The organism is Paraburkholderia sp. BGA-UO-ETr-F21 (genome assembly GCF_059567925.1).
The window spans coordinates 1-57,671 of the sequence record NZ_JCAQOY010000005.1 but is presented as its reverse complement, the minus strand read 5'-3'; the positions used below and the strand labels follow the sequence as shown (position 1 = coordinate 57,671).

The window sequence follows — 57,671 nt, the reverse complement described above, 5'->3', positions numbered from 1 at the left end:
GTCGGTCGTGCTTCGCTCCCCAAGAAAATTTCCAGCATTGCGCGCCACGCGCACCGTCAGCCGGCGCCTCACCAATGAGCGCGCCGGGTTGACCCACCGAGTCGTCCAAACATGAACGCACCTCAAGTTTTCGATCCGCACGGGGCCGCCGCTGCGGTGGCCGCCGATCCCGAAGCGCGTCTGCGCGAAATTCCCTATAACTACACGTCGTTCTCCGACCGTGAAATCGTTATCCGCCTGCTAGGTGACGCCGCCTGGGCCGCGCTTGCCGAACTGCGCGCGGAACGCCGCACCGGCCGTTCGGCGCGGATGCTGTACGAAGTGCTCGGTGACATCTGGGTGGTGCGCCGCAATCCGTATCTGCAGGACGACCTGCTCGACAACCCGAAGCGCCGCGCGATGCTGATCGAAGCATTGCATCACCGTCTGAGCGAGATCGAGAAGCGCCGCCGCGCCGATCTGACCGAACACGGCGATGAAGCGGGCGTGGACCGCGCCGCGCGCGTCGAAACGCTGGTTCAGGCCGCGCGCCGCGCCGTCGACGAATTCGCTAGCGAATTCCAGAAGACCTACGATCTGCGCAAGCGCGCGACCAAGGTGCTGGGCAAGGTCACGGAAAAGGACAACATCAAGTTCGACGGACTGTCCCGCGTCTCGCACGTGACCGACGCGACCGACTGGCGCGTCGAATATCCGTTCGTGGTGCTCACGCCGGATACCGAAGCCGAGATCGCCGGCATGATCAAGGCGTGTTTCGAGCTCGGCCTGACCGTGATTCCGCGCGGAGGCGGCACTGGCTATACCGGCGGCGCGGTGCCGCTCACGCCGTTCTCCGCCGTCATCAATACCGAAAAGCTCGAACAGCTGGGCGCGGTCGAAATGACCGAATTGCCGGGCGTCGATCGTAAAGTCGCGACGATTTTCTCCGGCGCGGGCGTGGTCACGCGCCGCGTGACCGAGGCGGCCGAGCAGGCCGGCTTCGTGTTCGCCGTCGATCCGACCTCGCTGGATGCATCCTGCGTGGGCGGCAACGTCGCGATGAACGCGGGCGGCAAGAAGGCGGTGTTGTGGGGTACGGCGCTCGACAATCTCGCCTGGTGGCGCATGGTCGACCCGGAAGGGAACTGGCTCGAAGTCACGCGCCTCGACCACAACATGGGCAAGATTCACGACATCGAAGTCGCGCGTTTCGAGCTCAAATGGTTCGACGGCAATTACGCGCCGGGCGAAAAGCTGCTGCGCACGGAAGCGCTCGACATCAAGGGCCGCGTGTTCCGTAAGGAAGGTCTCGGCAAGGACGTCACGGACAAATTCCTCGCCGGTCTGCCGGGCGTGCAGAAAGAAGGCTGCGACGGGCTGATCACGTCCGCGCGCTGGGTGCTGCACAAGATGCCCGCGCATACGCGCACCGTCTGCCTCGAATTCTTCGGTCAGGCGCGCGATGCGATTCCGAGCATCGTCGAAATCAAGGATTATCTGTTCGAGACGTCGAAGCAGGGCGGCGCGATTCTCGCGGGCCTCGAGCATCTGGACGAGCGCTATCTGCGTGCGGTCGGCTATGCGACCAAGAGCAAGCGCAACGCGTTTCCGAAGATGGTGCTGATCGGCGACATCGTCGGCGACGATGCGGATGCGGTCGCGCAAGCCACCTCGGAAGTCGTGCGCATGGCCAACGGCAAGAGCGGCGAAGGCTTCGTCGCGGTCAATGCCGAGGCGCGCAAGCGTTTCTGGCTCGACCGCAGCCGCACGGCGGCAATCGCCAAGCACACCAACGCGTTCAAGATCAACGAGGACGTGGTGATTCCGCTCGATCGCATGGGCGAGTACACGGACGGCATCGAACGCATCAACATCGAGCTGTCGATCAAGAACAAGCTGCAACTGGTCGACGCGCTCGAAGCGTTCTTCCAGGCCGGCAAGCTGCCGCTCGGCAAGAGCGACGACGCCAACGAAATCCCGAGCGCCGAACTGCTCGAAGACCGCGTGCAGCAGGCTCTCGATCTGCTCAAGCGCGTGCGCAGGCGTTGGGAATTCCTGCGCGACAAGCTCGATCTGTCGCTTCGTGAAGCGCAGCACTATCTGGTCGGTCTCGGTTACGAAGCGCTGGCGGAGAAGTTCGCCGACCGCGCGGACGCGCAGCCCGATGCCACCGTGTTCCATGTCACGCAGGACCGCACGATCCGCGTGTCGTGGAAGCAGGAAATTCGCGCCGAGTTGCGGCAGATCTTCAACGGCGGCGAGTTCAAGCCGATCCTCGAGGAAGCTCAGGCGATCCACAAGCAGGTGCTGCGCGGCCGCGTGTTCGTCGCGCTGCACATGCACGCGGGCGACGGCAACGTTCACACGAACCTGCCGGTCAACTCCGACAACTACGAGATGCTGCAGGACGCCCACACGGCAGTCGCGCGCATCATGAAGCTGGCGCGTTCGCTCGACGGCGTGATTTCCGGCGAGCACGGCATCGGCATCACCAAGCTCGAATTCCTGACCGAAGACGAGATCAGCGAGTTCCGCCAGTACAAGCAGCGCGTCGATCCGCATGGCCGTTTCAACGCGGGCAAGCTGCTCGAAGGCGCCGACCTGCGCAACGCCTACACGCCGTCGTTCGGCCTGATGGGCTATGAATCGCTGATCATGCAGCAGTCTGACATCGGCGCGATTTCCGAGTCGATCAAGGACTGTTTGCGTTGCGGCAAGTGCAAGCCGGTGTGCGCGACCCACGTGCCGCGCGCCAATCTGCTGTACAGCCCGCGCAACAAGATTCTCGCCACCTCGCTGCTGGTGGAGGCGTTCCTGTACGAGGAGCAGACCCGCCGCGGCGTGTCGATCAAGCACTGGGACGAATTCAACGACGTCGCGGATCACTGCACCGTCTGTCACAAATGCGTGACGCCGTGCCCGGTGAAGATCGACTTCGGCGACGTCACCATGAACATGCGCAACCTGCTGCGCAAGATGGGCAAGAAGAAGTTCAATCCGGGCAACGCGGCCGGCATGTTCTTCCTCAACGCGACCAACCCGCAGACCATCAACCTCGCGCGCACCGCGATGATGGGCGTCGGCTACAAGGCGCAGCGCCTCGGCAACGAAGTGCTGAAGAAGTTTACGAAGAAGCAGACGGCGCACCCGCCGGCAACCGTCGGCAAGCCGCCGGTCACGCAGCAGGTGATCCACTTCATGAACAAGAAGATGCCGGGCAACCTGCCGAAGAAGACCGCGCGCGCGTTGCTCGATATCGAGGACAACAAGATCGTCCCGATCATCCGCAATCCGAAGACGACCACCGCCGACACGGAAGCGGTGTTCTACTTCCCGGGCTGCGGCTCCGAGCGTCTGTTCTCGCAAGTGGGTCTCGCCACCCAGGCCATGTTGTGGGAAGCGGGCGTTCAAACCGTGTTGCCGCCGGGTTATCTGTGCTGCGGCTATCCGCAACGCGGGTCGGGCCAGTTCGACAAGGCCGAGCAGATCGTCACGGACAACCGCGTGCTGTTCCACCGCGTCGCCAACACGCTCAACTACCTCGACATCAAGACGGTGGTGGTGTCGTGCGGCACGTGCTACGACCAGCTCGCCGGCTACGAATTCGAGAAGATCTTCCCGGGCTGCCGGATTATCGACATCCACGAGTTTCTGCTGGAGAAAGGCATGAAGCTCGACGGCGTGAACGGCGTTCGCTACATGTATCACGACCCGTGCCACACGCCGATCAAGACGATGGACCCGGTCAAGCTCGTCAATCAGCTGATGGGCTCGGAGAAAGACGGCTACAAGATCGAGAAGAACGATCGCTGCTGCGGCGAGTCCGGCACGCTGGCGGTCACGCGTCCTGACATTTCGACGCAGGTCCGCTTCCGCAAGGAAGAGGAGATTCGCAAGGGCGCGGCGAAGCTGCGCGGCATTCCTTTGGTGGCCGAAGCCGGCGCGAACGGGATCAATCCGGCCAATGCGTCGGCCGGTTCGGCGGGCGCGCCGGACGGCTCCGTGCTGAAGGCCGGCGACGGTCCGCAGCCGAAGGGCGCCACCGACGTGAAGATTCTCACGAGCTGCCCATCCTGCCTGCAAGGCCTGTCGCGGTACAACGAAGACGCGGGCATCGAGGCGGATTACATCGTCGTCGAGATGGCACGTCACGTGCTCGGTGAAGACTGGATGGTCGACTACGTGCAACGGGCGAACAATGGCGGAATCGAGCGCGTGCTGGTTTAATGGCACGACTGACGATTTTTGCCTGAGGACGACGATGGATTGCGTTTTTTGCCGTGAAGATGGCGGCGATGTGCTGTGGCACGACGACACCTTGCGTGTCGTCCTCGCCGACGAACACGATTACCCAGGCTTTTGCCGGGTGATCTGGAACGAGCACGTGGCCGAGTTTTCCGACCTCGACGGAAACGACCGTGATCGCGTGATGAAGGCCGTGTATGCGGTCGAGCGCGCGATCCGGCGCATCCTTCAGCCTGCGAAGGTCAATCTGGCGAGCCTCGGCAACCAGGTGCCGCACGTGCACTGGCATGTGATCCCGCGTTTTTCGAACGACGCGCATTTTCCACTGCCCATCTGGGCGCCGCGCCAGCGCACGGTGTCCGAAGCCATGCTGTCGTCGCGTCGCGCGCAAGCTACCTTGCTGCGTGAAGCGGTGCGGCAGGAAATCGAACAGGCTCTTGGTTGAGCGCCCCCGAACCTGTTGCGTCGCGCGAGGCCCCTGAAGGGCAAGAAAACTCGCGGCGGCGTTCTCTATGAGGTCCACATGAGCGGATTGACTCCCGATACTCCGGTGCCGACCGGCGTCGTCGTGCATTCCAAATCGCGCGTACTCGAATTGCAGTACGCAAACGGCGAATCGTATCGCCTGCCGTTCGAACTGTTGCGCGTGTATTCGCCGTCGGCGGAAGTGATGGGCCACGGGCCCGGCCAGGAAACGCTGCAGACCGGCAAGCGCGAAGTGACCATCACGATGATCGAAGGCGTCGGCAACTACGCGCTGCAGCCGACTTTCTCCGACGGCCACGCCACCGGTATCTATTCCTGGGACCTGCTGTACGACATGGCGGTGCGCCAGGATGAACTCTGGGGCGCGTATCTCGCCAAACTTCAGGCGGCGGGCGTCGATCGCGATACGCCCATGGTCCAGGCCGGCGCTGCGCACGGGCACTGTCACTGATACGATTCGCCCCATCGCCGCGCTGATGCGGCGCAACATTTCAGAATACGCGAAAGGACAAGCGCGATGAGCAAAACCCACTTCGGCTTTCAATCGGTCGACGAACAGGACAAGGCGCAGAAGGTGGCGGGCGTGTTCCACTCGGTTGCCGCCAACTACGACTTGATGAACGACCTGATGTCGGGCGGGTTGCACCGGGCGTGGAAGATGTTCACGATCGCCCAGGCCAACGTGCGGCCGGGCTACAAGGTGCTCGATATCGCGGGCGGCACGGGCGACCTGTCGAAGGCGTTCGCGAAGCAGGCCGGCGAAACCGGCGAAGTCTGGCATACCGACATCAATGAATCGATGCTGCGCGTGGGCCGCGACCGCCTGCTGGACAAGGGCGTGATCACCCCTGCGCTGCTGTGCGACGCCGAGAAAATTCCCTTTCCGGACAACTACTTCGACGTCGTGACGGTGGCTTTCGGTCTGCGCAACATGACGCACAAGGACGTCGCGCTGGCGGAAATGCGGCGCGTGCTGAAGCCGGCCGGGCGTTTGCTGGTGCTGGAATTTTCGAAAGTGTGGGATCCGCTCAAGAAGGTCTACGACGTCTATTCTTTCAAGGTGTTGCCGTGGTTGGGCCAACGCTTTGCGAAAGATGCGGAGAGCTATCAATACCTCGCGGAATCGATCCGGATGCATCCGGACCAAGAAACTTTGAAAACAATGATGGAACAAGCGGGCCTGGACGGCGTCAAATATTACAATTTGTCAGCTGGCGTGGTAGCTTTACATGTGGGGACCAAATACTAGGGTTCCTAACCCATCGATTTTTAAAGGAAAGTACGAAAATGTCCGATTCAGGTGCGTTATCTCCCCGTAAGGTTAAGCGGTCGCTGGTGAGAAGAATCGGACTGATCGCGATGGTCGGCCTGATCATGGCCGGCTCCCTCGCTTCGCTCGATGCGGAAGCTCGCCGCATGGGCGGTGGCCGCAGTATCGGCCGTCAGTCGAATAGCGTGACGCAGCAATCCGCTCCGTCGCAACCTTCCCAAAGCAATCAGGCCACGCAGCAGCGCGCGCAGCCCGCACCGGCGCCCGCGCCAACGCCGGCCGCGCAGCCTAACCGTTCGCGCTGGCTGGGACCGATCGCCGGTCTGGCGGCCGGTCTGGGCATCGCCGCTTTGCTGTCGCACTTCGGTCTGGGCGGCGCGTTTGCCGGCGCCATGGCCAATATCATTGTGATTGCGATCATTGCGATGATCGGTATCTGGCTGATTCGCCGTTTCATGGGCCGCAAGCGCGACGCGGTGCAACCGGCGTACGCGGGCAGCTCGCCGTCGTTCAATTCGAGCGGCACGGGCTACTCACCGCAGGAGCCGCGTTATAACGCCCCGCCTACCGGCTCGTATCTCGAACCGCAAGGCAATCCGCTGAACATGCCGACCATTAATGCCGCGCCGGTCGTGCCGGCCGGCTTCGATTCGGAAGCGTTTCTGCGTAACGCCAAGGTCTACTTCGTGCGCCTGCAAGCGGCTTGGGACGTCGGCAACACGGAAGACATCCGCGAATTCACCACGCCGGAAATGTTCGCCGAGGTGAAGGTCGATCTGTCTTCGCGCGGTGCCGAGACGAATCAGACCGATGTGGTGCAACTCAACGCCGAACTGTTGGGCGTGGAAGAGCGTGCGAACGAATACTTCGCCAGCGTGCGCTTCTCGGGCCTGATCCGCGAAGCGCCGGGCGCGGCGGCGGAGCCGTTCGTCGAAGTCTGGAACCTGTCCAAGGCGAACCGCCCCGGCGAAGGCTGGCTGCTGGCCGGCATCCAGCAGGTGGCGCAGCACTGAGACAACCGCGCGCCGGGGCCGCGGCAGGACCACACCTCCTGACCGGGCTCCTCGCGTTGGCCGTTCGGCATAGCGAGCCGCGAAGCGAACGGACGTTACAATAGGAACCCGCGCGGGCACCTCGCTCGCGCGGGTTTTTTCTTGCCACTTTCAATGACCCTCGCCGCCAAGCCATTCGCTGCTGCTGTCAATCATCTGCTCGCCCGCGAATCGTGGGCTCGTGAGCGCCTCGCCCCCTACGCGGGCAAGACCGCGAAGCTGTCCTGTCCGCCGGTCGTGCTGATGCTGCTGGTGCAACCGGACGGCTATCTGAGCGCCGTCGCCGCTACCGAGGCGCAACAGTTCGACGTGACCATCTCGGTGCCTTCCGACGCGCTGCCCGCCTTCGTGCAAGGCGGCCAGGCGGCGGTGATGAAGCACGTCAAGATCGAAGGCGACGCCGAATTCGCCACCGTGATCGCGAAGCTCGCCGAACATCTGCGCTGGGAGCCGGAAGAGGATCTGGCGAAATTCATCGGCGACGGCCCGGCGTGGCGGGTGGCGTCAGTTGTGCGCACCGTCGGCGAACATGTGCAGCGCACCGGGCGCAACCTGCTCGATACCGCCGCCGAATATCTGCTCGACGAGAATCCGCAACTGGTGCGCCGCGCCGCGCTCGAGGACTTCAACATCGAACTGGCCCGCGCGCGCGACGCACTCGCGCGCGTGGAAAAACGCATCGAGCGTCTTGAACAGAAGGTCGAAGCCCGCGGCGCTCTTGCGCCGAGCGGCGCCGCCACGTCGCGCGGCACGCGCTAGTCACCGGGCACAACTATGCGTTTTCTGCGTTTCCTCAAGATTTTCTTCACGGTCATCCGCTTCGGTCTCGATGAGATGATGCTCAGCCGCGTCAACGACCGGCGCGTGCGTCTGTTGCTGCGTATCACGACTATTGGCCGCAAGTTCGACGCGCCGCCGGGCGTGCGTCTGCGGCTCGCGCTGGAAAGCCTCGGGCCGATCTTCGTCAAGTTCGGGCAGGTGCTGTCCACTCGGCGCGATCTATTGCCGGTGGATATCGCCAACGAACTGGCCAAGCTGCAGGATCAAGTGCCGCCGTTCGATTCGGCGGTGGCGATCGGGCTGGTCGAAAAGTCGCTCGGCGCACCCGTCGACGTGCTGTTCGACGACTTCGAGCGGGTGCCGGTGGCGAGCGCCTCGATCGCGCAGGTGCACTTCGCCACGGTGAAGGCCGGGCAACACGCGGGCAAGGCTGTCGCCGTGAAGGTGCTGCGCCCGAACATGCTGCCGGTGATCGATTCCGACCTCGCGTTGCTGCGCGACATCGCCGTGTGGGCCGAGCGCCTGTGGGCCGACGGCAAGCGTCTGAAGCCGCGCGAGGTGGTCGCCGAATTCGACAAATACCTGCACGACGAGCTCGACCTGATGCGCGAGGCGGCCAACGGCAGCCAGTTGCGGCGCAACTTCGCCGGGCTCGATCTGCTGCTGGTGCCAGAGATGTACTGGGAATTCTGCACGCCCACGGTGCTGGTCATGGAACGCATGGTCGGCGTGCCGATCAGCCAGGTGGAGACGCTGCGCGCGGCCGGCGTGGATATTCCGAAACTGGCGCGCGAAGGCGTCGAGATTTTCTTCACCCAGGTGTTCCGCGACGGTTTTTTTCATGCCGACATGCACCCGGGCAACATTCAGGTGAGTCTCGATCCGAAGCACTTCGGCCGCTATATCGCGCTCGACTTCGGCATCATCGGCGCGCTGTCGGATTTCGATAAGAACTACCTCGCGCAGAACTTCCTCGCGTTCTTCAAGCGTGACTATCATCGCGTCGCCACGCTGCATCTGGAGTCGGGCTGGGTGCCGCCCACTACGCGCGTCGAGGAACTCGAGAGCGCGATCCGCGCGGTCTGCGAACCGTACTTCGACCGCGCTTTGAAAGATATCTCGCTGGGCCAGGTCCTGATGCGGCTGTTCTCGACCTCGCGCCGCTTCAATGTCGAAATCCAGCCGCAACTCGTGCTGCTGCAAAAAACCATGCTGAACGTGGAAGGGCTCGGCCGTTCGCTCGATCCTGAACTGGATCTGTGGAAGACCGCCAAGCCCTACCTCGAACGCTGGATGAACGAACAGATCGGGCTGCGCGGCTGGTACGAGCGCCTGAAGATCGAGGCGCCGCAGTGGAGCAAGACGCTGCCGCAGTTGCCGCGCCTGATTCATCACGTGCTGGCCGAGCGCCACGACCACGCGCGCGGTGCAAACGACGAAATGATTCGCCAGATTCTGCTCGAGCAGAAACGCACCAACCGTTTGTTGCAAGGTTTGCTGCTGTTTGGCGTGGCGGTCGGCGTCGGCGCGGCGCTGGCGCGGGTGTTTCTTGCGTTCGCCTACGGCGGTTGATTGCATTCTCAACGAGGTATTTGATGAGCGACCCGACCCAGCCTTCCGCGCCCGACTTCGAAACGCGCGATCCCAACTCGCCCGCTTTCTGGGACGAACGATTCGAGCGTCGTTTCATGCCGTGGGATCAGGCGGGTGTGCCGTCCGCGTTTCAGGCGTTCGCCGCTCGCCATAGCGGCGCCGCGGTGCTGATTCCAGGTTGCGGCAGCGCGTACGAAGCGCTTTGGCTGGCGGGGCAGGGCAACCCGGTGCGAGCCATCGACTTTTCGCCGGCCGCCGTCGCGGCGGCGCACGAGCAGCTGGGCGCGCAGCACGCGCAACTGGTGGAGCAGGCGGACTTCTTCGCGTATGAGCCGCCGTTCACGCCCACGTGGATTTACGAGCGCGCATTCCTCTGCGCGCTGCCGCCGGCGCGCCGCACGGATTACGCGCGACGCATGGCCGATCTGTTGCCCGGCGGCGCGTTGCTCGCCGGCTTCTTTTTCCTCGGCGCGACGCCAAAAGGGCCGCCGTTCGGCATCGAGCGCGCGGAACTCGACGCGCTGCTCTCACCGTACTTCGACTTGATCGAAGACGAAGCCGTGCACGATTCGATCGCCGTCTTCGCGGGACGTGAGCGCTGGCTAACCTGGCGCCGCCGCGCTTGAGGGCGTAGCTGCGACGCTGCCGGCGGCGCGGGCCGCACTTGATTCAACCGCGGCTGCCCCCACTTGACTGGGCGGCGCCTACGTCGGGCGCTCGACCCCAAAATCCGGGGGAGGGGCATCGTTTGCGGCTATAATTCAAGGCTTTGCAAGCGTTTACAAGATTTCAGTAGGGAAAAGGATCATGCCGATCTACGCTTATCGTTGCGAATCATGCGGCTTCGGGAAGGATGTGCTTCAGAAGATGAGCGACCCCCAGTTGACGCAATGTCCCGAGTGCGGGAAAGACACTTTTCGCAAGCAGGTCACTGCTGCCGGCTTTCAGTTGAAGGGCTCCGGCTGGTACGTGACTGATTTTCGCGGCGGCAATGGCGGCACGAGCGCGCCTGCCAAGCCCGACGCCAATGGCGCCTCGAATGGCGCCACCGGCGAAAATGCGGGCGCCAATAATGGCGCCGCAGCGCAAACCGACACGGCTTCGGCCGGTTCATCGAGCGCGGCCGCAACGCCGTCCGCGCCTGCTGCCGCACCGGCCGCTTCGGCGAGTTCGAGCGGTTCCGGCAGCGCCTAGTGGGACTGCCGCCCTGCGGGGCGGCGCACACGCCGCGCGTTGGGTTTCGGCCCGCGCGGCTTTCTGGCGGTACACATGACGACGAAAAAAACGACGCTCAAATCGGTGTTCCTGACTGGCCTGCTGGTGCTGGTGCCTCTGGCCATCACACTGTGGGTGCTCGGCCTGATCATCGGCACGATGGACCAGACCCTGCTGCTGCTGCCGCGCGCGTGGCAGCCGGAGCGCCTGTTCGGCTTCCGCCTGCCCGGCCTCGGGGCGGTGCTCACGCTGGCGTTCATCTTTGTCGTTGGGCTGTTGACGCAGAACTTCATTGGGCAGAAGCTCGTGAAGTGGTGGGAAGTCGTGGTCGCCCACATTCCGGTGGTCGGCCCGATCTACACCAGCGTCAAGCAGGTGTCCGACACCCTGTTGTCGAGCAGCGGCAACGCGTTTCGCAAGGCGCTGCTGATCGAGTACCCGCGCCGCGGCTCCTATACGATCGCGTTTCTGACCGGTATTCCGGGCGGCGACGTGCTCAACCACCTGAAAGAAGATCACGTCAGCGTGTATGTGCCGACTACGCCGAACCCCACGTCCGGCTTCTTCCTGATGGTGCCCAAGAGTGAAGTGATCGAGCTCGACATGACGGTCGACGCTGCGCTCAAGTACATCGTCTCGATGGGCGTCGTGGCGCCGTCCGCGCCTCCGGCGCCGGTGCGCCGCACGACAGTCGAGCCTCCGCTGTAACGCGGCACGTAGCGTTTTAATGCCACGCGCCGTTCAACCAATGCAAAACGAAAGACAAACATCATGTCGATGAGATCTGAATACTGCGGTCTGGTGACCGAAGAACTGCTGGGCCAATCCGTCTCGCTGTGCGGCTGGGTGAGCCGCCGCCGCGACCATGGCGGCGTCATCTTCATCGACCTGCGCGATCGCGAAGGCCTCGTTCAGGTCGTGTGCGACCCCGACCGCGCAGAGATGTTCAAGGCGGCCGAAGGCGTGCGCAACGAGTTCTGCCTGCAGATCAAGGGTGTGGTTCGCGCTCGTCCGGAAGGCACCACGAACGCTGCGCTGAAGAGCGGCAAGATCGAAGTGCTGTGCCACGAGCTGATCGTGCTGAACCCGTCGATCACGCCACCGTTCCAGCTCGACGACGACAACCTGTCGGAAACCACGCGTCTTACCCACCGCGTGCTGGACCTGCGCCGTCCGCAGATGCAGCACAACCTGCGTCTGCGTTACCGCGTCGCGATCGAGGCGCGCAAGTATCTCGACTCGCTGGGCTTCATCGACATCGAAACGCCGATGCTCACCAAGAGCACGCCGGAAGGCGCGCGCGACTACCTCGTGCCGTCGCGTACGAACCCGGGCCAGTTCTTCGCGCTGCCGCAATCGCCGCAGCTGTTCAAGCAGTTGCTGATGGTGGCGAACTTCGATCGCTACTACCAGATCGTCAAGTGCTTCCGCGACGAAGACCTGCGCGCCGACCGTCAGCCGGAATTCACGCAGATCGACTGCGAAACCTCGTTCCTGTCGGAACAGGAAATTCGCGATCTGTTCGAAGACATGATCCGTCATGTGTTCAAGGAAACGATCGGCGTCGCGCTGGACGAAAAATTCCCGGTCATGCTGTATTCGGAAGCTATGCGCCGCTTCGGTTCGGACAAGCCGGACCTGCGCGTGAAGCTCGAATTCACGGACCTCACGGATGCTGTCCGCGACGTCGACTTCAAGGTGTTCAGCGTGCCGGCCAACACGAAAGACGGCCGCGTCGCGGCCATTCGCGTGCCGAAGGGCGGCGAACTCTCGCGTGGCGATATCGACAGCTACACGGAATTCGTGCGCATCTACGGTGCGAAGGGTCTCGCGTGGATCAAGGTCAACGAAGTCGCGAAGGGCCGTGACGGTCTGCAAAGCCCGATCGTCAAGAACCTGCACGACGAAGCGGTCAAGGCGATCATCGAGCGCACCGGCGCGCAAGACGGCGACATCATTTTCTTCGCGGCGGATCGCGCGAAGGTGGTGAACGACAGCCTCGGCGCACTGCGTCTGAAGATCGGTCATTCGGAATTCGGCAAGGCGAACGGCCTGGTCGAGACCGGCTGGAAGCCGCTGTGGGTGGTCGACTTCCCGATGTTCGAATACGACGAGGAAGACAACCGTTACGTGGCCGCGCATCACCCGTTCACGAGCCCGAAAGACGAGCACCTCGAGTATCTGGAAACGGATCCGGCGCGCTGCCTCGCCAAGGCCTACGACATGGTGCTGAACGGCTGGGAAATCGGCGGCGGTTCGGTGCGTATTCACCGTGAAGAAGTGCAGAGCAAGGTGTTCCGTGCGCTGAAGATCAACGCGGAAGAAGCGCAAGCCAAGTTCGGCTTCCTGCTCGACGCGCTGCAATACGGCGCGCCGCCGCACGGCGGTATCGCGTTCGGTCTGGACCGCATCGTCACGATGATGGCCGGCGCCGATTCGATCCGCGACGTGATCGCGTTCCCGAAGACGCAACGCGCGCAGTGTCTGCTCACGCAGGCGCCGAGCGAAGTGGACGAGCGCCAGCTGCGCGAGTTGCACATCCGTCTGCGTCAGCCGGAACCGAAGGCGTAATGGACTGAAGGCAGTCAGTGCTGTCTGAAAACGACAGCAGAAGCAACCGGAAAAGGCGCTCATGCGCCTTTTTCGTTTTTTGCGTTACAGTCGATGCAACTGTGTTCGACCGCTGGTCGAACCACTCTCCGACCTGTACCGCGCAAGCGTTGCTCCCAGTTTTTACGCCATGCCGAAACCGCCGAAGATTCCGCAATCCGTACTCGTCATCATTCATACACCCGCGCTCGACGTACTGTTGATCGAGCGCGCCGATCACGCCGGTTTCTGGCAGTCGGTCACGGGCTCCAAAGATCAACTCGATGAACCGCTCATCGAGACGGCGGCGCGCGAAGTCGCCGAAGAGACCGGCATTGTGGTGGGCAGCGAGCGCGTGCCGCAGAGCGCGCTGTTTGACTGGCAGTATTCGATCGAATACGAGATTTACCCGGAGTTCCGGCATCGCTACGCCGAAGGCGTGATCCACAACACCGAACACTGGTTCAGCCTGCAGGTGCCCGAGCAACTCGAAGTCACGCTGGCGCCACGCGAGCACACCGCATTTCTGTGGCTACCCTATGACGAGGCGGCATCGCGCTGTTTTTCCTCGTCGAATGCAGACGCGATCCTGCAGTTGCCTAAGCGGCTCGGTGCGCGTGCTGTCGCTGGGCATCCCACGGAGCGTGGCCGATGAGCGTCGGCGGCGCGCGCCGTTTCGCCCGACTGCGGCAAGCGCTGCTCGGCCGCCGCTATTGGCAGCGCTACCGGTTCACCAGCGGCAACGACGTCAAGCTGCTGCGCTCCGGCGAAGAGTTCTTCAGCGCACTGATCGCACGGGTCGACGCCGCAGAGAGCGACGTGGTGCTCGAAACGTATATCTTCTGCTACGACAACGCCGGGCAGGCTGTCAGCGCGGCGCTAAAGCGTGCCGCCGAGCGCGGCGTCAAAGTGCGCGTGATCACCGACGGCATCGGCACCGCGCGCTTGCCGATGTTCAACGAGTGGCCCGACGCCGGCATCGACCATCGCATTTACAACCCGCACCTGTTCGGCCGCTTCGGCTTCTCGCGTACGCATCGCAAACTCGCGGTGATCGACGATCAGTTCGCCTACTGCGGCGGGATCAACATCGTCGACGACTACGAGAACAACGGCGAGAAGCTGCCGTATCGGCGCTGGGATTTCGCTGTCGAATTGCACGGGCCGGTGGTCGGCGATATCCGCCAGGCGTTCGAGGTGCAATGGCGCAGGATTCGCCTCGGGCATCGGCCGCTCGAGTCCATGGCGCCGGATCTCGGGCCGAGCACCACGGCTTCGCTCGGCAGTCTGCGCCGGCGCCGCCGCCGTCGTAACGAGGAGTTGTGGGCGGGCGGTCAGCCTTGCGTGGCGTTCGTCGCGCGCGACAACCTGATCAATCGGCGCGCCATCGAGAAGGCCTATCTGGCGGCGATCGGGCAGGCGCGCAATGAAGTGCTGCTCGCCAATCCGTACTTCATGCCGGGGCGCAAGCTGCGGCGGGCGCTCGTGTACGCGGCGCGCCGCGGCGTGGAGGTGAAGCTCATTATCGGGCGCAAGGAATTCAAGGCGCTCGATTATGCGGTGCCGTTTCTCTATCGCTCGTTGCTCAAGGCCGGCGTGCAGATCGCGGAGTATGAGAAAACGCTGCTGCACGGCAAGGTCGCGGTGGTGGATTCGAACTGGGGGACGGTCGGCTCGTCGAACCTCGATGCGCTGAGCCTGATGCTCAACAACGAAGCCAATGTCGTGCTGGTGAACGACCCGTCGATCGATGCGCTGCGCGAGGCGATCCTCGTCGCCTTCAAGGACGCGCGTCGCATCGACGAGGCGCGCTACGACGCGCGCCCGGCCGGTGAGCGTGTGCTCAACTGGCTCGCCTACACGACTTACCGCGCGGTGATGAAGCTGCTTACCGTCGGCGGATATGACTGACAGCGTGGTAACGCGCTGAGCCACGCTCGGCAGGCTCAAGTGCAATGCTTGAGCCGTCTTGCCATGCGTCGATGCACGGCATGCCACGTTTCGGAACGGTCCTAGAGACGGGCCGCCTCTCTGGCAAACATAATCTGCGCTCCTTATCGATCGGGCGACCCGGCGAATTGCACCCGCCACTCAACTCCCCCGCTCGTCACGCCTCGCTGCCGTTTCGACTGCGCGCTCACGGCAACCGGATCGGCGGCGTCATGCTTACGCATCCGGATACGCATTCGCCAAACATGTCCACTTTCCCTTCATCGCAGGCAGTCGACCTTTCGCGTCTCCATGACGAGGCCGTGCACGCCTATCAAACAGGCCGCCATGACGTGGTGCAGACACTGGTCGAGCGGATCCTCGCCGAGGATGCCGAGCATGTCGGCGCCATTCACTTGCGAGGCCTGCTTGCGCTGGCGTCCGGCGAGGCGCACGACGCGCTGCGCTGGCTCGAGCGCGCGATCCGGATTCGGCCGGAGCCGATTCTGTTCAACACGCTCTACGCGATTCGGCTGAACCTGGGAGATTTCGCCGGCGCGGTGCAGAGCATTCGCCAGGGACTCGCGATCCAGCCTGACTTTGCCGCGTTTCACTACAACCTCGCGTTGACGCTGCAACATCTCGGTCATATCGAGGACGCCGCGGTGGGCTATCGGCGCACGCTCGAACTCGATCCGGACAACTCGGCGGCGCATAACAATTTTGGTCGCGTTTGCGCGGACCTCGTCGCAATGGACGAAGCCGAGCGTCACTACCGGCGCGCGATCGAACTGGCGCCCGCCAACCTCGTCGCGCGTAATAACCTTGCTATGGCTTTGCTTGCGACCGGCCGCTACGACGAAGCGTGGCCGTATTTCGAGGATCGCTGGGTCAGTTTCAAGCTGCCCGATGGCCGCCCCGCGCCCGCGCCGGTGGAAGTGCCGCTGCCGCGCTGGCCGGGCGAGGGCGTGTTTCACGTTCAAGGCGCGCAAGCGGCGGGCGCATCGGCGCAATGCCTTCTCGTGCTTCACGAGCAAGGCTTGGGCGACAGCTTGCAGTTCGTGCGCTATCTGCCGCTGGCGCTTGCGCACTTTGCCCGGGTCGGCTATGTGTGCCCGCCGGCCTTACGGCGTCTCTATGAACGGTCATTGTGTTCACGCTGGCCGGGCCTCGTGTTGCTCGACGCTGTGCCCGCCGATCTGGCGCAGTGGGACCGCTATATTCCGTTGATGTCGCTGCCAATGGCGTTCGCCACGCAAGTGGCGACAATCCCGGCCGCGCTGCCATACCTCCATGCCGACGCCCGGCTCGCCGCCGCCTGGCGCGCGCGGCTCGAAGCGCTGCCGGCCCCGCAGCTGCCGCGCGTTGGCGTCGTGTGGGCGGGCGGTCATTCCGGCATTGCCGTGGACCGTTTGCGCAGCCTCGCTGCCGTGCAAATCGCACCTTTGCTGGCGATGCCTCACGTGCGCTGGATCAGTCTGCAAAAGACCGACGATCCCGCCAAGCTTCCCGACGCCGCCGCCCGGGCGCACCTGATCGACTGGACCGATGAAATCGCCGACTTCGCGGACACCGCGGCGCTGATCGACAACCTCGATCTGGTGATTTCGGTCGATACCTCGGTCGCCCATCTCGCCGCGGCAATGGGCAAGCCGGTCTGGCTGCTCAACCGTTTCGCGGGTTGCTGGCGCTGGCTGTATGGCCGGGACGACAGCCCGTGGTATCCCGGATTGCGTCTTTTCACGCAGACAAGGCGCGCCGATTGGCATGACGTGCTGGCGCGGGTTGCCGCTGCTCTTACCCAGACTTTCCCACGGCAAGACAACGGGTCCTGATGCGGTGCGTTCCCTTCCCGCATGTTCCTGGCGAGCGACCCTGAGCCGGCCGCCGAAGTAGCGGCAACACCTTGTCGGGCCGGCGTCTAACGAGACGATCGCCGGTCGTTGCGCGCTGCGATTCACGCTGTCGCGGTGGCCTTCCTATACTCGTGATATGCCGAATCCTTCTGGATTCGCGCCGACTTGCTGCATGATATTGGCCGGCTGGACTAATCAGGGAAGCGAGCCTTTCGGCAGGCAAAGACTGCCTCAAGGCAAACGCCTCTAAAAAATCTCATTCCTCTGATTGACGGATGCCGCAGAATTGAAACCAGGTTAGAAACCGGTTTCTAATAAAGTCCTTGTTTCGCGGACGGCAGCACTCAATAATAGTACGGCCGTTCGATTTTCTTTCGGTCACATTAGAACGGTAAAAAAGCTATGCGAAAAGGCGAACAGACGCGAGCCGCAATTCTCGAAGCAGCACTTGATCTGGCCAGCCGCGACGGACTCGAAGGTCTGACGATCGGCTTGCTGGCTGAGCGCATGCAGATGAGCAAAAGCGGTGTGTTCGCGCATTTCGGGTCGCGCGAGGATCTGCAGGTTGAAGTCGTGCGCGAATATCACCGTCGTTTCGAAGACGAGGTGTTCTTCCCGAGTTTGCGCGAGCCTCGTGGATTGCCGCGCTTGCGCGCGATGATTTCCCGCTGGATCGAGAAACGCATTCAGGAAGTCACTACCGGCTGTATTTATATCAGCGGCGCCGTCGAATACGACGACCGCGCGGATAACCCGGTGCGTGAACAACTGGTGTCGAGCGTGACGATCTGGCGTGCGGCGCTCACTCGCGCGATTTCGCAGGCAATGGAAGAAGGGCATCTGCGCGCCGACACCGATCCGCAACTGATGCTGTTCGAACTGTACAGCTTCACGCTCGGTCTGCATCACGACGCGCGCTTCCTGCACTTGCCGGATGCGGTGCGTCTCACGTGGGCCGCGCTGGAAAAATTGATTGTTTCGTATCAGAGCGAAAGCCGTTAGCGGCGTCGCCGCCAACTAAGGCGGATTCAGCGGCGCAGAAAGTTCCGATCCACGGACTCAGCTAACGGCCTGGCTTCTTGTCAAACTTGGGAGAGAGTCATGGGACAGTACGCCGCGCCGCTGCGCGACATGCAATTCGTGTTGCACGAACTGCTTAACGTCGAAGCCGAAATCAAGCAGATGCCGAAGCACGCGGATCTCGATGCCGACACGATCAACGCGGTGCTCGAAGAGGCCGGCAAATTCTGCTCCGAAGTATTGTTCCCGCTCAACCACAGCGGCGACCAGGAAGGCTGCACATACGCCGGCGACGGCGTCGTGACCACGCCGAAGGGCTTCAAGGAAGCCTATGCGCAGTACGTCGAAGCCGGCTGGCCCGCACTGGGCTGCGATCCGGAATACGGCGGCCAGGGTCTGCCCGCGTTCGTCAATAACGCGCTGTATGAAATGCTGAACTCGGCGAATCAGGCGTGGACCATGTACCCGGGCCTCTCGCACGGCGCGTACGAGTGTCTGCATGCGCACGGCACGCCGGAATTGCAGCAACGCTATCTGCCGAAGCTCGTCGCCGGTGTGTGGACCGGCACGATGTGTCTGACCGAACCGCATTGCGGCACGGACCTCGGCATTCTGCGCACCAAGGCCGAACCGAACAGCGACGGCTCGTACGCGATCAGCGGCACGAAGATTTTCATCTCCAGCGGCGAACACGACCTCGCGGAGAACATCGTTCACCTGGTGCTGGCGCGTCTGCCAGATGCGCCCAAGGGCACCAAGGGCATTTCGCTCTTCATCGTGCCGAAGTTCGTGCCCAACGAGGCGGGCGAACCGGGCGAGCGCAACGGCGTGAAGTGCGGCTCCATCGAGCATAAGATGGGCATTCACGGCAACGCCACCTGCGTGATCAATCTGGACAACGCCAAGGGTTGGCTGGTCGGCGAGCCGAACAAGGGCTTGAACGCCATGTTCGTGATGATGAACGCCGCGCGCCTGGGCGTCGGCATGCAGAGCCTGGGTCTGACCGAAGTCGGCTATCAGAACTCGTTGGTATATGCGAAAGAGCGTCTGCAGATGCGTTCGTTGACCGGCCCGAAGGCGCCCGAAAAGGCGGCTGATCCGATCATCGTGCATCCGGATGTGCGCCGCATGCTGCTCACGCAAAAGGCCTACGCCGAAGGCGCCCGCGCTTTTTCGTACTGGTCCGCGCTGCATATCGACAAGGAACTGTCGCACGCTGACGAATCGGTGCGCAAGGAAGCCGCCGACCTCGTCGCGCTGCTCACGCCGATCCTGAAAGCGTTCCTTTCGGACAACGCGTTCGAGAGCACCAACCACGCCATGCAGATCTACGGCGGCCACGGCTTCATCGCCGAGTGGGGCATGGAGCAGTACGTGCGCGACGCGCGCATCAACATGATCTACGAAGGCACCAACGCGATTCAGGCGCTCGACCTGCTCGGCCGCAAGATCCTCGGCGACATGGGCGCGAAGATGAAGAAGTTCGGCAAGCTCGTGGCCGAATTCGTCGAAGCCGAAGGCGTGAAGCCGGAGATGCAGGAGTTCATCAACCCGCTCGCCGACATCGGCGAAAAGGTGCAAAAGCTGACGATGGAAATCGGCATGAAGGCCATGCAGAACCCGGACGAAGTCGGCGCCGCCGCCGTGCCGTATCTGCGCACGGTCGGCCACCTGGTGTTCTCGTACTTCTGGGCGCGCATGGCACGTATCGCGCTGGACAAGGAAGCATCGGGCGATCCGTTCTACAAGGCGAAGCTCGCCACGGCACGCTTCTACTTTGCGAAGCTGCTGCCGGAAACGGCCATGACGATCCGTCAGGCGCGTGCCGGCTCGAAATCGATGATGGAAGTCGACGAAGCGCTGTTCTAAGCCGCTGTTTTCAGGCGTCAGGCAATCCCATCAAGTCAGGCGCCGCGCGTGTCGAACTCGCGGTGTCTCTCCTCAAACACACAACGCGAAGCGTCCATTGAAGCTTCGCGATCTCGCATAACTCTCCGGAGGAACGACGTGAGCAATCTGATCATTCGCAAGGTAGCCGTGCTCGGCGCCGGCGTGATGGGCGCGCAGATCGCCGCGCACCTGATCAACGCCAAGGTGCCGGTGCTGCTGTTCGATCTGCCCGCAAAAGAAGGCCCGAAGAATGCGATCGCGCTGAAGGCGATCGAGAATCTGAAGAAGCTGTCGCCGGCGCCGTTCGGCGTGAAGGACGACGCGCAATACATCCAGCCCGCGAACTACGACGACGACATCGAGAAGCTCGCCGAATGCGACCTCGTGATCGAAGCGATTGCCGAGCGCATGGACTGGAAGCACGACCTGTACAAGAAGGTCGCACCGCATCTCGCGCCGAACGCGATTTTCGCGACCAACACGTCGGGTCTGTCGATCACCGAACTGTCGAATGGTTTCTCGGACGAGCTGAAGTCGCGCTTTTGCGGCGTGCACTTCTTCAATCCGCCGCGCTACATGCACCTGGTCGAACTGATCCCGACCGCGACCACGCGTCCGGAAATCCTCGACCAACTCGAGTCGTTCCTGACCAGCGTGGTCGGTAAGGGCGTTGTGCGTGCGAAAGACACGCCAAACTTCATCGCCAATCGCGTGGGGATTTTCTCGATTCTCGCCGTCGTCACCGAAGCCGCGAAATTCGGTCTGCGTTTCGACGAAGTGGACGATCTGACGGGCGCACGTCTGGGCCGCGCGAAGTCGGCCACCTTCCGCACCGCCGACGTGGTCGGTCTGGACACGATGGCGCACGTCATCAAGACGATGCAGGACACGCTGAAGGACGATCCGTTCTATCCGGTCTACGAAACGCCGGCCGTGCTGGCCGAACTCGTGAAGAAGGGCGCGCTGGGTCAGAAGACCGGCGGCGGCTTCTACAAGAAGGAAGGCAAGGCGATCAAGGTGCTCGACGCGAAGACGGGCGAGTACGTGGACGGCGGCGCGAAGGCGGACGAACTGGTCGGCCGCATCCTCAAGCGCCCGCCGGCGGAGCGTCTGAAGCTGCTGCGCGAATCGCAGCATCCGCAGGCGCAGTTCCTGTGGGCGATTTTCCGCGACGTGTATCACTACATCGGCGTGCATCTGGAGTCGATCGCCGACAACGCGCGCGACGTCGATCTGGCGATCCGCTGGGGCTTCGGCTGGAACGAAGGCCCGTTCGAAGGTTGGCAGACGGCCGGCTGGAAGCAGGTCGCCGAGTGGGTGCAGGAAGACATCGCGGCGGGCAAGGCGCTCTCGAACGTGCCGCTGCCGTCGTGGGTGCTGGAAGGTCCGGTGGCCGAGAAGGGCGGCGTGCATACGAACGAAGGTTCGTGGTCGCCGGCTTCCAGGACGTTCGTACCGCGCTCGTCGCTGTCGGTGTACGACAAGCAGGTGTTCCGTGCGCCGCTCGTCGGCGAAACCGCGGCTGATCCGAAGACCTACGGCAAGACGCTGTTCGAAACCGACGCCGTGCGCGCATGGGTCGACGATCGCGCCGGCGAGAACGACGTGCTGATCGTGTCGTTCAAGAGCAAGATGAACACGATCGGACCGTCGGTGATCGACGGTCTGACGCAGGCGATCGAACTGGCCGAAAAGGAGTACAAGGGCCTGGTGGTGTGGCAGCCGACGTCGCTGAAACTCGGCACGCCGGGCGGTCCGTTCTCCGCGGGCGCCAACCTCGAAGAAGCGATGCCCGCCTTCATGATGGGCGGCGCGAAGGGCATCGAGCCGTTCGTGAAGAAATTCCAGCAAGGCATGCTGCGCGTGAAATACGCCAGCGTGCCGGTCATTTCGGCCGTGTCGGGCATCGCGCTCGGCGGCGGTTGCGAACTGGCGCTGCATAGCGCGAAACGGGTCGCGCACATCGAAAGCTATATCGGTCTGGTGGAAGTCGGCGTGGGTCTTGTGCCGGCGGGCGGCGGCCTGAAGGAAGCGGCGCTGCGCGCGGCGGAAGCGGCGACGCAAGTCGGTGCGACCAACGACCTGCTGAAGTTCGTGCAGAAGTCGTTCGAAAACGCGGCGATGGCGAAGGTCTCGGCCTCCGCGCTCGACGCTCGCGCAATGGGCTACCTGAAGCCGTCCGACACGATCGTGTTCAACGTATTTGAACTGCTCGACGTCGCGAAGAAGGAAGCGCGCGCGTTGTCGGCGGCGGGTTACCGTCCGCCGCTGCGGGTCACGCAAGTGCCGGTGGCCGGCCGCTCGGCGATCGCGACCATCAAGGCGTCGCTCGTCAACATGCGCGATGGCCGTTTCATCAGCGAGCACGATTTCCTGATCGCAAGCCGTATCGCGGAAGCGGTGTGCGGCGGTGACGTGGAAGCGGGCAGTCTGGTCGATGAAGAGTGGCTGCTGCAACTCGAGCGTCGCGCGTTCGTCGATCTGCTCGGCACGCAAAAGACGCAGGAACGGATCATGGGCATGCTGCAAACCGGCAAGCCGGTGCGCAACTGAGCGACCAACGCGATAAGACTGCATGGGACCGGAGTAAGCGCTAAAGCGCTAACTCCGGTCGACCGCGATAAGGCTGCATGGGACAGCAGTAAGCGCTAAAGCGCTAACTGCTGCCGACAAAGGAGATTCAGATGGCAAAGCAACTGCAAGACGCATACATCGTCGCCGCGAGCCGCACGCCGATCGGCAAGGCGCCGCGCGGGATGTTGAAGAACACGCGCCCCGACGAACTGTTGGTGCACGCGATCAAGTCGGCCGTGGCGCAAGTGCCCGGCCTCGACACGAAGGTGATCGAAGACGCGATTATCGGCTGCGCGATTCCGGAAGCGGAACAAGGCCTGAACGTGGCGCGCATGGGCGCGCTGCTGGCCGGCCTGCCGAATACCGTCGGCGGCGTGACGGTGAACCGCTTCTGCGCGTCGGGCCTGACGGCGCTGGCGATGGCGGCGGACCGCATCCGCGTCGGCGAGTCGGACGCGATGATCGCGGGCGGCTGCGAATCGATGAGCATGGTGCCGATGATGGGCAACAAGCCGTCCATGTCGCCGCATATCTTCGATCGCAATGAAGACATCGGCATCGCATACGGCATGGGTCTGACGGCCGAGAAGGTCGCCGAGCGCTGGAAGATCAGCCGCGAAGCGCAAGACGCGTTCTCGGTCGAATCGCACCGCCGCGCGATCGCCGCGCAGCAAGCCGGCGAGTTCAACGACGAAATCGCCGCGTACACGATCACCGAGCGCTTCCCCGATCTCGCCACCGGCGAAGTCCGCGTGAAGACCCGCGAAGTCTCGCTCGACGAAGGTCCGCGCGCGGAAACCTCGCTTGAGGGTCTGGCCAAGCTGCGCGCGGTGTTCGCGAACAAGGGGTCGGTGACGGCGGGCAACAGCTCGCAGACCTCGGACGGTGCGGGCGCGCTGATCGTGGTGTCGGAAAAAATGTTGAAGGAATTCAACCTGACGCCGCTCGCGCGTTTCGTCAGCTTCGCCGTGCGCGGCGTGCCGCCGGAAATCATGGGCATCGGCCCGAAGGAAGCGATTCCCGCCGCGCTGAAAGCCGCCGGCCTGAAGATCGACGACCTGGACTGGATCGAGCTGAACGAAGCGTTCGCCGCGCAATCGCTGGCGGTAATTCAGGACCTCGGTCTCGATCCGGCGAAGATCAACCCGCTCGGCGGCGCGATCGCACTCGGCCACCCGCTGGGCGCGACGGGCGCGATTCGTGCGTCGACCGTGGTGCATGGTCTGCGCCGCCGTAACTACAAGTACGGCATGGTGACGATGTGCGTCGGCACGGGCATGGGCGCAGCGGGCATCATCGAGCGCCTGTGAGCGTGACTGGCCCGGTGTTCAGCCCGGCGTTCGCTTCGGTCCACACGGCGAGCTTCGGGGCGACCCCCGGAGCGGCCCATTAGGCACCGCGCAACGGTTCGCAGGCCATCCGGCTTGCGAACCGTTTTTACATTCTGAGCAGGAGTACGAGGAGATGACGATGGATATTCTGGTCGAGCGTGCCGACGGCGTGCTGACGATTGCCTTCAACCGGCCCGACAAGAAGAACGCGATCACGGCAGCGATGTATCAGACAATGGCCGATGCGCTAGTCGAAGCGCAAGGCGACGCGGCGGTGCGCGCCATCCTGATTCGCGGCAGCGCGGGCATTTTCAGCGCCGGCAACGATCTCGAAGATTTCATGAAGACGCCGCCGATGGGCGAAAACGCGCCGGTGTTCCAGTTCCTGCGCGCGATCAGTTCGGCGGAGAAGCCGGTGGTGGCGTCGGTGGCGGGCCCGGCGGTTGGGATCGGCACGACCTTGCTGTTGCATTGCGATCTGGTCTACGCCGCCGACACGGCGAGCTTCTCGCTGCCGTTCGCGCAACTCGGCCTGTGCCCGGAAGCGGCGTCGAGTCTGCTGTTGCAGCGTGTGGGCGGCTATCAGGCGGCGGCGGAAAAGCTGCTGCTCGGCGAAGCGTTCGACGCCGCCGAGGCACAACGCATGGGCTTCGTGAATCGCGTGCTGCCCGTCGCCGAAGTCGACGGTTTCGCCGCTTCGCAAGCCGCGAAGCTGGCCGCGCTGCCGGCCTCGTCATTGCGCGTGACGAAGAGCCTGATGAAGCGCGCGAGCCACCAGGAACTGCAAACGCAGATGTCGGAAGAAGCCGTGCATTTCGGCAAGATGCTTCTCGCGCCCGAAGCCCGCGAGGCGTTCAAGGCGTTCTTCGAGAAGCGCAAGCCGGACTTCCGGCAGTTCGACTGAGCGGTGCGCCGGAGCGCTTGAAGCACTGTGAGCGCGAGCGTTCTGGCGTAGAACGGACTGCCCAGCTTGGGCGGACTACGCCTTTTTGCACGGCTGGAGGTTCGCCCGCTCGTAACTCAGGCGCGTCGCCGTTCAAAGCTGCGCCGGCTGCAACGTATCGTAGTCGACGTAGCTCTTCTCGCGGCAGAAGCTCACCAGCCGCACGCCCGCCTTGCGGGCAATCGCAATCGCCAGCGACGACGGCGCCGAGATCGTCGCGACCATTGGCACGCCAACGCGCGCCGCCTTGCGCACCAGCTCATAGCTCGCGCGGCTCGAAAGAAACACGAAACCCTCTCTGGTATCCACGCGATCGAGCACGAGCTGGCCGATCAGCTTGTCGAGCGCGTTGTGGCGGCCCACGTCCTCGAACGCATAGCGGATCGCGCCTGCCGCGTCGCACCATGCGGCGGCGTGCAGGCCACCGGTCAGCCGCGTCAATGCCTGATGCTCGGGCAGTTCGCGGGCGGCGCGCGCAATCGCATCCGGTGCGAGCCGTTGCAGGAAACCGGTGTCCGGCACGCGCTCCGGTTCCAGATCCAGCAGATCGATGCTTTCGATACCGCACACGCCGCAGCCGGTTCGCCCGGCGAGCGCACGGCGCTTTTCCTTCAACGCGACGAACGCCTGCTGCACGACCTGCAATTGCACTTCGGCGTGCGGCAATTCGCCGTCGTCGTGCAGTTCGACCTCGATGTCCTGAATGTCGCTGCCGCGTTCCACGATCCCTTCGGAAATCGCGAATCCGACCGCGAACGCCTCCAGATCGCGCGGCGTGCACATCATCACCGCATGCGAAATGCCGTTGAAGACCAGCGCGACCGGCCATTCCTGACCGACGTGGTCGGTCACGGTCTCGACTTCGGCGCCGCGATGCCGGCGCACCTGGCGCTCCACCGCGCCCGGTTGCCCGCTTGTTTCCAGTTCGTCCAAGCTTGTCACTCCTTTGCCATGCCGCGCGCGCCTGAGCGGCAGGTGGGCTCGCGGGTTGCCGCCAGGCCGTGCCGCCGTCGCGCGAATAAGGTTCTAAAATACCTCAAGCTGGGCTTGAGCGTTGCCCGCCATCCACGAGGGACACTGTCATGGGACTCAACGAAGCGCCGCTTCTGTTCAACTTCGAGGTCGAGTCTTCGGAGAATTTCACTTACATCCCGATGTCGGTGCGCTTCAACCTCGACCGGTTCGGGCTGCGCATCTCGCTTCAACAATGGCAACTGTTGCCGCTGGAAGACCGCAAGCTGCTGGCGCGTTTCCCGGTCGAGGAAGATGCGGAGATCGAGCCGAACTTCGATCACGCCCTGTTCGAAATGCTGCGCACCCATGCGAACGTCGAGCCGGAGTGGTTCACGCCCGAGGAAGCGCCGGCCTGGCGCCGCACGGATAGCGTGCCGGAGGGCATCGCGCATCAGGCGCAACTGGCCGGCATCGTCGCGCCGGGTGTGGCCCGTTGGGCCGAACTCGATCCGTTCAAGCGCTACGTGCTCGCCAAGCTGTCGCGCAAGCCGGAGGCCAACCACGACTTCGTCCCGGCCATGAAGGAGTTCGGTGCGGCCGGCTAGGTGCGGCCGGCTAGGTGCGGCCGGCCCGGTTGCGATCGGTCAGCCGCACCGGCCACGAGTTGCCGGCCACGTTTTTTTCATTCGCCACCCTCAACCTGTTCCGAACGCTGCCGTTATCCATGGGTTGGCGCGTAAAGAAAATCCGTATCGATGCGGCCCGATGCATCGAAATCGACCGCGCGCTCCCCGCCCGCAGAACGATTGACGTTCGGAACCCATGACTCCTTTTCTATCGAAGCGGCTGCTGATCAACATCGCGGTCGTCGCCGCGGCGGTTGGCGCGAACGCGTTCGTCGCCTACACGCAGATTTGCGGCCAACGCGACGCGGACGCGCGCATGCTGCGTTCGACGAGCGTACGCCAGAACCTCGACGCCTACCAGTCGGCGCTCGACGGCGGTCTCGCCGCGCTCGGCCGCTTCGAGGCGTCGGGCGAGTCCGCGCCGGCAGGTTCCGCTGCCGCGATGGTCACGACGCTTGCGCGTCTGGAGCGCGACTTGCGCAGTGAATTTGCCGGCGAACCCGCCATGCTCGCCGCGCTCGCCAGGCTGAGCGCGGACAGTCATGCGTTGCAACACGATATCGACGACGCGCTGCTCAGGAGCGCCGGCGCCGGGCCGAACGCCTCGCGCGCGTGGGCGGCGTCGACCTATACCCATCTCGGGCTCGGACTGGATCGTGTGGAAGCCGCGCTGGCCTCGCTGCGCGGCGAGGAGAATCGCGCCTTGCGGGCGTCGCTCGCGGCGTCGGCAAGCGAAACCCAGCGGGCCATGTTCCTGCTGATCGTGACGATGCTGGCCGGCAGCGTGCTGCTGATCTACACGTTCGGCGTTCGCGAAAACAGCGCGCGCGAGAAGCTGCGCAGCGTGCGCGCGCTCGGCCGCCACGACGAACGCTTTCGCGGCCTGTTCGACGAACATCCGGTGCCGATGTACATCGTGGATCGCGAGACGCTGCGCTTTCTCGCCGTCAACGCGGCCGCGATCCAGCAATACGGCTATTCCGAAAGCGAGTTTCTCGGCATGACGATTCGCGCGATCCGGCCGCAAGCGGAAATCTCGCGTCTCGAATCGCATCTGCAGCGCAGCGACGCCAGCCAGCATGGCCGTACCATGGCGGGCATCTGGCATCACCGGCGCAAGGACGGCTCGACGATCAGCGCCGACATTTCGTATCACGCGCTGAACTTCATGGGCCGCGGTGCGTTCTTCGTACTGGCCGACGACGTCACCGACCAGATCAACGCCGAAGCCGAAGCACACCGTTCGAACCAGATGCTCGAAGCGGTGATCGACAATATTCCGCAGCGCATTTTCTGGAAGGACATGGAGTCGCGCTACCTCGGCTGCAACATGGCGTTCGCGCGCGATGCGGGACTCGCGTATCCCGAGCAGGTGGTGGGCAAGAGCGACGCCGACATGCCGTGGCGCGACTTCTCCAGCCTGCTGGGCGACCATGACCAGGAAGTCGTGAGCACCGGCGTGCCGAAGATGAACTTCGAGGTCGATCTGGTGATCGACGGCGTGCACCGCACCACGGTCACGAGCAAGCTGCCGTTCACCGACGGCGACGGCCGCGTGATCGGCGTGCTCGGTTCGTACACGGACATCACCGAGCGCAAGCGCGCCGATCTGGCCTTGCGTCTGCAAAGTCGCGCGCTCGATGCCAGCGTCAACGCGATTCTGATCACGGCGCCGTCGCCCACGGGCAATCTGATCGAGTACGTGAACCCCGCGTTCATGCGCATTACCGGCTACGACGCCGCCGAGGCGATTGGTCACGATTGCCGCCTGCTGCAGCGCGACGACCGCGACCAGGAAGGCGTCGCGCTGATCCGTCAGGCACTCGCGGCGAACCGTGAGGTCAGCGCGGTGGTGCGCAACTATCGCAAGGACGGCGCGCTGTTCTGGAATCAGCTCTTCATCGCGCCGGTGCCGAATCAGGACGGGGTGATCACGCATCACATCGGCGTGATCAACGACGTGACGGACCTGATGCGCTATCAGGAGCAGCTCGAATATCAGGCCAACTACGACAGCCTGACGCGCCTGCCGAACCGCAATCTGCTGCGCGACCGTCTGCAGCATGCGTTGGTCGTCGCGCAACGGCATCACAAGGGCGTCGCGGTCGTGTTCATCGATCTGGACGGCTTCAAGAACGTCAACGACAGCCTCGGCCACAGTGTCGGCGACCGTTTGTTGAGCGTGGTTGCCGAGCGCCTCGCCCGTTGCACGCGCACGAGCGATACGGTGGCGCGGCACGGCGGCGACGAGTTCGTGATCGTGATGACCGATACCGTCGACGAACAGTCGCTGATCGCGTGGATGGAGCGCGTGCGCGTGTCGATCTCCGAGCCGGTCTGGCTCGACGGCACCGAACTGTATGTCGGCTGCAGCATGGGCGCGAGCCTCTTCCCGCAAGACGGCGAAGATGCCGAAACGCTGATGAAGAAGGCCGATCTCGCCATGTATCGCGCCAAGGACATGGGCCGCAACACGTTCCAGTTCTATCAGCCGGAAATGAACGCGAGCGCGGGCACGCGCCTGAATCTCGAACGGCGTTTGCGCCGCGCGTTGCGCGACAACCAGTTCCTGCTGCACTACCAGCCGCAGGTGGATATCGAGAGCGGACAGATCGTCGGCACCGAGGCGCTGGTACGCTGGTGCGATCCGGAAGTCGGCCTGGTGCCGCCGTCGTCGTTCATTCCGGTGGCGGAAGAAAGCGGGCTGATCGGGCCGCTCTCGGAGTGGGTGTTGCGTGAAGCGTGCCGGCAGAACAAGGCGTGGCAGGACGAAGGCCTGCCGCCGGCGCGTGTCTCGGTGAATTTGTCGGCGCGGGTGTTCCAGCAGCGCGATATCGCCAAGCTCGTCATGCAGGTGCTGGCCGAGACCGGCCTCGCGCCGCAATATCTCGAACTCGAGCTGACCGAAAGCACCATCATGCGCAACGCCGAAGAAGCCGTGTCGATGCTCAACGAACTGCACGCGCTCGGCATCGGCCTTGCCATCGACGACTTCGGCACCGGCTATTCGAGTCTCAGCTATCTGAAGCGTTTCCCGGTGGATCGCCTGAAGATCGACCGCTCATTCGTCTCCGACATTGGCGTGTCGGGCGACGACGAAACGATTACCTCGGCGATCATCGCGCTCGCCCACTCGCTGAAATTGCAGGTAATTGCCGAGGGCGTGGAGACGTCCGCGCAGCTCGACTTCCTGAAAGAGCGCGCATGCGACGAGATGCAGGGCTTTTACTTCGCGAAGCCGTTGTCGACCGACGCGATGTCGGAACTGCTGCAGGGTGGCGTGGGGCGCGAACTGGCGATGGTTTGAGCGTTCGCGCCCGGCGCGCTCATTGTGCCGGCGTGCTCAGGAAAGCCGGCAGGTCTTCCGCCATGTCGGAAAACGACTGCAGGAAGGGATGGGCAGTCTTGCTCACCATGCCGGGCAACATCATCTGCGTGAATTGCCAGGCCACCGCCACGGTGACGTCAGCCGCGTCGAACTGGTTGGCTTCGATCGGCAGTGCCGTTGCCGCGAGGTCGCGTTCGAGTTCCGCGTAAGCGGCGGATAACTGCGTGCTTACGCGGTCGATCCATGGCTCATGCTGCTTTTCCACCGGACGCAGATTGCGTTCGTAGACGATCTGCACGGTTTTCTCGCACGCGGCAAGCGCGAGTCCAGTGAGATGGGCGGTGCGCAATGCGGCCTCGGGCTGGGTCGGGAAAAGTCGCTGGTCCGGCCCGGCGAGCGTGGCGAGGTACTGGAGAATCACCGTCGAGTCCATCACGGTCTGGCCGTTGTCGGCGATCAGCGTGGGCGCCTTGACGACGGGGTTGATTCTCGCGAACTGGTCGTAGGTGCGGAACACCGAGATCGCCTCGTGCTCGAACTCCAGCTTCAGCAATTTGAGGCAGATAGCGACCCGGCGTACGTAGGGCGAATCCAGCATTCCGATCAGTTTCATCTCATTCCCGTTAGAACATCTATCATGAGGCGCCCGGCTCCGCGGCTCCCACGGTTCCCCTGTCTGTAAGGGATAAGGGCGCTTTGAGCCAATAGATTAAGCATCTACGGGCAGCAAAAAAAGCGACAATTAACGACGATTTACGTCAGAATTTCTTACATGAAGCCAATCCCGCCTTTGACCGCGTTGCGCTGCTTCGAAGCCGTCGCCCGCCTGGGTGGCGTGACGCAAGCCGCGCGCGAACTGCATGTCACGCACTCGGCGGTGAGCCAGCAAATCAAGGTGCTGGAAGATTCGATGGGCATCGCGCTCTTCATGCGCGAGGCGCGCGGGCTGCGGCTGACCGAGGAAGGGCGGCTCTACGCGCTCGACATCCGCATGGCGCTGCGCGACATCACGCATGCCACGCGCCGTGCGCAGGCCCGCCCGCACGAAAGCGAACTGGTGATCACGACCTTGCCGTCGTTCGCTCAGCATTGGCTCGTGCCGCGCCTCGCTAGTTTTCGCGAGGCGCATCCGTACTACCGGATCCGGCTGCTGACGAGTTTGCAGGTGGAGGATTTCCGCCAGGGCGTGAGCGATATCGGCATCCGCATGGGGCAGGGGCATTGGCCCGACGTCGCGCAGCAGAAGCTGTTCGACGACGACATGGTGGTGGTCGCCGCGCCCCATTTCGCGCTCGCGCCGAACGGCCGCTTTCCCGTCACCGCCCTGGACGTGATGGCCTGTCCGTTGATCTCGAGTCCCGATACACCGTGGCATGACTGGTGTCAGGCGGCGCAGGTGGCGGAGCCGGCCGACGGGGCTGTGGTGCTGTCGGCGAGCGATTCGAATATCGTGATCGGCGCCGTGCTGCATGGCCAGGGTGTCGCGCTGGAACGGCGCAGCCTGGTCGCGAATGCGCTGGCGCGGGGCGACCTGCTGCAGATCACCGATATTCGCGTGCCCTATCGTTACCCGTACTGGCTGGTGTGGCAGCAACGCGAAATTCTCGACGCCTCGCAGGCGCATTTCGCGCAGTGGATCGAAGGGCAGGTCGACGTCTATCTGCGCGGTAGCGGGGCAGCGGTGGTGGCGAATCGTGCCGGTTAGCCCGCGTGGGTTCGCGCTGAGCAGGTCATGACGCCTGGGCTCCGATGCGTGGGCAGTGATGCGCGAGCTTCGACGCACCGCCTTCGACGCTGGCGTTTCGAAAATGCGACGCTTGTAACGACGTTTTCGAAAAGCGCCTCGTCGGATATATTGATGTTTCCCATCTCAGACCGCGCTGGGAACCACGAAGCACCGATTCACGTGGCGTTGCGCCCGCCTTTCGCTGCTTGCACCGGGTGATGGGCGTTTCGCCATCGACTATTCGCCAATCCGACTGGAGAGAACAATGACGTCGTCACCTGCAAAGAAACTGTCTGTGTTGCTGGCATCGGTTGTATTGAGCGTGGCGTGTGCCGCGCCGGCGTTCGCGCAAAGCGGCGGCGGTGGTGGCCCGGCGGGGAACGATTCCGACGCGGCGATACCGTCGGCCGCATCGAAAGCGGCTCCGTCCACCAAGGCTGAGCGCAAGGCCGCGCGCAAACAGGCGCGGGCGAAGAAAAACGCCGAGTTGAAAAAGTTGGAGGCCAACGGCTATCAGCCGTCGCGTAACGATCCGAACTATCCGAACGATATTCAGAACGCGCAGAAGAAGGCAGGAATTGGCGCGGCGGCGAGCCAGTAAGCAGGTTCAGCGCATGACGGTGCAGCCGAGGTAGAAGCCAAAGCCAAAGCCAAAGCCAAAGCCAAAGCCAAAGCCAAAGCCGAAGCCGAAGCCAAAGCCAAAGCCGAAGCCAAAAGACAACGAGGCGCTAAAAGCGCCTCGTTTTTCGTTTACCGCGAGCCGCTCAATCCAGCGCCGGCAACGCGCGCGGACGCCGGTCGCTGTCTGTCGCGACATAGGTCAGCGTGGCTTCGGTGACCTTCACGAGGTCTTCGGTCAGGCTCATGCGCTGCGCGTAGACCTCGACCTCGACGGTGACCGAGGTATTGCCCGTCTTGACGATATCCGCGTAAAAGCTGAGCAGATCGCCGACGAACACCGGCTGTTTGAACACGAACGAATTGACCGCGATGGTCGCCACCCGCCCGTTGGCGCGGCGGCTTGCCGGGATCGAGCCGGCAATGTCCACTTGCGCCATGATCCAGCCGCCGAACACGTCGCCGTGGACGTTCGCATCCGAAGGCTGCGGCACCACGCGCAGCGCGCAGTGCTTTTGCGGGAGTTGAAGAAGATCGGTCATCGGGGCACCCTTGAGAAACGTGTTGGTTCGGTCGGCTGGACCAGCGGGCGGGGCAATTCACGACAACGGTACGGCACGCACCGCGCGGCTAACGTGCCACCTACGGCCGGACAACCCATGAAAAGCGGCGCCAGCCGGCTTCTGCGACAATAGAAAGATCAGGAATTGTACGGGAAAGCGCCCAGCCGGGTCGCGCGACAAAATGCAGTGTGCCGGGTCGGCATGCGGCGGTCGGCGCGCCGCTGCGAACTCCGGCCTTTCCACACTCTCCCCAGCCGATCCCCATGCGCCGCTCGCCCTCGTCCGAACCTTCTCCGATCTCCACCCAGCCGCGCAACGACTGGCAGACGATTCTTTCGCTGCTGCCGTACCTCGCCACGTATAAATGGCGAGTCGCCTTCGCGCTGAGCTGCCTGATCGGTGCGAAGGTCGCCAATCTGGGGGTGCCGATCGTCATGAAGCGGATCGTCGACAGCCTCGCCTCGGTGCAACATCTCACCGCGCTCGGCCGCGCCAACGATTCGCCGGCCATCGTTCTGCTGGGCGGCGTCGGCCTGCTGGTGGTCGCGTATGCGGTGGTGCGGTTGTCCACGTCGCTGTTCACCGAACTGCGCGAGATTCTGTTCTCGAAGGTGACCGAGAGCGCGGTGCGCCAACTGGCGCTGAAAGTGTTCCGCCATCTGCATGCGCTGTCGCTGCGCTTTCATCTCGAACGGCAGACGGGCGGCATGTCGCGTGATATCGAGCGCGGCACGCGCGGCATCACGCAACTGATCTCGTATTCGCTGTACAGCATTCTGCCGACGCTCGTCGAAGTCGGCCTCGTGCTCGGCTTTTTCGTCGTCAAATACGAGGCGTATTACGCGGTGGTCACGTTCATCGCGCTCGCGGTGTACATCGTCTTCACGGTGAAAGTGACGGAGTGGCGCACGCATTTTCGCCGCACCATGAATGATCTCGATTCGAAAGCGAATTCGCGCGCGATCGATTCGCTGCTGAACTACGAGACGGTCAAGTATTTCGGCAACGAAGAGTGGGAAGCGAGCCGTTACGACGAAAACCTGAAGCGCTATCGCACGGCGGCGATCAAGTCGCAGCGCTCGCTGTCGGCGCTGAATTTCGGGCAGCAGGCGATCATCGGTACGGGGCTGGTGTTCATTCTGTGGCGCGCTACGCAAGGCGTGATGGCCGGTCGTCTCACGCTCGGCGATCTGGTGTTGATCAACACCTTCATGCTGCAGCTTTATATTCCGCTGAATTTTCTCGGCGTGGTGTACCGCGAGTTGAAGCAGAGTCTCACCGATATGGACCGCATGTTCACGCTGCTCGGCGCGGCGCAGGAAGTGCCGGACGTGGACGGTGCGCCCGCGCTCCGCGTGAACGGCGCGCAGGTGCGCTTCGAACATGTGAATTTCGCGTACGAGCCGGCGCGCCAGATTCTGCACGACGTGAGCTTCACGATTCCGGCGGGGACCACGACGGCGGTGGTCGGCCATAGCGGCTCGGGGAAGTCGACCCTCGCGCGGCTCATGTTCCGCTTCTACGATCTGGACCGCGCGACGGGCGGCGCGATCACCATCGACGGTCAGGATATTCGTGACGTCACGCAGGATTCGCTGCGCGCGTCGATCGGCATCGTGCCGCAGGACACGGTGTTGTTCAACGACTCGATCTACTACAACATCGCTTACGGCCGGCCGTCGGCGACGCGCGAGGAAGTGATTGCGGCGGCGCGCGCGGCGCATATTCACGAGTTCATCGAGGGGCTGCCGAAGGGCTATGAGACGCCGGTCGGCGAGCGCGGTCTGAAGTTGTCGGGCGGTGAAAAGCAGCGCGTGGCGATTGCGCGGACCATCCTCAAGAATCCGCCGATCCTGTTGTTCGACGAAGCGACCTCGGCGCTCGATTCACGTTCCGAGCGCGCCATTCAGCACGAGCTCGATCTGATCGCCCGCGAGCGCACCACGCTGATCATCGCGCACCGGCTTTCGACCGTCGTGCATGCACAGCAGATCATCGTGATGGACAAAGGGCGGATCGTCGAGCGCGGCACGCATGCGGAGTTGTTGCGCGCAAACGGCCTGTTCGCGCAGATGTGGGCTTTGCAGCAGCAGCGCGCAAGTGAGGCGCCGGAACAGGTGGAAACGGTCGATGCGGAAGGGCGTGGGCGATAGGCTTGGGTGAAGCGTTTTGCGTTGCCGCCTGGGAATTGGCGCGGAGTTAAGGTCGAGAGTTGAGAGCCAAACGCCAAACGCCAAACGCCAAACGCCAAACGCCAAACGCCAAACGCCAAACGCCAAACGCCAAACGCCAAACGCCAAACGCCAAACGCCTAGCGCGCCCCAGCCAGCGCGCGCAAACGCTGATCCAGCTCGCCTAACTGCGCGGGCGTGCCGACGTTCTCCCACAGACCCTCGTACAGCTCACCGCTCGCCAGACCGCGTGCAATGGTGTCGCGATAATACGGCGTGAGCGCGCGCCGCGTGCCGTGCGGCAGATCGCGGAACATGCGGGTGTCGTATAGCCCGATGTTGCCGAACGTGAAGCGCGGCTCGCCCTCGAGCGAGAGCGCGCCGTCGGCCAGGCCGAAGTCGCCGACCGGATGAAACGCCGGATTCGGCACCATCACGAGATGCATGCCCGGCTCGGGCAAGGCCGCGAGTTTTTCCGCGCGAGCATTCAGCGTGGCGTAGTCGAAGTCGGCGTACACGTCGCCGCTGACCGCGACGAACACTTCGCTCGCGCCGTTATCTTCGAGCAACGGCAACGCCTGCACGATGCCGCCCGCGGTTTCCAGCGCCTCGCGTTCGGCCGAGTAGCGCAACGCCACCTGCCAGCGCGAGCCGTCGCCGAGTGTGGCCTCGATCTGCTCGCCGAGCCACGCGTGATTGATCACGATGGTGCGAAAGCCCGCCTGCGCGAGCCGTTCGATCTGCCAGACGATCAGCGGCTTGCCGCCCACTTCGAGCAAAGGCTTGGGACGCGTGTCGGTCAACGGACGCATGCGCTCGCCGCGGCCGGCGGCGAAAATCATCGCTTTCTTCAGGAACATCGTCATCGGTCAGAAGGTGTAGCCGACTTCATTCGCGCGGCCTTCGAGATCGTCGAGCAGCTTCGCGAACGGACGCAGCGGTGCATAACGATCGGCCACCTTGCGCGCATAGCCGATGAAACGCGGCAGGTCCTTCATGTAGTGCGGTTTGCCGTCGCGATAGTTGATCCGGCAGAAAAGCCCCAGCACCTTGATATGCCGTTGCAAACCCATCCATTCGACCTGGCGGTAGAACTCGCCGAAATCGGCATCCACCGGCAGGCCGGCTTTTTTCGCCCGCTCCCAGTAGTACACGAAGCAATCCAGCTCGAACTCCTCGTCCCAGCTCAGGAAAGCGTCGCGCAAAAGCGACGCGACGTCGTAGGTGATCGGGCCGTATACCGCGTCCTGGAAATCCAGCACGCCGGGGTTGACCGCGGGGTGTCCAGGCTCCGGCTCGGCGGCGATCATCAGATTGCGCGGCATGAAGTCGCGCAGCATGAACACCTGCGGCTGCGCGCGGGCGCTCGCGATCAGCAGCGCGAAGGTGCGATCCAGCACGCCGCGGGTCTTTTCGTCGGCCTCACGGCCCAGATGCCGGCCGAGAAACCATTCCGGCATCAACTCCATCTCGCGGCGCAGGAACGCTTCGTCGAAGGGCGGCAGCACGTCTTCGCGCGACGTGAGCTGCCAGCGGATCAACGCGTCGAGCGCGTCACGCATCAGCGTGCGGGCGCGGCGCGAGTCGCCAGCGCTTTGCGCTTCGGTCAGCGCGCCGAGGTACGACGCGGTGCCCAGATCCGTGACCAGCATGAGGCCGGCCTCGAAATCGACCTCCAGCACGCGCGGCACGTACACGCCGGCGGCCTCGAGCAACTGCGCGACCTGCACAAATTCGCGGCACTTTTCGGGCGGCGGGGCGTCGACGGCGATCAGGGTGGCGCGGCTTTCGCCTTCCGCCGCCTTACCGGCGAGCCGGAAATAACGCCGGAAACTGGCGTCTGACGAAGCCGGAACGAGGGTGTCGAGCTCGAGCGCATAGCGCGCCGCATGGCCTTTCAGCCAGGCTTTGAGCAGTTCGAGACGGGGATCGGTGGAGTCTTGGAGTGGGGGCAGCGTCATGAAAACCGGCGGCAAATTCAGAGGGGCAACGTCTTGCCATATAATACCCCACGACTTTTTTGACGCGGCTCACGCCGGCTTTCGCGACTTCCGCTTTACCGCCCGCCTCATCGTTCGACAGATTGTAAATATTGATGTGCAGCCGACTGTCACGGTCGGGGTGTGCAGGCGGTGGACCGTGACTGCAGAAGCTGACGGACGAGCCGATTCGCCAAACGATACATGCCGCCTAGACAGCTTTCCCAAACGATTCCCTCTTGTGCCCCAGCGCCGCGCAAAAGGCGGCTCGTCGCGGCGTTGATCGCCGTTCCGGGCCTGATGCCCGCGCTTGCGCACGCCCAGCTGGTGGGGGAAGCTGCGCAGCCGCAACCCATCGACGCGCCCTGGGGCATGCAGCTCGCCCCGCAGCTCGAAGAGCGTCCGTTGCAGCCGGGCCAGAAGCCGGCCACGTTCGTGCTCGGCGATACGACGAGCGGCACGACGGACCAGGACATGGCCGCCAAGGGTTCGGCCGAGGTGCGCCGCAATACGGTCGTGATCAAGGCCGACGCGCTGCACTATGACCAGGACACGGACATGGCCGACGCGTACGGCTCGGTCCACGTGGTCAACAACGGTAATTCCTTCGTCGGGCCGGAAGCGCATATGCGCGTGGATTCGAGCGAAGGCTTCATGACCGCGCCGAAGTACCACTTCAACGTGACGGGCGGCTCGGGCAGCGCGGAGCGCGTCGACCTGCTCGACAACGAGCGCTCGGTTTTCACGAAAGGCACCTACACGGCCTGCGCATGCGCGGACGATCCGGCCTGGTACATCAAGGGCAGCGAGTTCGATTTCGACACCGGAGCGGACGAAGGCGTCGCCCATAACGGCGTGCTGTTCTTCCAGGGCTTTCCGGTGTTCGCCTCGCCGTGGCTGTCGTTCCCGCTTTCGGGCGAACGGCGCAGCGGGATTTTGCCGCCCACGTTCTCGGTGAGTTCGTCGAACGGCTTCGAACTGTCGGTGCCGTATTACTTCAACATCGCGCCGAATCGCGATCTGACGCTCACGCCGCGTCTGATCTCCAAGCGCGGCGTGCAGTTGCAGTCCACGTTCCGTTATCTGTCGCCCACGTATTCCGGCTCGATCACCGGCGAATTCCTGCCTGACGATCACCTGACCAAGACCAACCGCTACGCGCTGTACATCCAGCACAACCAGAACTTCGGCAACGGGTTCGGCGGCTACATCTACTACAACAAGGTTTCGGACAACACGTATCCGGAAGACCTGTCGTCGTCGGTCAATCAGTTCATGAACGGCACCCAGCTCCTGTATCAACAGGAAGCCGGGTTGACCTACAACAACGGCCCGTGGTCGGTGCTCGCGCGCGAACAGCACTGGCAGACGCTCACGCCGTCCGTGGCGCCGTACGGCCGCGAGCCGCAGTTGAACGTGAAGTACGCGAAGTACAACGTCGGCGGCTTCGACTACGGCGCGGAAGCCGACTACACGAATTTCCGCATCACCACCGCGGACATGACCGAAGGTCAGCGGGTGATGTTCAACCCGTACCTGTCGTATTCGGTGGTCGGGCCGGGTTACTTCGTCACGCCGAAGGTGCAATGGCACTTTGCGTCGTACAACCTGAACCACCTGAGCGCCGCCGACGTCGCGGCCGGCACGCCGAAAAACTTTACCGAATCGATCCCGACTCTCTCCTTCGATACGGGACTGATCTTCGACCGCTCGGTGCGGATCTTCGGTCAGGATTACATCCAGACGCTCGAACCGCGCCTGTACTACGTGTACACGCCGTATCGCAACCAGCAGTCGGCGCCGCTGTTCGACACGGCCGAGTCCGACTTCGGGCTCGCGGAAATCTTCACGCCGAACACCTTCGTCGGCAACGACCGGATCGCCGACGCGAACCGCCTGACGGCCGCCCTCACCACGCGTTTCATCGACGCGGCCACGGGCGACGAACGGGCGCGTTTCGTGATCGCGCAGCAGTATTACTTCCAGGATCAGCGGGTCACGCTGCAGTCGACCCAGACCAGCGCGCAGGCCACGCATTCGGACCTGATCGCGGGTGCGTCCTTCAAGCTCGGCGCGGGTTTCGCTTCGGAAACGGCGTTCCAATATAATGCCGACAACAACCAGTTGGTGAAAACGAGCGTCGGCTTCGGGTTCAGTCCGGCGACCGGCAAGGTGATCAACGTCGCGTATCGCTACACCCGCGCGAACACCACGCTGGACAACACGCCAATCAATCAGGTGCTGATTTCGGGGCAATGGCCGCTCGCCCACCGGGTGTACGGGGTGGGCCGTTTCAATTACGACCTCGGCGGACATCGGATCGTCGACGGTCTGGTCGGCCTGCAGTACGACGCCGACTGCTGGACGCTCGGCGCGGGGATTCAACGCTACGCGAACGGCCTGAACACCTCGGGGCAGAATCAGTCGAGCACGCGGTTTCTCGCGCAGTTGACGTTCAAGGGCTTGTCGAGCGTCGACAACGGGCTGATGACCGCATTCCGCAGCAGCGTGGCGGGCTATACGCCGTTGCCGCCGCCGCCGGCGCCGGAATCGCGTTTCACCAACTACGAATGACGCTCACCCGATCATTCATAAAATGCGAAAAGACGGGCCAGGCGCGCCCGACATCATTGGAGTATCTGTGGCAATCATGAAAAAGCTTCGCTTGGCAACGCTTGCGGCCGGTCTTGCCGCCGCGGCGTCTTTCCTGTCGGTTGCGCCGGTGCAGGCGCAGGCGCTCTCCGGCAGTGGCGGCCAGACGGTCGACACCATTGCCGCAGTGGTCAACAACGGTGTCATCACGCGGCGCGAACTCGACGAACGCATGGGCCTGATCACCCGCCGCCTGAATCAGCAGAACGCGCCGGTCCCGCCGATGGACCAGCTGCGCCAGCAGGTGCTCAACCAGATGGTGCTGGAGCGCATCCAGTTGCAGAAGGCGAAAGAAGACGGCATCAATATCGACGACGCCACCGTGCAAAGAACGCTCGAACGGCTTGCCGCGGCGAACAACCTGACGCTCGACGTGTACCGCTCGCGGATCGAGGCGCAAGGCGTGCCCTGGAGCACCTTCACCGGCGACGCGCGGACCGAGCTCACGCTCTCGCGCCTGCGCGAGAAGGAAGTGGACAGCAAGGTCACGGTCTCGGACGCCGAGGTCGCGAACTATATCGCCAGCCAGCGCGGCCCGAACGCCGGCCAGACGAGCGACCTGCATCTGCAGCACATTTTCATCAAGGCGCCGCTGAACGCGTCGGAGACCGATATCGAAGCGGCGCAGAAAAAGGCGCAGGCCCTGCTTGCCGAAGCCAAGGGCGGCACCAACTTCGAAAAGCTGGCGAAGTCGAATTCGCAGGCGCCAGATGCATCGAAAGGCGGCGATACGGGTTTCCTTTCGCCGGCCAAGTTGCCGCCTGAATTCGTCACCGCTGCCTCGACATTGCGCCCCGGCCAGATCAATCCGGATCTGATCCGCACCAACGACGGTTTCGAAATCGTGCGTCTGGTCGATCGCCGAGCCGGGCAGGGCACCAGTTCGGATGCGCCGAAGCTCGTGCAAACGCACGTGCGCCACATTCTGCTGCGCGTCGGCGACGGCATGTCGGAGCCGCAAGCACGTCAGAAGCTGCTCGAAATCAAGAACCAGATCGCTGCGGGCGGCGACTTCGCCAAGTTCGCGCACACCTACTCGCAAGACGGTTCGTCGTCGCAAGGCGGTGACCTTGGCTGGATCAGCCCGGGCGAGACGGTGCCGGAATTCGAGCGCGCCATGAACAGCCTGCAGGACGGCCAGATCAGCGACCCGGTTCGCAGCGAATACGGCTACCATCTGATTCAGGTGCTGGGCCGCCGCGAATCCGAAGGCTCGGTTTCGCAGCAAATGGATCTGGCGCGCCAGGCCATCGGTCAGCGCAAAGCGGAACAGGCCTACGCCGACTGGTTGCGCGCACTGCGCGACACCGCGTATGTGGAAGTGAAGCCCACGCTGTCGAGCACGCAATAACCGTTATGACAACCGCCGCCCAGTCCGCCCGCCCACCGTTGCAGATCGCGATCACGACCGGCGAGCCCGCCGGCGTCGGCCCCGAGCTGACGGCGCAGGCGCTCGCCGGCGCGGCGGCGCACTGGCCCCACGCGCAGTTCACCGTGCTCGGCGACGCGGACCTGCTCGCCGAACGCGCGCGCGCCGTGGGCGTCGATTGGAGCGCTTTGGTGGCGGATAGCAAGCGCGTGCGTCTGCAACACCGGCCGCTTGCGGCGCCTGCTGTCGCGGGCAAGCTGGACGCGGCCAACGGCCGCTACGTGCTCGATCTGCTCGACAGCGCAATAGACGGAGCGCTGGCCGGCACGTTCGACGCGATCGTTACCGCGCCGCTGCAAAAGAGCACCATCAACGACGCCGGCGTGCCGTTCACCGGCCACACGGAGTATCTGGCCGAGCGCACGCACACACCGCGCGTGGTGATGATGCTGGCCGGCACCGGCAAGCGCCCGTTGCGCGTCGCGCTGGCCACCACGCATCTGCCGCTCAAGGATGTCTCCGCGGCGTTGTCGATCGAAGGCATTCTGGAGACGCTGCGCATCATCGATCACGATTTGCGGCATCACTTCGGTTTGCCGGCGCCGCGCATTCTCGTGACCGGGCTGAATCCGCACGCGGGCGAAAACGGCTATCTTGGCCGCGAGGAAATCGAGGTCATTTCACCGGCGCTGAAGCTCGCGAACGAGCAGGGCATCGACGCGCGCGGTCCCTACCCGGCTGACACGCTGTTCCAGCCGCGTTACCTTGAGCAGGCCGACTGCGTGCTGGCCATGTTCCACGACCAGGGCCTGCCGGTGTTGAAGTACGCCACGTTCGGCGAAGGCATCAATATCACGCTCGGTTTGCCGATCATCCGCACCTCGGTCGATCACGGCACCGCGCTCGATCTGGCCGGCACGGGGCGTGCCGACGCGGGCAGCCTGATTGCCGCGATCGAGACAGCGGTGTCGATGGCGCAGCACCGCCGCGCGGGCTGATCCGGCGCCACCGCACGGGCTTCTTGCGCGCGCCTGGCGCGTTTTTTACCATGTACGCTGCCGCCAGCCGCGGGCGCGGCATGGCGGGCGCCCGCGAGAAAGCGCGTCGGGCAGCAGGTTCCTTTTCTTAAGCAGTTCTCTTTCTTAGCGTTTCTTCGATGTCCACCAGCAGACAGCAACAGGGCCGGCACCAAGGTCATATCGCGCGCAAGCGTTTCGGTCAGAATTTTCTGGTCGACATGGGCGTGATCGACTCGATCGTCGACGTCATCCGGCCGCAGCGCGGCGAGCGCATGGTCGAGATCGGACCGGGCCTCGGTGCGCTCACCGAACCGCTGATCGAGCGTCTGGCGACGCCGGAAGCGCCCTTGCACGCGGTCGAACTGGACCGCGATCTGATCGGCCGTCTGAAGACGAAATTCGGCGACCTGCTCGAACTGCATGCGGGCGACGCGCTCGCGTTCGACTTCGGCTCGCTGGCCGCGCCAGGCGACAAGGCGTCGCTGCGCATTGTCGGCAATCTGCCGTACAACATTTCGAGCCCGCTGCTGTTTCATCTGACTTCGTTCGCGCATCGCGTGATCGATCAGCACTTCATGTTGCAGAACGAAGTGGTCGAGCGGATGGTGGCGGAGCCAGGCACCAAGGCGTTCAGCCGTCTCTCGGTGATGCTGCAATACCGGTACGTGATCGACAAGCAACTCGACGTGCCGCCCGACGCATTCAACCCGCCGCCGAAAGTCGATTCGGCGATCGTGCGCATGATCCCGTACGAACTGCATGAACTGCCGCCCGTCGACGAGCGTGTGCTCGGCGAAGTGGTGACGGCCGCGTTCTCGCAGCGCCGCAAGATGCTGCGCAACACGCTCGCTGCGTATCGCGATTCGGTGGATTTCGAAGCGCTCGGCTTCGACCTGCAGCGCCGCGCCGAAGACGTGCCGGTGGCCGAATATGTGCGCGTCGCGCAGATCGTGGCGGGCAAGGCCTGAGCGCCAAAGCCAAAGCCAGGCCCTGGTAAACTCGAACGCTAGGCCGTCACACGCCTTGCCGGTGCATTGACCAGCGCGATGCCGGTCAGCACCAGCACCGCGGCCATCAGAAAGCGCACGCTGAACGACTCGCCGAGCAGCAGCACACCGAAGCTCACGCCGAACAGCGGCGTGAGAAACGAGAATACCGACAGGCGTGACGCGATATAGCGCGTCAGCAACCAGAACCACACCAGATAGCTGACGAACGCCACAATCACGGCCTGATACGCGAGGCTCACCACCGCCAGCGGCGTGACGGTTTCCACGCGCGCCTGGCCAAGCCCGAGGGCAAGCGCGAGCAGGACTACCGCCGACACCGTCAGTTGATAGAACAGCGTCTTGCTGGCGCTCGAATGAGCGAGGCGTGTGGCGCGCACCACCACGGTCGTCGCGGCCCACGCAATACCGGCCAGCACGCCGAGCGCGTCGCCGGCGACACCCTTCAGCACCGAACCCTGCGCGGCGTGGCCATGCAGGAAGCCGTCCGCGAAAGCGAGCGCCATGCCCGTGAACGCGACGAAGATACCGAGCCACTGAATGCGCCGCATGCGCTCGCCGTCGACGAACCAGTGCAGGCCGAGTGCCGTGAAGCACGGCGCGGTGTAAAGAAAGACCGCCATGCGCGACGCACTGGTCAGCGTCAGGCCGAGAAAAATGCACACGAACTCACTGGCGAACAGCACGCCCGCGAGCACGCCGGCGCCCAGGGTGCCGTCGTCGCGAAAGAGCGGCGTGCCGCGTGAGCGCGCCCAGCCCCACACGAGCACGGCCGCGATCGCCGAGCGCACGCCGGCCTGAAAGACCGGCGGCAGCGCGATGTTGGTGCTTTTGATCGCAACTTGCTGGAGCCCCCAGATCGCGCACAGGCCGATCATCAAGAGGATGGCGAAGCTATCCGGGGCGCGACGTGCGGGCAGGGCGGAGGTGCTCATGGGCTGAGTGGAGGCGGGGACAGGTCGTACGATAGCAAACCCGTCCGCTCAACCGTCCGATGACCCCACCGCCTACGCGTGCTTCGTACAGGCCGCAAGTTTTTTGCCGATTTCACGACACCCGCGCAACACCTACCTCAGACTAATTTCGCACTATTGCCGTTTCGCGCTAAGGTTCAGCCACTACCGTTTCGTCAGGACATTCGCGCCGGCTGCATGCGGTGCGGTGCAAGGCTTCTCAGTACGAAGAATGCGAAGAACAGGCGGCCAGCGCAACGGACTGATTCGTTGCTCCGCCGAAGCAGACTGACCCTCTCCGCGCAGCGCGGAACCTGTACGAGGAAAAGCGATGAAGAACGTAGGCAGGTGGGCAGCGGGCGCAGTGCCCGCGGCGTTGGCGTCGTTGGCATGCCAGATGGCGCACGCGCAATCCAGCGTGACGCTGTACGGCGTGGTCGATGAGAGCGTGCGCTATCTGACTCACGTCAACGCGGCCGGCGATTCGTCGATCGGACTCGGCAACGGTGGCATGACGCAAAGCCGTTGGGGCCTGAAAGGCGTCGAAGATCTGGGCGGCGGCTGGTCTACTTTCTTCAAGCTCGAAAACCGCATCTATATCAACAGCGGGCAAAGCGATCCCACGCTGCCGTTCTTCAACGAAGCGCAGGTCGGCGTGCGTTCGGACTCCTACGGCCAGATCATCCTCGGCCGTCAATACAACGTGGTGATCGAAGGCGTCACGGTGGCCGGCTACGGCAGCAACTCCTGGATCCCGTACGACTTCAGCTTTCAACCTGAAGTGACAATGACGGGCGGCATCTGGACCAGCAACCAGGTGCAATATCAGGCGAGATATAACGGCTTTACGTTCGCGGCCGGTTACGCGTTCGGCGGCAACGCGGGCAATTCCTACGGCAGCCAGATCGGCGCGGCCGCGGCTTATAAACCGGAAGGCGGGCCGTTCAGCGTGGGCGGCGCGTACGAAGAGTCGAAGGACTCTGTCAACGGCGCGGCCGCGAAGACATGGACATTCGGCGGCGCGTACACCTGGAATCTCACGCGCTTTTCCGCCGGCTACATCGTCAACCAGAACGATGCGGGCTTTTCGAATTTCGCCAACGGGCCGTTCACCGCACCGGTGCTGGCCGCGCTCAAGTACACGGACTTTGCGCGGCGCCGCATGATCCTGGGCGGCATCACGCAGCAGGTCAGCAACAAGTGGCACTTCGCCGCGAATGTCTGGCGCACGCTGCAGGACGGCAAGACCGCCGCGCAGGACGGCTCAGCCTGGCAGTACCAACTGGTCGCCGACTACAACCTCTCCAAACGCACCGACATCTATCTGGAAGGCGACTATGCGATCTATCGGGGCGGTCTGATCGGAGCGCAATTGCAAGGCGTCAACGGCGTCGGGCTCGCGCAGAAGGGCACGCAGATCGGCTTGATGGCAGGCGTGCGGCATCAGTTCTGAGCATCGGTTCACGAGCGGCGCGCTCTGCAGCGGTGCGTGATTCCGGGTACATTGACGGTCTCGCTATCATGCAACAGGGAGTGCACCATGCGCCTGCTTCACACTATGCTCCGGGTCGGCGACCTGGATCGTTCCATTGCCTTCTACACCGAACTGCTCGGCATGAAACTGCTGCGCCGCGACGATTATCCGGACGGCAAGTTCACGCTGGCATTCGTCGGTTACGAAGATGAGCGCGACGGCACCGTGCTCGAACTCACGCACAACTGGGACACGCCCTCGTACGATCTTGGCACCGGTTTTGGCCACCTCGCCGTCGAAGTGGACGACGCGTACGCCGCATGTGACAAGATCAAGGCACAAGGCGGCACGGTTGTGCGCGAAGCGGGCCCGATGAAACACGGCACGACCGTGATCGCTTTCGTTACCGACCCGGACGGCTACAAGATCGAGTTCATCCAGAAGAAGAAATAATAGAGCAGGCCGTGGGGCGAGGTTAGACGATGAATAACAGCAATCCCTACTTCAACGAACTCGACGAGATCCACGTCGAAATCGAGGCCCTGTTCAACGGTTCCGCGGATGAAGGCGCGCTGCAAAGAATCATGGCGCGCTTCGCTCCGCAGTTCACGCTGGTCATGACTTCGGGTGCCGCACTCGATCACGCCGGTTTGCGCGAGACATTTTCGAAGCTGCGCGGCGCGCGTCCAGGCGCGCACATCACCATTCGCGACAAGGAGATCGTCGCCGAATACCCGTCAGGGGCGGTGGTGAAATATCGCGAGTATCAGCGCGACAAAACCGGCTACGCGAACGTGCGGCGCTCCACGGCGGTGATGGATCTCGACGCGCACGGCAAGGTGACGTGGCGTCATTTGCAGGAAACTTTCTGCTCGGAGTGAGCGGAAGAATGTGACAAGCCGGTGCTTCAGTTTGAAACTGAAGCGCCGGTTTCAACGCGCAAGGAAGGGGCTAAAGCGTCGGCAGCAATTCCGGCGGATGCGACTTCAACGTCTGCCGCGCCTCGCGGAATTCCGGAAAAATCGATTCGACTGTTTGCCAGAAACGCGGGCTGTGATTCATTTCACGCAGATGCGCGAGTTCGTGAGCGACGACGTAATCGATGATGGAAAGCGGAAAGTGAATCAACCGCCAGTTCAGGCGAATCTTGCCGTCACTCGAACAACTGCCCCAACGCGTGGCCGCTGAAGAAAGCGCATACGCGCGATAGTTCACGCCCAGCTTCTCCGCGTAGATCGCGAGGCGCTCGCCGAACAGGCGCTTCGCTTCGCCTTGCAGCCACCCTTGCACGCGGTCCTTGATCTGCTGCGGATCCGCTTGCAACGGCAGCGGCACTTGCAGCGCCGCGTCGTTCGCGCTGAACGCGAGCGTGCCTTGCGGCGAGCCGAGCTTCACGCGCACGGGCTGCCCCAGATAGGGCACCTCGGCGCCATCTTTCCAGTCGACCTTCGGCAACGCGCGTTGCTCGACACGCGTTTGCCATTCGATCAGCTTCGTGAAAATCCAGCGCTGTTTTTCGGTGATCGCGGTTTCGATATCGGCGAGCGTAACCCAACGCGGTGCCGTGATCGTGAGACCCGTGCTGTCGATCGCAAAGCCGATCGAGCGTCGCGCCGAACGCTTGAGCACGTAATGCAGCGTGCGTGAGCCGATCGCGAGGCTGCGCAGCTTGCTGCCATCTGGTGCGAGCAGCACGGCCGGTTGCTGGCTCGCCGGCGAGCCCTGCAAAGAGCCAGACGAGTGTGCGGAAGGTGAAGGGGACGACGACGTCGACCCCGGCTCGGCAAAGAGCGGGAGATCGAGCTGCCGGTTATCGAGCGCCGCAGCGTGCTGCGGCGTAGGAGACTTCTGCATCGGATTCGGCTTCGCGCTAATACGCCTTCTAGGGCGTGGGCGCGTCAGATTGGTGCGGCGGCGGAACTGCTTTCCGCCGCGCGGTACGCGGTAGGATCGATGCGACGCATTTCAGCTTCGATCCACCGTTCGACGCGCGTGTTCACTTCATCGGGCGTGAGCCCCGTCGTGTCGATCGGCTTGCCGATCGACACTGTGACTATACCCGCATATTTGAGAAACGAGTTGCGCGGCCACACGCGTCCTGCGTTGTGCGCGATCGGTACGACCGGCGCGCCGGTTGCCGTCGCGAAGCGCGCGCCCCCGGTTTTGTACTTGCCTTGCTTGCCGGTCGGCGTGCGCGTGCCTTCCGGAAACATGATGACCCAAGCGCCTTCCGCCATGCGTGCCTTGCCCTGTTTGATGACCGATTCGAACGCGTACTTGCCTTCCTTGCGATCGATGTGAACCATCTTCAGCATGCCGAGCGCCCAGCCGAAGAACGGTACATACAGCAGTTCGCGCTTGAACACATAGCACAGCGGCCGGGGCATGAGCGCCGGAAACGCCAGCGTTTCCCATGCCGACTGATGCTTGGACAGCAGCACGGCGGGACCGTTGGGCAGGTTCTCCATGCCCTCGATCCGGTAGCGGATGCCGTTGAGCCAACGCACCGTATGCAGCGTCGCGCGGCACCAGCCGGCCGCCATCCAGTAGCGCTTGTCGGCGCGCATGAACGGAAACGCGATGAAGCATGCCGTCGCGTACGGCACCGTGAAGAGAACGAAGTAGATCAGCAGAAGCAAAGAACGGATGAAGCGCATCGGCGTGGTCAGTGAGGGATGGGGACGCGCGTGGCGCGCGTCACTCTTGAGCGTCGGCGAGGAAGTCGAGCGCGAAGGCACGCAGATCGTCGTGCACGATCGTGCCTTCAGGCAAGTTGCCGGCCGCGAGCGTTTTGCGACCCTTGCCGGTCAGCACCAGATGAGTCGGATGGCCGAGCGAAGCGCCCGCTTGCAGATCGCGTTTGGAGTCGCCGACCACCGGCGTATGTTCCGGATCGACTTCGAAACGTTCGGCGATCATCTTCAGCATGCCGGGCTTCGGCTTGCGGCACTCGCAGTGGTCTTCCGCCGTGTGCGGGCAGAAGAACACCGCGTCGATGCGCCCGCCGACCGCGGCCGCCATGCGGTGCATCTTCAGATGCATCGCATTGAGCGCGTTCATGTCAAACAGGCCGCGGCCGATGCCCGACTGGTTGGTCGCGATCGCCACGCGATAGCCCGCCTGATTCAGACGCGCGATGGCTTCCAGCGAACCGGGCAGGGCAACCCATTCGTCCGGCGACTTGATGAACGCGTCGGAGTCGACGTTGATCACGCCGTCGCGGTCGAGGATCACCACTTTTTTGGTCGGCATGGCGCGGTGCTCAGGCGGCGAGTCGGGAAATGTCGGCGACGCAGTTCATCTGCTGATGCAGTGCGCCGAGCAGGGCCAGACGGTTGGCGCGCAACGCCGGATCTTCGGCGTTGACCATCACGTCGTTGAAGAACGTGTCGACCGGTTCGCGCAACGCGGCGAGCGCGGTCAGCGCACCCGTGTAGTCGCGTGCGGCCAGTTGCGATTGCACGCGCGGCGCGACCTGTTCGAGTTGCGCATGCAAGGCTTTTTCCGGCGCTTCGACCAGCAACGTGACCTGCACACCGCCGGTCGCCGCGCCTTCCGACTTCTTCAGGATGTTCGAGATGCGCTTGTTGGCCGCCGCGAGCGAAGCCGCTTCAGCCAGCGACGCGAATTCGCGCACGGCATCCAGACGCGCGACGATGTCGTCCAGACGCGTGGGATTCAGCGCCAGCACCGCGTCGATTTCGCCAACTGCATAGCCGCGCTCGCGCAGCAGACCGCGCAGGCGGTCCATGCTGAACTCGTAGATCGCTTGCGTCGAATCGGCGACGTTCGGCACCGCGGCGAATTGCGCGTAAGCCGTGCGCAGCAGTTCGACCAGATCGACCGGCAGTTGCTTCTCGACGAGAATGCGCAGCACGCCGAGCGCGTGACGGCGCAGCGCGAACGGGTCTTTCTCGCCGGTGGGTTGCAGGCCGATACCCCAGATGCCGACCAGCGTTTCGAGCTTGTCGGCGAGCGCGACGACGGTGCCGGTTGCGGTGGTGGGCAACGCGTCGCCAGAGAAACGCGGCTGATAATGCTCCGAGCACGCGAGCGCGACTTCTTCCGGCTCGCCGTCGTGGCGGGCGTAGTACGTGCCCATCGTGCCTTGCAGTTCGGGGAATTCGCCCACCATGTCGGTGATCAGGTCTGCCTTGGCCAGACGCGCGGCGCGCTTTGCAAGCGCCACGTCCGCGCCGATCAGTTCGGCAATCGCGCCGGCCAGCGCTTCGACGCGCTCGACGCGTTGCAGCGCCGAGCCCAGCTTGTTGTGATACACCACGTTCGCGAGCAGCGGCACGCGATCGGCGAGCGTCTTCTTCTTGTCCTGCTCGAAGAAGAACTTCGCGTCGGCCAGACGCGGACGCACCACGCGCTCATTGCCTTCGACGATATCGCCCGGCGTAGCCGTTTCGATATTCGACACGATCAGGAAGCGCGAACGCAGCTTGCCGTTCGCATCGGTCAGCGCGAAGTATTTCTGGTTGGTCTGCATGGTGAGGATCAGGCATTCCTGCGGCACTTGCAGGAATTCGTCCTCGAAACGGCACGCGTAGACCACCGGCCATTCAACCAGCGAGGTCACTTCGTCCAGCAGCGATTCCGGCATCACCACCTGGTCGCCGTTGGCTTGCGCGAGCAGATGCGTGCGGATGGCAGCCTTGCGGTCGGCGAAATTCGCGACCACGCGGCCTTTGTGCAGCAGCGTCTCGGCGTACGAATCCGCGTGCTGGATCTGCACGAAACCTTCGGAGAGGAAGCGATGGCCGAGCGTGGTGTCGTCGGCGTCGATGCCGAGCGCGCTCACCGGCACGACCTGTTCGCCATGCAGCGCGGTCAGGCGATGCGCCGGACGCACGAACTGCACATTGGTGCCGTCCGGGCGCTGATAGGTCATGACCTTCGGAATGGGCAGCTTGGCGAGCGTTTCGTCGAGCGCGCCTTGCAGGCCTTCGGCGAGCGTGGCGCCGGGCGCGGCGTAGCGCAGGAAGAAGGCTTCGGCCTTGCCGTCCTGCGCGCGCTCCAGGTCGCTTACCGAAAAATCGGGGAAGCCGAGCGCGGCCAGTTTCTTGGCGAGCGGCGCGGTGGGCTGGCCGTCTTTATCCAGCGCGACAGAAACCGGCAGCACTTTTTCGCGCACGTGTTTTTCCGGCGCGACCGCGCGCACGTTTTTGATCGTGACTGCGAGGCGGCGTGGCGTGGCATAACGTTCGAACGACAGTTCGCCTTCGACCAGGTCGCGCGCCGCGAGGCGCTGTGCAATGCCTTCGGCGAAGGCGTCGCCGAGACGCGCGAGCGCTTTGGGCGGCAGTTCTTCGGTCAGCAGCTCGACGAGCAGGGTGGCTTGATGGGGTTGAGTCATTTCCTGGTGTTCTCGTCTCGTCAGTCTTGGTCGATCTTGCGTTCGACTTTCAGCGGCGGCGCCCATGCGGGCATCGCGGCGTCCTGTTCGTCAGTCGTGAGGCCGGGCACGCCGTGCACCGGATTGCCGAGCATCGGGAAGCCGAGCTTTTCGCGCGAGTCGTAATAAGCCTGGGCGACCAGCTTCGACAGTGCGCGAATGCGGCCGATATACGCCGCGCGTTCCGTGACCGAAATGGCGCCGCGTGCGTCGAGCAGGTTGAACGTGTGGCCGGCCTTCAGCACGAGTTCATACGCCGGCAGCGCGATCTGCGCTTCGATCATGCGCTTGGCTTCGGCTTCGTAGCTGTTGAAGATCGAGAACAGCAACTCGACGTTCGCGTATTCGAAGTTGTAGGTGGACTGCTCGACTTCGTTCTGATGGTAGACATCGCCATAAGTCAGGCGGCGCAGTTCCGGGCCGTTCGGGCCTTGCTCTTCCCACTCCGTCCAGACGAGGTCGTAGACATTCTCGACCTTCTGCAAATACATGGCGAGGCGCTCGAGGCCGTATGTGATTTCGCCGAGCACCGGCTTGCAGTCGAGACCGCCGACCTGCTGGAAGTAGGTGAACTGGGTCACTTCCATGCCGTTCAGCCACACTTCCCAGCCGAGGCCCCAGGCGCCGAGCGTGGGATTTTCCCAGTCGTCTTCGACAAAGCGCACGTCGTTCTGCTTCAGGTCGAAGCCGAGGGCTTCGAGCGAGCCGAGGTAGAGGTCGAGGATATTTTCCGGCGCCGGCTTGAGCACCACCTGGTACTGGTAGTAATGCTGCAGACGGTTCGGGTTCTCGCCGTAGCGGCCGTCTTTCGGGCGGCGCGACGGTTGCACGTATGCCGCGCGCCACGGCTCGGGACCGACCGCGCGCAGGAAAGTATGGACGTGGGAGGTGCCCGCGCCGACTTCCATGTCGATCGGCTGGAGCAATGCGCAACCCTGCTTGTCCCAGTAGGACTGCATTGTCAGGATGATTTGCTGAAACGTGAGCATGAAGTGCCTTTCGGGCATGGGGCCGCGCCGTGAGCGCCGAAGCGCGCCGGGCTGGCCGTGGAGCGAAGTGCTAAACCGGAGATTTTAACGGAAAGGGAGGGGGGTGTCCGTTTTGGCGGTGGGCGGAGGGGTGGCCCGTTGCGCGCAGCGGGAATTTCGCGGTCGTGGCGCGGGCCCGGCTCAGATTTCTGCCGGCATCCATGAAGTGACTACAGATAGCTGGGAATTTGCGCCTTGCATGCTTCAAGCGATTGTGTAGTGAAGTGGGCTACGCCAAATCGATACTTACAGTAATCGGCAAAGCGGGCACGGTCGACGGACGATAGATGATCGAGTGGCGTATCGTCGCCTTCGTTGGCAAAGGGGTCGTAAAACTTCATCTGGAACGTCGGATATTGCTTAACAAAGAACGTCGTTTGCACTTCGTGGTCCAGGTATGACTCGACGTAGCCGGTGTACGCAATTGCAACGAGGGCTGCGGCAGCACAGCCGATCGCAACGGGCCACTTCTTTCGCAGCACGTTCATGGGACGCTCAAGCCTGTCGATTTTCGTATTTCGTTGACAATTGCCAGGCCGACGTTACCCGGGCATATCTTCCCTTCGCCCAATTGACCGGGAAACTCGCGATGCCCGCCAAGGGTATGAATATCGAAAAACTCTCGCAGAGTGGAAATAAATGCTGTGAGCGCGAGCTTCTGTTTTTCGGGTACGTGCGGTTTTTGTTTGAAGCCGATCGAGTTCAGCAGCTTTGTGATTCGCGCAACGCCGTCGTGCCCCTCGCCTGGTTCTGTCAGATTTTCCAGCAGTACGATTCCGATGACCTCCGAGTTGTAGTTATGCACGTTTTCGCCCTTGAACCTTATATCGCGGCCCTCGAAGATATTCCCGAAACAATCAAGTGCATAGTGATAGCCGATGTCGTCGCTTGCCGCCGTGCTGCGTCCCATCTGCAGATCTTGAATGTCCAGCAACTGGAGTGCTGCAGGTCCGCACGTAAAACTGCGTCCCGCATGATGGATGGCGATCTTGGTGTAATTCCAGTCGTCACGCATGCGAGATGAACGGTTCTTATGCGCAGCCCAGTCGGATCGCTCGACAAAGTTTATACCGGTTTGTCGTATGCGATTGATGATGGCCTGCCGGGTGGCCGCGCGGTTATTGACGGAGATGGAGATGGCATTGCCGGTGTCGCCGTCCAATGTCGTTCGCCCAGCGGTCCAGTGCTCAATTGTGTAGTCTGCCATCCTCACCCTCCCTGGCTGGGTCTGAGTTCACGCTGCGGTGACGAAAAGAGAATGTGGATGCGAAATGTTTCTGACCCGGGCGTCTCAATTAACGCATAACCTTCTTTGTCGGTTCTGGCCCATCGCATCTTGCCTTCAATATCAACTATGAACCGTTGATTTTCTAACGGCTGGCCGGTCACGCTATCCCACACGAACACGCGTTGGGAGTGCATGCGCGGCGGTTGAAAGGCAGGTAGGTCGTTTAGTTGGGGCTCTTTGTTGACGTCAAGCCGTTGCTCGGGCCCAGTGACATCGAACTCCTGAAACATATCTTTCTGAGAAGCGATGATGGTCGGAGATGGCTCGCACTTGCATAGGCAAATGTCGCCTTCCAGTGCCGCGTCCGTGCCCATTATGCTGTTCGGCAAGCGCGGCCCTGTTCCGGAAATAACACCGACAGTCCCGCAGGAGTGGCATTCGACCTTCGCGCCGAGGTAGGTTAATGCCGTGCCATGGTGGGTGCAGGTTTCATCCCCTTCGAGAACAAATCCCCCAGCCGAAGAGCGATCACCTTGTTTCAGGTGGTACCGTCGCATGCGTTTCACCGGTAATCGTGAGTGCTTTCGCGTCGATGCCCGGCCACATCGGCAATCGATACGAGGGCGAGCGTTCGGCCCGCAGCATTGGGTGTGGCCGACGAGCGCGTGGCCTTAATGAAGTCCCCGCGCATCACGCGCATACCGCGGTGAGATGTCCGGGCGAGATGCGCGTGTGTGCCGAGCGGCAATGACGTACAGAGCGGAGCGGGTGTAACCATAACCATCGAATGGAGCAATAGACCTCGTCAATGTACGGTCCATTCTGAAGGTTGTATATAAGACGAATTCTTGTGGATTCTTAAAATCGAACCCGTCTCTGTACGTGGATTAAATGTCGTCCGCGCCGAATCACGTCGCCGCCAACTCCACCTTCGGCGAGAACGAATCGCTTTGCGCCACCGGCCAGTACTTTTCGAACAGCGAGTAACGGTAATTGCCGTTGAGCAGGTCGTTCGGATCGAGATACTTCAGCAAGTCCGACATGAGGCGCACCTCATGCGACGACACGCGCCGCACGATGTGATGCGCGCGCAGTTCCGCCGGATGCTTCAGCCCCGCGGCCTGAATGATTTCCTTCAGCGCATGCAGCGTGTTGTGATGGAAATTGAAAACACGGTCGGCCTTGTCCGGCACCACCAACGCGCGCTGGCGCACCGGGTCTTGCGTCGCGACGCCGGTCGGGCAACGCCCCGTGTGGCAGGTCTGCGCCTGAATGCAGCCCACCGCGAACATGAAGCCGCGCGCCGCATTGACCCAATCGGCGCCGATGGCGAGCGTCTTGGTGATATCGAATGCGGTGATCATCTTGCCGCTCGCGCCGATGCGGATGCGCTGGCGCAAGCCGATGCCCACCAGTGTGTTGTGCACCAGCAGCAGCCCTTCTTGTAACGGCACGCCGACGTGGTCGGTGAATTCCAGTGGCGCCGCGCCGGTGCCGCCTTCCGCGCCGTCCACCACGATGAAGTCCGGCAGGATGCCCGTTTCCAGCATCGCCTTCGCAATGCCGAAAAATTCCCACGGATGCCCGATGCACAGCTTGAACCCGGTCGGCTTGCCGCCCGACAGCGTGCGCAGACGGTCGACGAATTCGAGCAGACCGCGCGGTGTGGAGAACTCCGAGTGCGTGGCCGGCGAGATGCAGTCGCGGCCCATCGGCACGCCGCGCGTTTCGGCGATTTCCGGCGTGATCTTGGCCGCCGGCAGCACGCCGCCGTGACCCGGCTTCGCGCCTTGCGAGAGCTTCACCTCGATCATCTTCACTTGCGGCTCGGCGGCCTGCTTCGCGAACTTCTCCGCGCTGAAAGTGCCGTCGTCGTTGCGGCAGCCGAAGTAGCCCGAAGCGATTTCCCAGATGATGTCGCCGCCGTGCTCGCGGTGATACTTCGACATCGAACCTTCGCCGGTGTCGTGCGCGAAGTTGCCTTTCTTCGCGCCGAGGTTCAGCGCCATGATCGCGTTCGCCGACAGTGAGCCGAAGCTCATTGCCGAGACGTTGAAGATCGACATCGAATAAGGCTGTGCGCGGTCCGGTCCGACCACGACGCGAAAGTCGTGGTGATCGAGCACGGTGGGCGCGAGCGAGTGGCTGATCCATTCGTGCGAGACGGCCTTGACGTCGAGCTCGGTGCCGTACGGTCGGCTGTCGACGTCGTTCTTCGCACGCTGGTAGACGATGCTGCGCTGAGCGCGCGAAAACGGCTTTTCGTCGGTATCGCCTTCAACGAAATACTGACGGATTTCCGGCCGGATGAATTCGAACAGGAAACGGAAGTGCCCCCACAGCGGATAGTTGCGCAGGATCGCGTGACGCTGCTGCGTCAGGTCGAACAGGCCGAGCGCGACCAATGCAAGCGGCACGATGATCCAGAACCACGAGATGTGATGCGTGGCGGCGAGCGCCGCGCAGACCACGAGTAATGCGGCTGCGCACCACATGGCGAGATAACGTCGAGAAAACATGGGGACTCCGTTGCGGTGAGGATCGTCACGGCGGGATCGCCAACGCCGTTGGCGCAGGCGGAATCCGTCGTGCAGGAAGACGGGCGACTGCTTGTCATGGCGAAGCGGGCTGCCGTTGGAAGTGCGAACGCATGAATGCCGCGACCGGGTTCAGACGTGAACGTGCGGCGCGTACGGCGACGCGCTGTATGACTCATCGATTGAAAGCATGGATCAGCGGGTGGTCAGCAATGCCGCTTGTTGCGGCTGGCGTGAGACCGGCTGGCCGGTTACCGCATGTTCGATGATGCCGCCGCCCAGGCACACGTCGCCATCGTAGAGCACGGCGGATTGCCCCGGTGTGACAGCCCATTGCGCCGTGTCGAAATTCAGCTCGAAGAGGCCTTCGCCGGCCCCCGCCGAACTGAACGTGCAGGGCGCGTCCGCTTGCCGGTAGCGGGTCTTCGCGCCGCACGCAAAGCCGTCCGCCGGCGGCTCGCCCGCCACCCAGCTCGTGTTGCCCGCGGACAGCGTATGGCTCAGCAGCCACGGATGATCGTGGCCCTGCGCAACGTAGAGCGTGTTCGACGGGATGTCCTTGCCGGCCACGAACCACGGCTCGCCGCTGCCGTCCTTGCTGCCGCCGAGGCCGATGCCCTTGCGCTGGCCGAACGTGTAGAACGCGAGGCCGATGTGTTCGCCGACCACTTTGCCTTCGGTGGTTTTCATCGGGCCGGGCTTGGTCGGCAGATAGCGGTTCAGGAAGTCGCGGAACGGCCGTTCGCCGATAAAGCAGATGCCGGTCGAGTCTTTCTTCTTCGCATTGGGCAGCGCGATCTGTTCGGCGATTTCGCGCACTTTGGTTTTCGGAATCTCGCCGAGCGGAAACAGCGTTTTCGACAACTGCGCCTGATTCAAGCGGTGCAGGAAGTACGACTGATCTTTCGTATGGTCGAATGCCTTCAGCAGTTCGAAGCGGCCGTTGTTCTCGCGCACGCGCGCATAGTGGCCGGTCGCGATGGTTTCCGCGCCGAGCGACATGGCGTGATCGAGGAACGCCTTGAACTTGATTTCGGCGTTGCACAGCACGTCCGGATTCGGCGTGCGGCCGGCCGAGTATTCGCGCAGGAATTCGGCGAACACGCGGTCCTTGTATTCGGAGGCGAAGTTGACCGCTTCGACGTCGATGCCGATCAGGTCCGCCACCGAGACCACGTCGATCCAGTCCTGCCGCGTCGAGCAGTACTCGCTGTCGTCGTCGTCTTCCCAGTTTTTCATGAACAGGCCGACCACGTCGTAGCCCTGTTCCTTCAGCAGCCACGCGGTAACCGACGAATCGACGCCGCCCGACATGCCTACCACGACTTTCTGCTTGCTCATAAGATGCTCACTGGGTGCTGCTTGCCTTCATGGATCGTGGGTGGGCCGCTCGTGACGGCTGCCGCGATATTCACTGTTTGGGCCCGACCGAATGCGTGTGCACGAAGTCGAGCGGGAAACGCCGGCCCGCGAGGTAGTCGTCCAGACATTGCATGACGAGCGGCGTGCGGTGCCGTTCGGAACAGGCGCGCAATTCGTCGGCGCTCATCCACAATGTGCGGACGATGTCGGGGTCGAGCGCGCGATCCGTGTCCGGCTCGCCGCCCGGGCCGCAATAGGTGAAGCGCAGGTAGGTCACCCCGCCTGCCGCACCCTCGCTGCCGGGACGCTCGAAGTGGGTCATATACATGCCCACCAGTGCCACGGGCACGAACGGATGGGCAGTTTCCTCGAGCGTTTCGCGGATCACGGCTTCGACCAGCGTTTCGCCCGCTTCCAGATGGCCCGCGGGCTGATTCAGGCGCAGGCCCTCGGCGGTATGTTCCTCGACCACGAGGAAGCGCCCGTCACGTTCGACGATGGCCGCGACGGTGACGTGCGGCAGCCAGGTTTCCGGTTTCATGGGTGCACATTTTACCGTTTATGGGCTTCGCCTGCCGGGAAGCGGGCGGCCCGCGGTACCCGGTCCTGCCCATTCGTGGCCCGCCACGACGCAGCCTGCATCCGCCAAGGCCCCCCGCATTGTCCCCGATTTCGGCGCGGCGTCTGTTTCGGTTAAAGTGAGGCGTTAGCCGTTGCACTTGCAAGCCGGCGTGCCTCGTCGGCGGAACTGTCGTAAAACAGGAAGTCGAGGAGGAACAACGATGCACATCGGAGTGCCAGCCGAGACGCGCGCGCACGAAACCCGCGTCGCCGCGACGCCCGAAACGGTCAGGAAGTATGTGAGCCAGGGCCACCGGGTCACGATCCAGAGCGGCGCCGGCACCGGCGCAAGCTTTCCAGACG

48 protein-coding genes and 1 pseudogene are annotated in these 57,671 nt (G+C 63.3%); 32 read left to right on the top strand and 17 right to left on the bottom strand.

All coding sequences use genetic code 11. The annotated features are described in order from the left end of the window. The first annotated feature begins 111 nt into the window (after positions 1–111). The 19 genes from AC57B1_RS01700 (at position 112) to AC57B1_RS01610 (ending at position 24,713) form a co-directional block, all read left to right on the top strand. A complete protein-coding gene (locus tag AC57B1_RS01700; RefSeq protein WP_496416388.1) occupies positions 112–4,206 on the top strand; it encodes a DUF3683 domain-containing protein in 4,095 nt (1,364 codons plus the stop codon). Between the two features lie 34 nt (positions 4,207–4,240). Next, positions 4,241–4,669 carry an HIT family protein gene (locus AC57B1_RS01695; RefSeq protein WP_408186523.1) on the top strand — a complete coding sequence of 143 codons (429 nt, stop codon included), beginning with the start codon at positions 4,241–4,243 and terminating at the stop codon, positions 4,667–4,669. A 78-nt stretch (positions 4,670–4,747) separates the two neighbouring features. Then, a complete protein-coding gene (locus AC57B1_RS01690) occupies positions 4,748–5,161 on the top strand; it encodes a gamma-butyrobetaine hydroxylase family protein (protein ID WP_091800814.1) in 414 nt (137 codons plus the stop codon). A 66-nt stretch (positions 5,162–5,227) separates the two neighbouring features. Next, on the top strand, positions 5,228–5,959 hold the full coding sequence (ubiE, locus tag AC57B1_RS01685) for a bifunctional demethylmenaquinone methyltransferase/2-methoxy-6-polyprenyl-1,4-benzoquinol methylase UbiE (RefSeq protein ID WP_091796750.1): 732 nt from the start codon (positions 5,228–5,230) through the stop codon (positions 5,957–5,959). 38 nt (positions 5,960–5,997) lie between these two features. Next, entirely contained in the window at positions 5,998–6,993 is a 996-nt protein-coding gene (locus AC57B1_RS01680) for a Tim44 domain-containing protein (RefSeq protein WP_496416387.1), read from the top strand. A gap of 153 nt (positions 6,994–7,146) precedes the next feature. Beyond that, positions 7,147–7,791, top strand: coding sequence for a ubiquinone biosynthesis accessory factor UbiJ (locus AC57B1_RS01675; RefSeq protein ID WP_496416386.1), 645 nt, complete (start codon positions 7,147–7,149; stop codon positions 7,789–7,791). A gap of 15 nt (positions 7,792–7,806) precedes the next feature. Further along, positions 7,807–9,384: a ubiquinone biosynthesis regulatory protein kinase UbiB gene (gene ubiB, locus AC57B1_RS01670; protein ID WP_091796747.1), complete on the top strand. Its 1,578-nt coding sequence runs from the start codon at positions 7,807–7,809 to the stop codon at positions 9,382–9,384. 23 nt (positions 9,385–9,407) lie between these two features. Beyond that, entirely contained in the window at positions 9,408–10,031 is a 624-nt protein-coding gene (locus AC57B1_RS01665) for a class I SAM-dependent methyltransferase (RefSeq protein WP_496416385.1), read from the top strand. Between the two features lie 181 nt (positions 10,032–10,212). Then, positions 10,213–10,599: an FmdB family zinc ribbon protein gene (locus AC57B1_RS01660; RefSeq protein ID WP_496416384.1), complete on the top strand. Its 387-nt coding sequence runs from the start codon at positions 10,213–10,215 to the stop codon at positions 10,597–10,599. Between the two features lie 75 nt (positions 10,600–10,674). Next, the gene (locus AC57B1_RS01655) at positions 10,675–11,328 is read left to right on the top strand and encodes a DUF502 domain-containing protein (RefSeq protein ID WP_091796744.1); all 654 of its coding nucleotides are present in this window, start codon (positions 10,675–10,677) and stop codon (positions 11,326–11,328) included. A gap of 63 nt (positions 11,329–11,391) precedes the next feature. Next, complete coding sequence (gene aspS / locus AC57B1_RS01650; protein ID WP_091796743.1) at positions 11,392–13,191, top strand: aspartate--tRNA ligase; 1,800 nt, start codon at positions 11,392–11,394, stop codon at positions 13,189–13,191. Between the two features lie 169 nt (positions 13,192–13,360). Then, positions 13,361–13,864 carry a dihydroneopterin triphosphate diphosphatase gene (gene nudB, locus AC57B1_RS01645; protein WP_496416383.1) on the top strand — a complete coding sequence of 168 codons (504 nt, stop codon included), beginning with the start codon at positions 13,361–13,363 and terminating at the stop codon, positions 13,862–13,864. Then, positions 13,861–15,120: a cardiolipin synthase ClsB gene (gene clsB / locus AC57B1_RS01640; RefSeq protein ID WP_496416382.1), complete on the top strand. Its 1,260-nt coding sequence runs from the start codon at positions 13,861–13,863 to the stop codon at positions 15,118–15,120. Before nudB ends, clsB begins: the two co-directional genes overlap by 4 nt. A 284-nt stretch (positions 15,121–15,404) precedes the next feature. Next, positions 15,405–16,973: a tetratricopeptide repeat protein gene (locus tag AC57B1_RS01635; protein ID WP_496416381.1), complete on the top strand. Its 1,569-nt coding sequence runs from the start codon at positions 15,405–15,407 to the stop codon at positions 16,971–16,973. 423 nt (positions 16,974–17,396) lie between these two features. Further along, complete coding sequence (locus AC57B1_RS01630) at positions 17,397–17,996, top strand: TetR/AcrR family transcriptional regulator (protein WP_091796739.1); 600 nt, start codon at positions 17,397–17,399, stop codon at positions 17,994–17,996. Between the two features lie 99 nt (positions 17,997–18,095). Next, positions 18,096–19,883 carry an acyl-CoA dehydrogenase C-terminal domain-containing protein gene (locus AC57B1_RS01625; protein ID WP_496416380.1) on the top strand — a complete coding sequence of 596 codons (1,788 nt, stop codon included), beginning with the start codon at positions 18,096–18,098 and terminating at the stop codon, positions 19,881–19,883. Positions 19,884–20,021: 138 nt separating this feature from the next. Beyond that, entirely contained in the window at positions 20,022–22,457 is a 2,436-nt protein-coding gene (locus AC57B1_RS01620; protein ID WP_496416379.1) for a 3-hydroxyacyl-CoA dehydrogenase/enoyl-CoA hydratase family protein, read from the top strand. 131 nt (positions 22,458–22,588) lie between these two features. Next, entirely contained in the window at positions 22,589–23,788 is a 1,200-nt protein-coding gene (locus tag AC57B1_RS01615; RefSeq protein ID WP_496416378.1) for an acetyl-CoA C-acyltransferase, read from the top strand. A gap of 154 nt (positions 23,789–23,942) precedes the next feature. Then, positions 23,943–24,713 carry an enoyl-CoA hydratase gene (locus AC57B1_RS01610; protein ID WP_496416377.1) on the top strand — a complete coding sequence of 257 codons (771 nt, stop codon included), beginning with the start codon at positions 23,943–23,945 and terminating at the stop codon, positions 24,711–24,713. Positions 24,714–24,845: 132 nt separating this feature from the next. On the opposite strand, the gene fdhD is transcribed toward AC57B1_RS01610, so the two are convergent. Further along, a complete protein-coding gene (gene fdhD / locus AC57B1_RS01605) occupies positions 24,846–25,685 on the bottom strand; it encodes a formate dehydrogenase accessory sulfurtransferase FdhD (protein ID WP_496416376.1) in 840 nt (279 codons plus the stop codon). A 149-nt stretch (positions 25,686–25,834) separates the two neighbouring features. Between fdhD and AC57B1_RS01600 the strand changes: the two genes are divergently transcribed. Next, positions 25,835–26,311 (top strand): nitrate reductase associated protein, encoded by a 477-nt coding sequence (locus AC57B1_RS01600; protein WP_408302521.1) that lies wholly within the window; start codon positions 25,835–25,837, stop codon positions 26,309–26,311. A gap of 217 nt (positions 26,312–26,528) precedes the next feature. After that, positions 26,529–29,639 carry a sensor domain-containing protein gene (locus AC57B1_RS01595; RefSeq protein WP_496416375.1) on the top strand — a complete coding sequence of 1,037 codons (3,111 nt, stop codon included), beginning with the start codon at positions 26,529–26,531 and terminating at the stop codon, positions 29,637–29,639. Positions 29,640–29,658: 19 nt separating this feature from the next. On the opposite strand, the gene AC57B1_RS01590 is transcribed toward AC57B1_RS01595, so the two are convergent. Continuing rightward, positions 29,659–30,273: a glutathione S-transferase gene (locus tag AC57B1_RS01590; RefSeq protein ID WP_408302525.1), complete on the bottom strand. Its 615-nt coding sequence runs from the start codon at positions 30,271–30,273 to the stop codon at positions 29,659–29,661. Between the two features lie 159 nt (positions 30,274–30,432). Here AC57B1_RS01590 and AC57B1_RS01585 point away from each other — a divergent pair, with 159 nt between their 5' ends. After that, complete coding sequence (locus tag AC57B1_RS01585) at positions 30,433–31,365, top strand: LysR substrate-binding domain-containing protein (RefSeq protein WP_408302527.1); 933 nt, start codon at positions 30,433–30,435, stop codon at positions 31,363–31,365. A gap of 286 nt (positions 31,366–31,651) precedes the next feature. After that, positions 31,652–31,987, top strand: coding sequence for a DUF4148 domain-containing protein (locus tag AC57B1_RS01580; RefSeq protein ID WP_091796729.1), 336 nt, complete (start codon positions 31,652–31,654; stop codon positions 31,985–31,987). Positions 31,988–32,150: 163 nt separating this feature from the next. Here AC57B1_RS01580 and AC57B1_RS01575 read toward each other — a convergent pair whose 3' ends face one another. Continuing rightward, positions 32,151–32,546, bottom strand: coding sequence for an acyl-CoA thioesterase (locus AC57B1_RS01575; RefSeq protein ID WP_091796728.1), 396 nt, complete (start codon positions 32,544–32,546; stop codon positions 32,151–32,153). A 284-nt stretch (positions 32,547–32,830) separates the two neighbouring features. On the opposite strand from AC57B1_RS01575, the gene AC57B1_RS01570 reads away from it, so the two are divergent. Continuing rightward, the gene (locus AC57B1_RS01570) at positions 32,831–34,720 is read left to right on the top strand and encodes an ABCB family ABC transporter ATP-binding protein/permease (RefSeq protein ID WP_496416374.1); all 1,890 of its coding nucleotides are present in this window, start codon (positions 32,831–32,833) and stop codon (positions 34,718–34,720) included. Between the two features lie 158 nt (positions 34,721–34,878). On the opposite strand, the gene murU is transcribed toward AC57B1_RS01570, so the two are convergent. Further along, complete coding sequence (gene murU / locus AC57B1_RS01565; RefSeq protein ID WP_496416373.1) at positions 34,879–35,604, bottom strand: N-acetylmuramate alpha-1-phosphate uridylyltransferase MurU; 726 nt, start codon at positions 35,602–35,604, stop codon at positions 34,879–34,881. A 3-nt stretch (positions 35,605–35,607) separates the two neighbouring features. Next, complete coding sequence (locus AC57B1_RS01560) at positions 35,608–36,699, bottom strand: aminoglycoside phosphotransferase family protein (protein WP_496416372.1); 1,092 nt, start codon at positions 36,697–36,699, stop codon at positions 35,608–35,610. Between the two features lie 222 nt (positions 36,700–36,921). On the opposite strand from AC57B1_RS01560, the gene AC57B1_RS01555 reads away from it, so the two are divergent. From AC57B1_RS01555 to rsmA, 4 genes are all read left to right on the top strand, one after another. Beyond that, positions 36,922–39,291, top strand: coding sequence for an LPS-assembly protein LptD (locus AC57B1_RS01555; protein WP_408353451.1), 2,370 nt, complete (start codon positions 36,922–36,924; stop codon positions 39,289–39,291). Between the two features lie 67 nt (positions 39,292–39,358). Beyond that, a complete protein-coding gene (locus AC57B1_RS01550) occupies positions 39,359–40,720 on the top strand; it encodes a peptidylprolyl isomerase (RefSeq protein WP_496416371.1) in 1,362 nt (453 codons plus the stop codon). A gap of 5 nt (positions 40,721–40,725) precedes the next feature. After that, positions 40,726–41,736 carry a 4-hydroxythreonine-4-phosphate dehydrogenase PdxA gene (pdxA, locus tag AC57B1_RS01545; protein ID WP_496416370.1) on the top strand — a complete coding sequence of 337 codons (1,011 nt, stop codon included), beginning with the start codon at positions 40,726–40,728 and terminating at the stop codon, positions 41,734–41,736. A gap of 158 nt (positions 41,737–41,894) precedes the next feature. Beyond that, positions 41,895–42,725, top strand: coding sequence for a 16S rRNA (adenine(1518)-N(6)/adenine(1519)-N(6))-dimethyltransferase RsmA (rsmA, locus tag AC57B1_RS01540; RefSeq protein ID WP_408186503.1), 831 nt, complete (start codon positions 41,895–41,897; stop codon positions 42,723–42,725). Positions 42,726–42,763: 38 nt separating this feature from the next. On the opposite strand, the gene AC57B1_RS01535 is transcribed toward rsmA, so the two are convergent. Then, entirely contained in the window at positions 42,764–43,699 is a 936-nt protein-coding gene (locus tag AC57B1_RS01535; RefSeq protein ID WP_496416369.1) for a DMT family transporter, read from the bottom strand. A gap of 349 nt (positions 43,700–44,048) precedes the next feature. Between AC57B1_RS01535 and AC57B1_RS01530 the strand changes: the two genes are divergently transcribed. The 3 genes from AC57B1_RS01530 to AC57B1_RS01520 all read left to right on the top strand — a co-directional run bounded on the left by AC57B1_RS01530 (position 44,049) and on the right by AC57B1_RS01520 (position 46,072). Continuing rightward, positions 44,049–45,170 (top strand): porin, encoded by a 1,122-nt coding sequence (locus tag AC57B1_RS01530; RefSeq protein WP_496416368.1) that lies wholly within the window; start codon positions 44,049–44,051, stop codon positions 45,168–45,170. An 87-nt stretch (positions 45,171–45,257) separates the two neighbouring features. Then, positions 45,258–45,644 (top strand): lactoylglutathione lyase, encoded by a 387-nt coding sequence (gloA, locus tag AC57B1_RS01525; RefSeq protein WP_091796718.1) that lies wholly within the window; start codon positions 45,258–45,260, stop codon positions 45,642–45,644. Between the two features lie 29 nt (positions 45,645–45,673). After that, on the top strand, positions 45,674–46,072 hold the full coding sequence (locus tag AC57B1_RS01520; protein ID WP_408353460.1) for a hypothetical protein: 399 nt from the start codon (positions 45,674–45,676) through the stop codon (positions 46,070–46,072). Positions 46,073–46,142: 70 nt separating this feature from the next. Here AC57B1_RS01520 and AC57B1_RS01515 read toward each other — a convergent pair whose 3' ends face one another. From AC57B1_RS01515 to AC57B1_RS01465, 11 genes are all read right to left on the bottom strand, one after another. After that, positions 46,143–47,045 (bottom strand): M48 family metallopeptidase, encoded by a 903-nt coding sequence (locus tag AC57B1_RS01515; protein WP_496416367.1) that lies wholly within the window; start codon positions 47,043–47,045, stop codon positions 46,143–46,145. 44 nt (positions 47,046–47,089) lie between these two features. Next, on the bottom strand, positions 47,090–47,848 hold the full coding sequence (locus AC57B1_RS01510) for a lysophospholipid acyltransferase family protein (RefSeq protein WP_091796715.1): 759 nt from the start codon (positions 47,846–47,848) through the stop codon (positions 47,090–47,092). 40 nt (positions 47,849–47,888) lie between these two features. Beyond that, positions 47,889–48,443 carry a D-glycero-beta-D-manno-heptose 1,7-bisphosphate 7-phosphatase gene (gene gmhB, locus AC57B1_RS01505; protein ID WP_091796714.1) on the bottom strand — a complete coding sequence of 185 codons (555 nt, stop codon included), beginning with the start codon at positions 48,441–48,443 and terminating at the stop codon, positions 47,889–47,891. Positions 48,444–48,453: 10 nt separating this feature from the next. Continuing rightward, positions 48,454–50,553: a glycine--tRNA ligase subunit beta gene (gene glyS, locus AC57B1_RS01500; protein WP_496416366.1), complete on the bottom strand. Its 2,100-nt coding sequence runs from the start codon at positions 50,551–50,553 to the stop codon at positions 48,454–48,456. 20 nt (positions 50,554–50,573) lie between these two features. Further along, a complete protein-coding gene (gene glyQ, locus AC57B1_RS01495) occupies positions 50,574–51,581 on the bottom strand; it encodes a glycine--tRNA ligase subunit alpha (RefSeq protein ID WP_408186525.1) in 1,008 nt (335 codons plus the stop codon). A gap of 209 nt (positions 51,582–51,790) precedes the next feature. Then, the gene (locus AC57B1_RS01490; RefSeq protein ID WP_496416365.1) at positions 51,791–52,108 is read right to left on the bottom strand and encodes a hypothetical protein; all 318 of its coding nucleotides are present in this window, start codon (positions 52,106–52,108) and stop codon (positions 51,791–51,793) included. Continuing rightward, positions 52,105–52,827: a peptidoglycan recognition protein family protein gene (locus tag AC57B1_RS01485; protein ID WP_496416364.1), complete on the bottom strand. Its 723-nt coding sequence runs from the start codon at positions 52,825–52,827 to the stop codon at positions 52,105–52,107. The genes AC57B1_RS01490 and AC57B1_RS01485 overlap by 4 nt, the downstream gene beginning before the upstream one ends. A 2-nt stretch (positions 52,828–52,829) precedes the next feature. Then, the gene (locus tag AC57B1_RS01480) at positions 52,830–53,405 is read right to left on the bottom strand and encodes a PAAR domain-containing protein (RefSeq protein WP_496416363.1); all 576 of its coding nucleotides are present in this window, start codon (positions 53,403–53,405) and stop codon (positions 52,830–52,832) included. Between the two features lie 351 nt (positions 53,406–53,756). Then, the gene (locus AC57B1_RS01475; protein WP_091796712.1) at positions 53,757–55,367 is read right to left on the bottom strand and encodes an FMN-binding glutamate synthase family protein; all 1,611 of its coding nucleotides are present in this window, start codon (positions 55,365–55,367) and stop codon (positions 53,757–53,759) included. A 213-nt stretch (positions 55,368–55,580) separates the two neighbouring features. Further along, entirely contained in the window at positions 55,581–56,726 is a 1,146-nt protein-coding gene (gene mnmA / locus AC57B1_RS01470; protein WP_091796711.1) for a tRNA 2-thiouridine(34) synthase MnmA, read from the bottom strand. Positions 56,727–56,796: 70 nt separating this feature from the next. Beyond that, positions 56,797–57,288 (bottom strand): NUDIX hydrolase, encoded by a 492-nt coding sequence (locus AC57B1_RS01465; RefSeq protein WP_496416362.1) that lies wholly within the window; start codon positions 57,286–57,288, stop codon positions 56,797–56,799. 241 nt (positions 57,289–57,529) lie between these two features. On the opposite strand from AC57B1_RS01465, the pseudogene AC57B1_RS01460 reads away from it, so the two are divergent. Beyond that, a pseudogene (locus tag AC57B1_RS01460) lies at positions 57,530–57,671 on the top strand (NAD(P)(+) transhydrogenase (Re/Si-specific) subunit alpha); the annotation flags it as partial.

What these genes read in the sequence shown, in the direction of transcription:
- AC57B1_RS01700 (WP_496416388.1), top strand. Translation starts at nt 112, where the DNA reads ATGAACGCACCTCAAGTTTTCGATCCGCACGGGGCCGCCGCTGCGGTG.
- AC57B1_RS01695 (WP_408186523.1), top strand. Translation starts at nt 4,241, where the DNA reads ATGGATTGCGTTTTTTGCCGTGAAGATGGCGGCGATGTGCTGTGGCAC.
- AC57B1_RS01690 (WP_091800814.1), top strand. Translation starts at nt 4,748, where the DNA reads ATGAGCGGATTGACTCCCGATACTCCGGTGCCGACCGGCGTCGTCGTG.
- ubiE (WP_091796750.1), top strand. Translation starts at nt 5,228, where the DNA reads ATGAGCAAAACCCACTTCGGCTTTCAATCGGTCGACGAACAGGACAAG.
- AC57B1_RS01680 (WP_496416387.1), top strand. Translation starts at nt 5,998, where the DNA reads ATGTCCGATTCAGGTGCGTTATCTCCCCGTAAGGTTAAGCGGTCGCTG.
- AC57B1_RS01675 (WP_496416386.1), top strand. Translation starts at nt 7,147, where the DNA reads ATGACCCTCGCCGCCAAGCCATTCGCTGCTGCTGTCAATCATCTGCTC.
- ubiB (WP_091796747.1), top strand. Translation starts at nt 7,807, where the DNA reads ATGCGTTTTCTGCGTTTCCTCAAGATTTTCTTCACGGTCATCCGCTTC.
- AC57B1_RS01665 (WP_496416385.1), top strand. Translation starts at nt 9,408, where the DNA reads ATGAGCGACCCGACCCAGCCTTCCGCGCCCGACTTCGAAACGCGCGAT.
- AC57B1_RS01660 (WP_496416384.1), top strand. Translation starts at nt 10,213, where the DNA reads ATGCCGATCTACGCTTATCGTTGCGAATCATGCGGCTTCGGGAAGGAT.
- AC57B1_RS01655 (WP_091796744.1), top strand. Translation starts at nt 10,675, where the DNA reads ATGACGACGAAAAAAACGACGCTCAAATCGGTGTTCCTGACTGGCCTG.
- aspS (WP_091796743.1), top strand. Translation starts at nt 11,392, where the DNA reads ATGTCGATGAGATCTGAATACTGCGGTCTGGTGACCGAAGAACTGCTG.
- nudB (WP_496416383.1), top strand. Translation starts at nt 13,361, where the DNA reads ATGCCGAAACCGCCGAAGATTCCGCAATCCGTACTCGTCATCATTCAT.
- clsB (WP_496416382.1), top strand. Translation starts at nt 13,861, where the DNA reads ATGAGCGTCGGCGGCGCGCGCCGTTTCGCCCGACTGCGGCAAGCGCTG.
- AC57B1_RS01635 (WP_496416381.1), top strand. Translation starts at nt 15,405, where the DNA reads ATGTCCACTTTCCCTTCATCGCAGGCAGTCGACCTTTCGCGTCTCCAT.
- AC57B1_RS01630 (WP_091796739.1), top strand. Translation starts at nt 17,397, where the DNA reads ATGCGAAAAGGCGAACAGACGCGAGCCGCAATTCTCGAAGCAGCACTT.
- AC57B1_RS01625 (WP_496416380.1), top strand. Translation starts at nt 18,096, where the DNA reads ATGGGACAGTACGCCGCGCCGCTGCGCGACATGCAATTCGTGTTGCAC.
- AC57B1_RS01615 (WP_496416378.1), top strand. Translation starts at nt 22,589, where the DNA reads ATGGCAAAGCAACTGCAAGACGCATACATCGTCGCCGCGAGCCGCACG.
- AC57B1_RS01610 (WP_496416377.1), top strand. Translation starts at nt 23,943, where the DNA reads ATGACGATGGATATTCTGGTCGAGCGTGCCGACGGCGTGCTGACGATT.
- AC57B1_RS01600 (WP_408302521.1), top strand. Translation starts at nt 25,835, where the DNA reads ATGGGACTCAACGAAGCGCCGCTTCTGTTCAACTTCGAGGTCGAGTCT.
- AC57B1_RS01595 (WP_496416375.1), top strand. Translation starts at nt 26,529, where the DNA reads ATGACTCCTTTTCTATCGAAGCGGCTGCTGATCAACATCGCGGTCGTC.
- AC57B1_RS01590 (WP_408302525.1), bottom strand. Translation starts at nt 30,273, where the DNA reads ATGAAACTGATCGGAATGCTGGATTCGCCCTACGTACGCCGGGTCGCT.
- AC57B1_RS01585 (WP_408302527.1), top strand. Translation starts at nt 30,433, where the DNA reads ATGAAGCCAATCCCGCCTTTGACCGCGTTGCGCTGCTTCGAAGCCGTC.
- AC57B1_RS01580 (WP_091796729.1), top strand. Translation starts at nt 31,652, where the DNA reads ATGACGTCGTCACCTGCAAAGAAACTGTCTGTGTTGCTGGCATCGGTT.
- AC57B1_RS01575 (WP_091796728.1), bottom strand. Translation starts at nt 32,546, where the DNA reads ATGACCGATCTTCTTCAACTCCCGCAAAAGCACTGCGCGCTGCGCGTG.
- AC57B1_RS01570 (WP_496416374.1), top strand. Translation starts at nt 32,831, where the DNA reads ATGCGCCGCTCGCCCTCGTCCGAACCTTCTCCGATCTCCACCCAGCCG.
- murU (WP_496416373.1), bottom strand. Translation starts at nt 35,604, where the DNA reads ATGACGATGTTCCTGAAGAAAGCGATGATTTTCGCCGCCGGCCGCGGC.
- AC57B1_RS01560 (WP_496416372.1), bottom strand. Translation starts at nt 36,699, where the DNA reads ATGACGCTGCCCCCACTCCAAGACTCCACCGATCCCCGTCTCGAACTG.
- AC57B1_RS01555 (WP_408353451.1), top strand. Translation starts at nt 36,922, where the DNA reads ATGCCGCCTAGACAGCTTTCCCAAACGATTCCCTCTTGTGCCCCAGCG.
- pdxA (WP_496416370.1), top strand. Translation starts at nt 40,726, where the DNA reads ATGACAACCGCCGCCCAGTCCGCCCGCCCACCGTTGCAGATCGCGATC.
- rsmA (WP_408186503.1), top strand. Translation starts at nt 41,895, where the DNA reads ATGTCCACCAGCAGACAGCAACAGGGCCGGCACCAAGGTCATATCGCG.
- AC57B1_RS01535 (WP_496416369.1), bottom strand. Translation starts at nt 43,699, where the DNA reads ATGAGCACCTCCGCCCTGCCCGCACGTCGCGCCCCGGATAGCTTCGCC.
- AC57B1_RS01530 (WP_496416368.1), top strand. Translation starts at nt 44,049, where the DNA reads ATGAAGAACGTAGGCAGGTGGGCAGCGGGCGCAGTGCCCGCGGCGTTG.
- gloA (WP_091796718.1), top strand. Translation starts at nt 45,258, where the DNA reads ATGCGCCTGCTTCACACTATGCTCCGGGTCGGCGACCTGGATCGTTCC.
- AC57B1_RS01520 (WP_408353460.1), top strand. Translation starts at nt 45,674, where the DNA reads ATGAATAACAGCAATCCCTACTTCAACGAACTCGACGAGATCCACGTC.
- AC57B1_RS01515 (WP_496416367.1), bottom strand. Translation starts at nt 47,045, where the DNA reads ATGCAGAAGTCTCCTACGCCGCAGCACGCTGCGGCGCTCGATAACCGG.
- AC57B1_RS01510 (WP_091796715.1), bottom strand. Translation starts at nt 47,848, where the DNA reads ATGCGCTTCATCCGTTCTTTGCTTCTGCTGATCTACTTCGTTCTCTTC.
- gmhB (WP_091796714.1), bottom strand. Translation starts at nt 48,443, where the DNA reads ATGCCGACCAAAAAAGTGGTGATCCTCGACCGCGACGGCGTGATCAAC.
- glyS (WP_496416366.1), bottom strand. Translation starts at nt 50,553, where the DNA reads ATGACTCAACCCCATCAAGCCACCCTGCTCGTCGAGCTGCTGACCGAA.
- glyQ (WP_408186525.1), bottom strand. Translation starts at nt 51,581, where the DNA reads ATGCTCACGTTTCAGCAAATCATCCTGACAATGCAGTCCTACTGGGAC.
- AC57B1_RS01490 (WP_496416365.1), bottom strand. Translation starts at nt 52,108, where the DNA reads ATGAACGTGCTGCGAAAGAAGTGGCCCGTTGCGATCGGCTGTGCTGCC.
- AC57B1_RS01485 (WP_496416364.1), bottom strand. Translation starts at nt 52,827, where the DNA reads ATGGCAGACTACACAATTGAGCACTGGACCGCTGGGCGAACGACATTG.
- AC57B1_RS01480 (WP_496416363.1), bottom strand. Translation starts at nt 53,405, where the DNA reads ATGCGACGGTACCACCTGAAACAAGGTGATCGCTCTTCGGCTGGGGGA.
- AC57B1_RS01475 (WP_091796712.1), bottom strand. Translation starts at nt 55,367, where the DNA reads ATGTTTTCTCGACGTTATCTCGCCATGTGGTGCGCAGCCGCATTACTC.
- mnmA (WP_091796711.1), bottom strand. Translation starts at nt 56,726, where the DNA reads ATGAGCAAGCAGAAAGTCGTGGTAGGCATGTCGGGCGGCGTCGATTCG.
- AC57B1_RS01465 (WP_496416362.1), bottom strand. Translation starts at nt 57,288, where the DNA reads ATGAAACCGGAAACCTGGCTGCCGCACGTCACCGTCGCGGCCATCGTC.